Raw genomic sequence first — 57,671 nt, 5'->3', positions numbered from 1 at the left:
CTCGACGACCCAGGCCGTGATGGTCTGCGGGATCTGCTCCGTGGTCAGTACATGGGCGAACAGCATCGCGTTGGCGATGATGAACATCAGCACCACCGAGAGCTTGGCGGCGTCGAGCAGCACGCCGGGACACTGCCTGAGGGTGATGTCGCGATAGACGAACAGCGCGACGAAACCGGCATAGACCGCGGCCACGGCGGCGGCTTCGGTGGGCGTGAAGAACCCGCCGTAGATACCGCCCAGCACGATCACGATGGTCAGCAATCCCCAGCTCGCCTTGCGGGCGGTGGCGAGGAACTCGCCGACCGACGGCCGCGGCAGCGCCGGCATCTTCTTGATCCGCGCGACGATGTAGATCGCGACCATCAGGATCAGGCCCAGCAACAGGCCGGGCACGATGCCCGCGACGAAGATCTTGCCGACGGAGCTTTCGGTGACCGTGGCGTAGACCACCATCACGATCGAGGGGGGGATCAGGATGCCCAGGGTGCCGGCGTTGCAGACGATGCCGGTGGCGAAATCCTTGGTGTAGCCGGAACGCGCCATCCCCGCGATGACCACCGAACCGACGGCAGCGACCGTGGCCGGGGAGGAACCCGAAAGGGCCGCGAACATCACGCAGGCGAGCACCGAGGCGATTGCCAGGCCGCCGCGGATATGGCCGACGCAGGCATTGGCGAAATTGATCAGGCGTTTCGCCACGCCGCCGCTGGTCATGAAGGCGCCGGCGAGGATGAAGAACGGGATCGCCAGCAGGGTGTAATGTTCGGAGGTCTCGAACAGCTTGATGGCCAGCGAGCTCAGCGAATCCTGGCTGAACAGCATGATGGTCAGCGAGCTGGCGATGCCCAGCGAGAACGCGATCGGCACGTTGAGGAAGAGCAGGCCGAAGAGCACCACGAACAGAAAGGCGATGGTCATGTCGGCTTCTCCTCAGTGCCGGCTTCGTCCTGGAGCTTCAGGGCGTCGGTGGACTCGTTGCTCAGTTCCATGGTGATCTGCTGGCCGCGCAGCATCCGGATCAGCACCTCGATCAGGCGGATCAGCACCAGGGTGAAGCCGATCGGCACGATGATCGTGATGTGCCACTGCAGAACCCCGTACTGGTCGAGATCCTCGGCACCGATGCCGGCCCGCATCAGCGCCATGACCCAGCTGTAACTGGAGACGGCGAACAGCGCGGTATAGGCGATACAGATCAGGCACGTCAGAATGCCGACCCCACGTCGCGCACGCTCCGGCAGCAGTCTGACGATCAGATCGACGCCGATGTTGGCGCCGATGCGCACGATGTAGGCGATCCCCAGGAAGATCAGCCAGGCGAAGCACGCCTTGGTCAGGGCAATGCTCCAGGTCATCTCCTGGGCCAGGTCGATGATGAAATCGCCAATCGCGAAGAGCGGCGTTTCCGCGAACGGAAACAGATCCGCTGCATCATAGAAGACGGTATAGAGGTTATTGACCATCACGTAGCTGAAGGTCACCAAGGTCATGAGGGCGAGGAGGAAGGCCACCAGGCCCTCCTCCAGATGCGCCCAGGCACGCAGGAAACGTGTCATGGTCGGCTCGGTTACTGGGAGGTTTCAGATTGGGCGGTATCGGACTGATTGGCGCCCTGGGCAGCCTCGATCAGGTCTTCACCGATGTCGTCCTGGAACATCTTCCATACCGGACGAACCGCTTCGCGCCAGTCTTCGCGCTCTTCCGGCGTCAACTGGATGATCTCGCTGGTGCCGGCGTCGATGATCGACTGCTTGGCTTGCTGGTTGAGGTCGTAGGCCTGCTGGTTCACCTTCGTGGTGACGTCGGCGAGAATCTCTTCCAACTGGCTGCGGATATCGTCCGGCAGTCCGTTCCAGAAGTCGGCGTTGGTGATCACCATGTAGTCGATGATGCCGTGGTTGGACTCGGTGATGTAGGGCTGCACTTCGTGCATCTTCTGGCTATAGATGTTCGACCAGGTGTTCTCCTGACCGTTGACCACCCCGGTCTGCAGCGCCTGGTACACCTCGCCGAAGCTCATCTTGCGGGGAACGGCGCGGAGCACCTTGAACTGCTCGTCGAGCACGTCGGAAGCCTGTACGCGGAACTTGAGGCCGCGGGCATCCTTGGGTTCGCGCAGCGGCTTGTTGGCAGAGAGTTGCTTCATGCCGTTGTGCCAATAGGCCAGCCCCTGGATGTTGCGATCCTGCATCGAGTCGAGCAGGCCCTGGCCGGCGTCGGAATGCTGGAAGCGGTCGACCGCATTGATGTCGTCGAACAGGAACGGGAGGTCGTAGAGCTGCAGGCTGGGGCTGTACTGCTCGAACTTGGCGAGCGAGGGGGCCAGCATCTGCACGTCGCCGAGCAGCAATGCTTCCATCTCCTTGCCATCGCCGTAGAGCGATGAGTTGGGATAGACCTCGACCTTGACCCGGTCGCCGAGCTTCTCCTTCACTTCCTCGGCGAACATCTTCGCGCCCTGGCCCTTGGGCGTGTTCTCGGCCACGACGTGGGAGAACTTGATGACGATGGGATCCTGCGCCTGAGCAGTCGCAACGCCACCCATCAGGATGGCAACTCCGATCGCGCCAAATACTGTTTTTGGATTGATGAGGGACATGGCATTTCACTCCTGGGTTTGTTCTGTCGTCTTGGCGTCTGTCATAACGCCTTATTAGCGATGCCAGGCGGAGTATGCGGATAATTATCTCGATTCGTATATTCAACCTTCGGCGGGACTCGGGACCATTAGGGCGATAAAGATAACGCTTTTCTCTGGTTTAAAAAGTTTAAAAAGTCGGAGCTGGAGAGTTGGAGAGTGCCGGTTTTGATATAATGTCAAAAACAGAAATTCTATTGAATTCAAATAGTAATGCTATTTTCATGAATTCTTTGAAGTGCAGATCATGGCCCGTCGTCGATGGAATTTCATGCCCAATCATCGTCGCAGGATCGCGGCTATTCCAGCAGGTTGCCGCGGCAGTCAAGCTCGAGGTCACAGAAGTTAACGTGGATCATCGTCGCCAGGACAGCGAGATTGCATGAGCTGGCGGCGCGCTGGTAATGCTCGCCGCCAACTGTTTCGGTTAGGGTCTTTCAGCCCCGGTCGGCACTGGCGACGAGCCGTCGGGCGCGGGCCATGACCGGCGCGTCGATCATCTGGCCGTCTATCTGCCCGGCTCCCGCGTCCTGCTCGGCCGCTGCGATCACGCGCTTCGCCCAGGCCAACTGGTCGGCGGTAGGCAGAAACGTGTCGTTGACCACCGTGACCTGGCTCGGGTGGATACAGAGCATGCCGGCAAAGCCCATCTCGACGGCGCGCCTGGCGGCACGCTGGATGACTCCCATGTCGCGGAATTCGGGATGCACGGTCTCGATGGGGGCCGCGAGTCCGGCCAGGCGCGACTGCAGGATGATCTGATAGCGTGCCTGGTCCAGCATCCAGTTCCCCCCTTCGCTACCCGGCTCGATGCCAAGGTCCAGGCTGAGATCCAGTGCGCCGAAGCTCAACTGGACGACACCCTCGACCCGCGCCAGCTTTCCCAGATGGTCCAGGCCCTTGGCGCTCTCGATCAGTGGAATCATCGGGTAGCCGAGTGCCTCCACCTGGGCCAGACTCCTGGTGCTTTCCGCTTTGGGAACGACGAGCCCGGCGATGCCCGGCCGGTCATGGCATAACGCGAGATCCTCGAGAAAATCATCGGTGTCCGCGGCATTGATCCGCACCCAGACGGTGCCCGGCGATGCCGTCTCGAGAAAGTCACCCAGCGCCTGACGGGCCATCGGCTTCGCTGCTGGCGCGACCGCATCCTCCAGATCGACGATAACGATGTCGGCGCCGCTGGCCAGCGCCTTGGGAATGCGTTCGGGGCGATTGGCCGGCACGAACAGGGCCGAGCGAGGTGGGGTGGTCAAGGTCATGAGCCGATTCCTTGCGGTGGCGAATGCGTGGTGGATGAATGGCTGCGTGAGCGATGGATGGCGGGTGTCAGCCGGTCTTCGGGCGGTACCCGTCAGATCGTACCGGCCTGGCGCAGGGTGTTCACCTCCTCGTCGGCGTAGCCCAACTGCCTGAGGATAGTCGCGCTGTGTTCGCCCAATGCGGGGACCGCGTCCATGCGTGGCTCGTACGCTGCATTGCGCCCGGGCGGCAACGCTGCCGGCACCTGCCCGCCAGGGGTGATCACGTCGCGCCAGCGATCTCTCGCGGCCAACTGCGGATGGTTCCACACACCGGCCATGTCGTTGACGTGGGCATTGGCAATCTGGGCCTGATCGAGACGGGCGATCACCTGCTCCGCCGTGAGTTCGGCGAAGACCGTGTCGATCAGCTCGCGCAGGGCGGCGCGATTGGCCGAGCGCTTGAAGTTGGCATCGAAGCGCTCGTCCGCGGCCAGCGCAGGCTGTTCCATCACCTTCTCGCAGAACAGCTGCCACTCGCGCTCGTTCTGCAGTCCCAGCATGACCGTGCCGCCGTCGCCGGTCGGGAAGGGGCCATAGGGGTAGATGGTGGAGTGGGACGCGCCGGCGCGAGGCGGTGGTGTGGCGCCGTCGAAGGCGTAGTACATCGGATAACCCATCCACTCGACCAGGCTCTCCAGCATCGAGACATCGATGTGCGAGCCCTCGCCGGTCCGTCCGCGAAGCAGCAGCGCGGCAAGGATGTTGCTGTAGGCGTACATGCCGGCGGCGATATCGGCGACCGAACAGCCCGCCTTGGCCATGGCATCGGGCTCCGGGCCGCCGGTGACGGAGAGAAATCCTGCCTCGCTCTGGATCAGCAGGTCGTACGCCTTCTTGGTCTCGTAGGGGCCGCCTTCACCATAGCCGGAGATGTCGCACACGATCAGCCTGGGGAAGCGCGCGTGCAATGCATCAAAGCCGAGCCCCATTCGGGCAGCGGCCCCGGGCGCCAGGTTTTGCACCAGCACGTCCGCCTCGCCGAGCAGATCGTCGAGAATCGGCGCGGCAGCCTCGTGCTTGAGGTTGAGCGTCAGGCTCTCCTTCGACCGGTTGGTCCAGACGAAGTGCGACGACAGGCCGTGAACCCGCTCATCGTAACCGCGGGCGAAATCGCCGACACCGGGGCGTTCGACCTTGATCACCCGAGCCCCCTGGTCGGCGAGCTGGCGGGTACAGAAGGGCGCGGCGATGGCGTGTTCCAGGCTGACGACGGTAATGCCATCCAGCGGACGAGGCGGTTGAGCAGTCATGAGGGATCCTGTTCGCGAAATGGAGATGCGATGCCGGCGGGTCGCCGGCTCACAGCAGTGGCTCGAGGCGTGCCACCGAGGGCAGGTGCCAGGCGTGGGCGATCAGCCTGACGACTTCGTCATCGTCGGCGGCACCCGAGAAGGTCACGAGGCGGCGGAACTTCGCCTCCAGCTCTTCCCGGCTCAGGGTGTTGCCCGGATCGCCCTTGGGTTCATCGATGGCCGCGCTCAAGCGGCGGCCGTCGCGGGTCGTGACCTCGACCCGACCCAGCCAACGTCGGGGGTAGGCCTCATCCACCTCCGGGTCCAGTACCATCGACACACGCTGGCGGAAACTGGCCACCGCCTCGTCCTGCAGGGCGTGATCCCGGAAGCTGGCCAGGCTGGCGTCGCCATGAACCGCGATCAACCCCAGCACGCTCCCCATCGAAAACTTGGCCTGATGAATGGTGCGCGGGTCGACCACCGGTCCGAGCACGTCGATCGCCGCCTGATGGACTCTCGCCGTGACGCTCTCGATGGCGTCGTGGGTCAGCGCTTCTCGCTGCATCAATGCCAGCAGGGCGTCCGCCGCCGGATGCGTATGCCGGCAGGAAGCATGGAACTTGAACGACGTCTCGACCAGCGCCCAGCGCTCGCCGAGACGATCCGTCAGCCGGCTCGGATCGGCATCGGTCGACATCCCGGCAGCCATTCCCTGGGGGCCGTCGAGAATATGCCTGGCACCGGTCAGGCCGCTGTGGGTCATGTAGGCGGCAAGGAGACCATCGGAGGCTGCCTTGGCCGTGTGCAACTGCTTGGAATCGGCGGCGTCGCGCAGAAATTCCCATAGCCCCGCCGCCTGGGTGCCGGCGTTGCCGAGCAGGTTCACGAAACCGTCGGTGTCGAGTTCCATGAGCTTGCCTGCGGCCACTGCGGCGGCCAGCGTCCCGGCGGTGCCGGTGGTATGGAAGACACGGTAGTGGGAGCGACCCAGAAACTCGCCGATCCGAATGCCCGCTTCGTAACCGGCCACGGCGGCGGTGATCAGCGCCTCGCCGCTGCTGCCCAGGTCCTGGGCGGTGGCGAGGGCGGCAGGAAAGACCACGGTCGCCGGGTGAAGCACCGAGCTGTTGTGCAGATCGTCCTGCTCGACCACATGCGAGGCGGCCGCGTTGACGAGGGCGGCGAAGTGCGGCGACGTCATGCGCCGGTCGGTCAACTGTTGGCAGCCTCCATCACTCGGCCCCATGAGTTGGCTGTACTGCTCGAACAGCGGGATCGGTGCGTGGTTCTTGCCGGCCAATGCCGAGCCCAGCCAGTCCAGGTAGTAGGCCTGGCAGCGCTCGACGACCGCTTGCGGGATGTGGGGGTAACTAAGCTCGGCCAGAAAGCCTGCCAGTTCTCGCGTTCGATCATGGGTCAGGTCATTCATTGCCAGGCTCCTCCATGCGATTGGCGATCTCTATCAGGTTGCCGTCAGGGTCGCGAACGTAGACGGAACGGATCGGGCCGGTGGCGCCGGTCCGATCCACCGGACCTTCGATGAGCGTGATCTGTTCGGTCTCGAGGTGGGTGATCACCTGCTCCAGCGGTGTGTCGCTGAGGAAGCAGAGATCCGCCGAGCCCGGCGTGGGGCGGTGCGCCTTGGGTTCGAATTCCTGGCCGTGACGGTGCAGGTTGATCTTCTGCTGGCCAAAGACGAGCGCGCTACGCCCGTTGCCGAAGGCGATCCGCTTCATCCCCAGCGCACGACCGTAGAAATCGCAGGTCGCATCGATATCGGCGACCGTCAGCACCAGATGATCCAGCTGTGAGATCTTCATGGGTAACCTCAGAACGAGCGTGGCAGGTCGAGCAAGTGCTCGGCGACGTAGGAGAGGATGAGGTTGGTGGAGATCGGGGCGACCTGGTAGAGGCGAGTCTCGCGGAACTTGCGCTCGACGTCGTACTCGGTGGCGAAGCCGAAGCCGCCGTGGGTCTGCAGGCAGACATTGGCCGCCTCCCACGAGGCCTTGGCCGCCAGGTACTTCGCCATGTTGGCGCTGGCCCCGGCCGGCAGACCGGCATCGAACTCCTGGCAGGCACGCCAGCGCATCAGGTCGGCGGCTTCCACCTCGATATGGGCCTCGGCGATGGGGAACTGCACCCCCTGGTTCTGACCGATCGGGCGATCGAACACGACGCGCTCGTTGGCGTAACGGCTGGCCTTGTCGATGAACCAGCGGCCGTCGCCAATGCACTCCGCCGCGATCAGGGTGCGTTCGGCGTTGAGGCCGTCGAGAATGTAGCGGAAGCCCCTGCCCTCCTCGCCGATCAGGCTATCCGCCGGCAGCTCGAGATTGTCGAAGAACAGCTCGTTTGTCTCGTGGCCGACCATGTTGTCGATCGGCTGGACCGTCATGCCATTGGCGATTGCCTGATGCAGGTCGACCAGGAAGATCGACATCCCCTCGGACTTGCGCTTGACCTCGGCCAGCGGCGTCGTGCGCGCCAGCAGAATCATCAGATCAGAGTGTTGAATCCGCGAGATCCACACCTTCTGGCCGTTGATCACGTACTTGTCGCCGCGCTTGACGGCCGTGGTCTTGATCTTGGTGGTGTCGGTGCCGGTGGTGGGCTCGGTGACGCCCATCGACTGCAGGCGAAGCTCGCCGCTGGCCAGCCTGGGCAGGATGGCGGCTTTCTGCGCCTCGCTGCCATGCTTGAGCAGCGTCGCCATGTTGTACATCTGGCCGTGAACGAAGCCGGCATTGCCGCCGCAGCGGTTGACCTCCTCCAGAATCACGCTGGCTTCCGCCAGACCCAGACCCGAGCCGCCGAACGCCTCGGGGATCATCGCACCGAGCCAGCCGGCTTCGGTCAGCTCGGTGACGAACTGCTCGGGGAAGCCCTGGGCCTTGTCGATGTCGCGCCAATACTCGCCATCATATTGCTGGCACAGGCTGCGAACGCCGTCGCGGATCGCTTCCAGCGCCTCGTGGTCGATGGGGTTGAGGCTCATGCTCGAGACTCCTGGTCTTCAATGTCGTGGAATTCAACCGTGGCGCGATGGGCCGGCCCGTCGTCGTTGCCGGCGGTCAGCTCGGCCGTGCCATGGTCGGTGATCCGGCCGGTGGTCCGAAACGGCTTGTCGGCGATCAGCGGACGCAGACCGCGATACTGCATGCGCGTCGGGCGCAATTGAGGATTGGCGTCGCAGAACGCCTGCAGTTGCAGCGTCGCGATCAGCGGGCCATGGACTACCAGCCCCGGATAACCCTCGGTCCCGGTGACATACGGCCAGTCGTAATGAATCCGGTGGCCATTGAAGGTGACCGCCGAGTAGCGGAACAGCAGCACCGGGTCGGGGTCGAGGGTCTGCGACCAGTCGGCTTCCGGCATCGGCTCGTCGAGCGACAGTTTCGGCGGGGAAGGCTGGCGATAGACGATATCCTGGGCTTCGCGAATGGCGAGCTCGCCAGCCTGGGAGTAGTCGTGCTGTACCGTCACGAACAGCAGCGAGCCGGTGCGGCCGTGCTTCTCCTGAATATCGGTCACGGTGGAGACGCGCTGTGCTTCGATACCCACTTTCAACGGACTGAGAAACTCGACGCGGCCACCGGCCCACATCCGGTTGCGGTCATCCGCCGGCGGCAGGAAACCGCCACGAGTCGGATGACCGTCACCGCCGAGCTGCGCGCCGGGGAGCGGGTTCTGGAAAAACGCCCAGTGCCACAAGGGGGGCAGGGGCTCGCCTGGTTCTGGGCAGGGTCTGCTGAACGTCGCCGCGACCCTGGCAACCAGGGCGCTATCGAGACGATCCGTGCTCTGCTCGCGGTTGCCGAGCCACCGCTGGAGCGTCTCTTGGGGCAGATTGTCGGGCATGACGCGATTTACCAATCTGGGGAGGTATCGCCAGCATGGCCGGACTCGATATCGGGGGAAATCTGTCTTTCGTGGCAGGGGGCTTTGGTTTCGCTGAATACGACTTTGGTGGATGACCGTCGCGCGCCGAATGGCAAACGTCCCCGACGGCACGCTCGGCCGCCGGGGACGCTATCGTCTCGCTACGCTGTCGACTCAACTCAGCGCGTAAGCGAATTCCCCCTGGTCGTCGAGGCTGACCGTCAGTTTCTCGATCGCCTCGCCATTGGCCATCTTGTCCAACACCTGGGCGGCGACGGTCGGCATCAGGCTGCCGGAGAGGATGTTGTCGATATTGCGTGCGCCGCTGTCACTGTCGGTGCAGCACTCGGCGACGGCTTCGATGATCGCCGGGTCGTACTCGAACTCGGCGCGATGGTTGTATTCGAAGCGGTGCTTGATGCGGTCGAGCTTGAGCCGCACGATGTTGTGCAGAATCTCTTTCTGTACCGGGTAGTAGGGGATGATGTTCAACCGGCCCAGGAACGCCGGCTTGAACACGCCGTTGAGCTGATCGCGCAGGCTTTCGACGATCGCATCCGGCGCGGGCAGGGACTCGACGCCCAGGCACTGCTGCATGATGTCGTCGGTGCCGACGTTGGAGGTGAGCAGGATCACGGTGTTGCGGAAGTTGATCTCGCGACCTTCGCCATCGTCCAGCACGCCCTTGTCGAACACCTGGAAGAACAGCTCCAGCACGTCCGGGTGGGCTTTCTCCACTTCGTCCAGCAGCACCACGCTGTAGGGCTTGCGGCGCACCGCTTCGGTCAGCACGCCGCCCTCGCCGTAGCCGACGTAGCCGGGGGGCGAGCCCTTGAGGCTGGAGACGGTGTGGGCTTCCTGGTACTCGGACATGTTGATGGTGATGACGTTACGCTCGCCACCGTAGAGTGTGTCGGCCAGCGATAGCGCGGTTTCGGTCTTGCCGACGCCGCTGGGGCCGAGCAGCAGGAAGACCCCGATCGGCTTGTTGGGGTCCTCCATCCGCGCCCGCGAGATTGCGATGCGCTTGCCGATCTCGGAGAGTGCGTGATCCTGGCCCAGCACGCGCTCGCCGAGCAGTTCGGGCAGGCGCTGCACGGTGGCGATCTCGTCACGCATCATCTTGCCGAGTGGAATGCCGGTCCAGTTGGAGATCACCTCGGCGATCACGTTGCCGTCGACATGGCCGTGCACCAGCGAGTGCTCGCCCTGAATCGCGGCCAGCTCTCGCCGGACCTCGCCGATCTGCCGGCTCAACGCGTCGGTATCGCCGTCCTGCTGGCCGGCCTCGATGGATTCGCGCTCCGCCTCCAACCCTTTGAGGTGCGTCACGATCTCCTGCTCGCGCTCCCAGCGTGCGCTGAGATCGTCGATCTCGCTGCGGGTCGCGGTGAGCTGTTCGTCGAGCGCGGCGAGGGTTTCCGCATGATCGCTGCCTTCGCGCTGTTCGCGCTGGAGAACGGCGATCTCGCTGTTGAGGTTGTCGACGCGACGATGGGCGTCCTCCAGCGCCGCCGGCTGCGAGGACTGCGCCAGGGCGACCCGGGCGCAGGCGGTGTCGAGCACGCTGACGGCCTTGTCCGGCAGTTGGCGGCCGGTGATATAGCGGTGCGACAGGCGAACGGCCTGGACGATGGCATCGTCGAGAATGGTCACCTTGTGATGATCCTGCATCCGTTCGTTCAGGCCGCGCAGCATGTTGATGGCCACCGGCTCGGCCGGCTCCTCGACCTTGACCACCTGAAAGCGACGGGCCAGCGCCGCGTCCTTCTCGAAGTACTTCTTGTACTCCGCCCAGGTGGTGGCGGCGATGGTGCGCAGTTCGCCGCGCGCCAGCGCCGGCTTGAGCAGGTTGGCGGCATCGCCCTGGCCGGCCTGTCCGCCGCTGCCGATCAGGGTGTGGGCCTCGTCGATGAACAGGATGATCGGATGCAGGCTGCGCTTGGTCTCCTCGATCACGTTCTTGAGTCGGCTCTCGAACTCGCCCTTGACCCCGGCGCCGGCTTGCAGGAGCCCCAGGTCGAGGGTGCGCAGCTCGACGTTCTTGAGCGGCGGTGGCACATCGCCGTTGACGATGCGCAGTGCCAGACCTTCCACCACGGCGGTCTTGCCGACACCCGCTTCGCCGGTGAGGATCGGGTTGTTCTGGCGGCGTCGGGTGAGGATGTCCACCATCTGGCGCACCTCCTCCTCGCGGCCGAGCACCGGATCGATGCGCCCGGCGCGGGCATTGCCGGTCAGGTCGATGGTGTACTGGTCCAGCGCCGGGGTCTTGCTCTTGCCGGGGCGCCCGCCGCCGGCCTGGGTGTCCGAGGAGTGGCCGGCGCTCTGGCTCGGGCCACTGGCGTTCGTTCCCTCGCCGAGCGGGCGCACGTGCTGATCTTCGCTGCTGCCGCCGATCAGGTCATCGAGATGTGCCTGCAGGTCGTCGACGTTGATCCGCTCGAGCTCACGGGCGCCATCCAGCAATACCCGGCGCAGTTCGTCGTCCTTGAGCAGCGCCAGCAGCAGGTGGCCACCGCGAATCTGGGCCTCGCCGTGATCGATCGAGGCGATCACCCAGGCGCGCTCGATCAGCCGGGTGATGCGCGGCGATAGGGCGGGCGTTCGAGTATTGCCGGTCTTGAAGGTGGAGACCGTCTCCTCGAGCTGCGTCGCCAGGCGATCGAGCGACACGTCGTAGTGCCGGGCGATGCGCAGGAAGTCGTTGTCGTCGCTGTCGAGCAGCTTGAGCAGCAGGTGCTCGATATCGACATCGTACTGGCGCTCGGCCAGGCACAGTGCCGCTGCGCCTTCGGTGGCTTCGCGGCAGGGATCGTTGAGCTTGTCGAAAAGGGATTTGAGACTCACGCCGTGGCTCCGTCGTAGGGAATGTCGAAGAGTGCATGGCCGTGGGAGGCGGCCGGTCGGTCGGCGGGTTGGAGCCAACCCAGCCGCCCCAGGTTGATACTGCCCCCCGCACCCAGTTGGGGGGCGGGAATGCTGTGCCTGTCGAGAATCAACTCGATCTCGAAGTCGAGTTCGATGCCGGCGTAGAAACGCACCAGCTTGATCAGCTTCCGGTGCGCTTCGGTGTCCGGCAGTAGCGAACGGTAGGCGCTCAGGCTCAGCGGCCCGAACGAGACGCGAAAGGCGGATTGATAGTCACGCACCCGGGTGCCGGCCACGGCACTCTCCCCGAGCCTGGCATTGGCCTGGCCGAGGCGGGTGTACTGCGCCGGATCGAGGCGTATCCAGCGGCCAGCGAACGAGTCGACCCGGCAGGGCAGCTGGAAGGTGTATTCCAGGATCGACTGCAGGTTGCTCGGATTGCGCGGCCGCTGCGACCACAGCCCGGAAAACCAGCTGAACAGGTCACGGCGCAGCGAGCCGGGCGCGTCGTCGCGGGCGAGACTCTTCTCCAGCGTGGTGGGCGTGAAACCCACCAGGTGCAGCAGCCACTCCTCGAAGTCCGCGCTGCCCTTGCGCTCGTATTCGATATGGAAGCGGTACTTCTGCCACGCCTCGTAGAACAGCGCCGTCATGCGGTGCGAGAAGAAATCCATGAACGCATGGGCGGCATCGTCGCGCTTCTCGATATGACGGTTGATCAGCAGTTCGGTGTAGGGGCGCGGCAGGACGCCGGACGGCCCCACCAGCCCCATGAACGTGACCTGGATCTCGCTCAGTGGATCGCCGCTGGCGGAACGGACCTTGTCGCTCTCGAAGGAGAGGTCGCTGATCTCGCTGGGCGGGAAGTTCAGCGACAGCAGCGAGCGAAATCGCAGCGGGTCCTGATGGGGGCGGTTTTCGGGATCGATACGCCCGGTGCGGCTGTAGTGCAGCCGCAGCAGGCGCACGAGCTGGAAGAACCCGAATCGCCAGGGCTCGGCGCGGGCCTGATCGATCAGACCAGGGGCTGAGTACCGGTTCTCGGCTTCCATTGGGCGACTCGCTGTTCGCGCTGACGAGAGCGCAGGGTGAGTTGGGTGAAGCTGTTGAGGCTGCAGTACTGGCCGAAGAAGTGGTCCAGCACCATGCCGAACAGGTAGATACCGCTACCGGTGAACTGGCTTTCGTCGAGCTCCAGGGTGATGCCGGTGCCGCGCACGAAGGCGGGGCGCGGATGACCGATGCGCGTCATCACCGGTTCGCTCGCGATCGAGGCGATGCCGTTGATCTGCTTGCGGATCGCCGAAGCCTGGCGATAGTTGTAGAGCGTCAGCAGCTCCATCAGTGCTTCGCGGCCGTCGGAGACCAGCGACAGATGGTTGAGCGACAGGTGCGAGACCAGGCGCCAGATCAGGCCCTTGCCCATGGGCGGGCGTACCGGGGCCGTCGGCTTGCGCAGGCAGCGGATCTGCTGCACCACCTGCTCGCGTTCGAGGGTGAAATCCCCCTGCGGGTGGCCGAAGGTCATCAACTGCGGGAGGTCGCGATTGCTGCAGGTGAGCTTGAGGCTCAGGGTGTCGCTGCTGGCGTCGAGCATCTCCAGTTCGCGATCGACCACCCTAAGGCGCATTTCGGTGCCCGGGTCGCGGGCGTTTTCCGAGGCGACCCGCCGCGCGATCCAGTAGCTCTGGCGGGCCTGCTTTTCACTGTCCCGCGGTTCGAAGAAGGGCAGGCAGGGCGCAACCTCGTCCTGCATCGCGGTGCGAATGACCCGCGTGACCTCGTCGATCGAGACGATCTCGGTGGAACGGGAGTGGCGCACGTCCGGCACCACCGGATATTCATGGCGCGTGTGGCTGAGCTTGATCGGTTCGGCCTGCTGCGGGAACAGGTTGACCACCGGGGTGCAGCCGAGACGGAAATTGTGGCGCCCCACGGTCTGCGCCAGCCGGGCGAGACGCTCGTGCTGATCGTAGTCGCGGAACAGGAAGTGAATCTGGACCTGGGTCACCGGCTTGCCGGCAAGGGGGCGGGCCAGGCCGTTCAGGTCGAAGAACAGGAATTTCTCGGGAAAGGTGAAGTACTCGTGAAGCAGGCGGTAGCCCAGGAACGATCGCTCGGAGTAGTCGATCAGCCCTTCGTCGTGACCGAAGCCGACCGGAGCGATGGCATCCGGTGCCAACCCGATCTCGCGCTGCTGCCCGGCATCGACGAAGCTGACCGAGATTCGCGCCACGTTGTTGAACAGCAGCTCGTAGAGCGGGTGCATGAGTGTGCCTTCCCCGTCGAGGAAGAATCTCAGGCGATCCATGCCCAGCTTGCCGAAATCGGTGTTGCCGAGGCTCTCGAGCGACAAGGTCAGCTTGGCGACGTTGTCATTGCCGTGGGCATTGAACGACGAGCGCTCCAGCCGGGTCAGTTCGGCGCCGCTCACCGCCACCGGCCAGACATCCACCGGGTAGCAGGTGCGGAAGCGGCAGAAGGAGTCCTCCACCGGGCGTGAGTGCAGCGCCGTGTGCCGGGGCAGGTGATAAGCGCCGGTCAGGGAGGTCTGTGCCCCCGGGTCGAACTCGACGATCGACAGTGCCGGTGTCGGACGCAGGTAGTGCGGGTAGAGCACGTCGAGAAACGCCTCGACGATCTCAGGAAAGTCGTCGTCGAGTTTCTTGTGAACCCGGGCGCTGAGGAAGGCGAAGGACTCGATCATCCGCTCGGCGTGGGGATCCTCGCAGTAGTCTCCCTCGAGCAGCAGTCGCGAGGCGATTTTCGGATACCGTTGAGCGAACTCCTGACCCAGAAAACGCAGGTGGGAGAGTTCCTTCTCGTAGTAGGGCAGCAGGTCGTCGAGCATCAGATCAGGTTCTGCACCTTGTATTGGCGAGTGTTGACTTGCAGTACGGCATCGAAGGCCACGCGCTGGCTCGCTTCGCTCAGCGACAGCACGGCTTCGATGCGGAACTGGAGAATACGGTCGTGGCTGTCCTGGTTGAGCAGTTGCACGCGCACGCTGCTGAAGCGCTTGTCGCCCTGTTCGATGGTGCGTTCGAGCTGGCGCTGGATCAGCCGGCGATCCTCGGTGCTGCGGACGCCACGGCTGATGAAGTCCGGCAGGCCGTAGTCGAGCAGGGTGCCCTGCAGTGACGGCCAGCCATCCAGCCCGTCGGCCACCAGCTCCCGGCGGGTGTTGACCAGGAGTTCGAGATCGCGCACCACCGAGCTCTTGTAGTCGGCCAGCGAACAGCGATGGCCGGGTTGCGCTTCGGTCGAGTGCTGCGGCTCATCGTCGAGTAGACGGTCGAGCAGGGTCGGAACCATCTGCAAGGGTTCGCTCATCTCATTCTCATCTCACGATGGATCGTGGCGACGCCGTCCCGCGCGCCGTGCTTCCCGGATATCGCCTCGGATTCGCCGGCGGGCATCGGTACTTGACCGCTGCCCGCCTTTGGTCGTGCGGATCAGGAGCCGCGAGTGGACTGCGGCAGTTCCGACACCAGCCGCAGCGACGCGGTCAGCTCATCGAGCTGGTAGTGCGGCCGCAGGAAGGTGACCGCCTTGTAGGCGCCGGGCTTGCCGGGGACCTCGGCGACTTCCACGCGCGCTTCGCGCAGCGGGTACTTGGCCTTAGCTTCCTGGCCGGCGTTGTCGTCCAGCAGCACGTACTGCGACAGCCATTCGTTGAGGTAATCCTCCACGTTCTGGCGCGAAGCGAAGCTGCCGACCTTGTCGCGCATGATCGCCTTCATGAAGTGAGCGATGCGCGAGGTGGCGAAGATGTACTGCAACTGCGAGGAGAGGCGCGCATTGGCGTTGGCCACGTCGGTGTTGTACTGCTTGGGCAACTGAGCGGACTGGGTGCCGAAGAAGGCGGCGTAGTCGGTGCCCTTGCAGTGCACCAGCGGGATGAAGCCCAGGTCGGAGAGCTCCTTCTCGCGGCGGTCGGTGATCGAGATCTCGGTGGGGCACTTCAATGCCACCTCGCCGTCGTCGGTCTGGAAGGTGTGGGTCGGCAGGTCCTCGACCAGGCCGCCGCCCTCGACGCCACGGATCGCGACGCACCAGCCGTACTTGGAGAACGCATCGGTGACCCGCGCGCCCATGGTGTAGGCGGCGTTCATCCACAGGTACTTGTTGTGGTCGCGGCCGTCGACACTCTCGGTGAAGTTGAACTCCTCCACCGGCGTGGTTTCCTCGCCGTAGGGCAGGCGGCCGAGCACGTGGGGCAGCGTCAGGCCGACGTAGCGGGCATCTTCCGAATTGCGGAAGGACTTCCACTTGGCGTATTCGACGGTATCGAAGATCTTGGAGAGATCCCGCGGCCCGGTCATGTCGGTGAACGAATCCCAGCCGAACAGCTCCGGCGAGGCCGAAGAGATGAAAGGCGCATGCGCCGCCGCCGCCACATGGGAAACCTGCTCCAGCAGGTACATGTCCTGCGGATGGCGGCCGAACTCGTAGTCGCCGATCATCATGCCGAACGGGGCGCCGCCGAAGGTGCCGTACTCTTCCTCGTAGACCTTCTTGAACAGCGCGCTCTGGTCGAACTCGGAGGCCGACTTGAGATCCTTGACCAGGTCCTTCTTGGACGCGTTCAACATGTGGATCTTCATGTTGGTGCTGGTCTCGGACTGGTCGGTCAGATACTTGAGGCCACGCCAGGACGCTTCGAGCTGCTGGAATTCGCTGGCGTGCATGACCTCGTTCAACTGATCCGACAGCAGCGAGTCGATCTCGGCGATACGCGAGTCGAGCACCGCGATCAGGTCCTTGCTCGGGGTGACCTCGCCCTCCAGCACCTGATTGACCAGTTCGTCGATCAGGTCACGGGTACGGGTGCGCTCGGTCTCCGAGCGAGCCACGCGGCTCTCGGAGATGATGCTATCCAGCAGTGAAGTCTCCGGCGCGAAGACTTCCTGGGTTTCGGTCTGTGACGTGTTGTCGGTCTGATTGTCGGCCATGGAAGACTCCCGTTATTCCTTGTCGCTCTGCGGTTTCGCAGCGGCTTCACGACCCAGCTCTTCACCCAGGGCCTGGAGCTTGTCGGTGTTCTGCAGCACGTCCATCAACAGCTCTTCGAGCTTGTCGTTGCCACCCATCTTGTTGCGCAGATCGGCCAGCTTGTTGCGGACCTCCAGCAGCTTGCGCAGCGGCTCGACCTGACGCACGACTTCCTGCGGCTCGAAATCCTCCATGCGCTTGAAGTTGAGCTCGACCGGCAACTGCGAGCCGTCATTGGCGAGAGTGTTGTCGACGCGGTAGCTCAAGCGCGGCTTGACGCCCTTCATGACGCTGTCGAAGTTGTCGCGGTCGACATTGACGAACTTGCGGTCCTTCAGCCGCGGCAGTGGCTCGAGCGGGTTGCCCGAATAGTCACCCATGACGCCGACCACGAACGGCAGTTCTTTCTTCTCGATGCTGTCGCCGATCTCGACGTCGTAGGTCAGGTGAACTCGCGGTGCCCTGACGCGCGACAGCTTGTGTTGAGTACTTTCGTTCTTGGCCATGAAAGGATCCTCCCTTGAGATGGCGGCTTCGTTGGGGTTCGAACGGGTCGTGTCCGGGTTGCGCCTCGCGGTCAGGCGGACGGCGCCTCCCTGACGGCGGATATCAGTTGCTCCCGCAGGTCGTCCTGCATGGCATCGATCGCATCTTCGGAGATCAGCTCTTCGAAGCTGCGGCTTCCGGAGATTTCGGTGCTGTGGCGGATCACGTCGTCTGCCGGCAGGGTCGAGGCGACCGGCGAGCTGATCACGCAGAAAGGTAGCTCGCCGAAATCGTCCAGTTGCTGGAAGCCGACCGGGAAGCGCAGCCCCTTGAACAGGCGACCCAGGCCGGCGGCGCGGCTGAAGCAGTGAAACAGCATCAGGTAGTGCACCACGAAACGGTGCAGCTCCGAGCCGCTGCGATTGGGGTCGCGGACGACCTGACGAAAGCGGCTCAAGTCGAATGACGAGTAACCCACCACCCAGCGTGCAGGACTGGTCACGCGCACCGTGCTGCCGCCCGGCAGGTCATGGTCGTACTCGAGTGGGAAAAGCTCAGGCGTGGAGTTGATGATGTTGAGCGGTACCTCGAGCTCGTTCATCAGGTTGAACGGACGCTGCGCCGCATGCTTGTCGAACAGGGTGCGGAACTCCTTGAAGTGATGCTGAGTCTCCCGGCCGCTACCGCGAGGCGCCCCCTGCAGGTACTCGCCGAACAGCGGTTGGGGTCGCACCAGTGGCGCCAAGGTCGTGAGATAGTCCGCTGCCTGCGCCTTGAGCGAATCCGACACCACTCGCGTCTGCTTGCGCGAGCGGATGAAACTATCAACATCGAAGGACTGCGTCATGATCGATTCCCGGTGCGACGTCATATCGTCGAGATGGACTTGGCGTCGATTGGGTTATCGAGGCCAGTCGTGTCATTCCATTGAACATCGGCTCGCGACCCATTGTGCCGAGGACGCCGAAAGACTCAATAGATTGACGATCAAGATTCTACCCGGTAACAGAAATCGCAAAGTATTGTATCGGAGAATCGAGACGGTGCTCCGAGGTTATCTGCTATTAATGTTGTAGGCGATCTCTTACATCTCGTGTAATTAAAGGTTATCTCATCACTCTAGCACGAGTGGTGATTCAATTGTCCTTATCCATCTCCGCCGCGGGGGATAGATCCGGGGTCAACAGTTCGAGGGCCACGCTCTTGCCTTCATCGTCGATTGCCGGCATGCCCTGATCCGTCAGCGGCTGCAGATTGCCGTTGTCCATTCTGACGTAGGCACGCGCATCGCCCACCTCTGGCCTGAGCACATAAAGCTGCCGTTCGAAGTCGTTAATATCTTGATTTTTGGACCATTTCCCCCAGGTCGAGTTGACTCTCTCTCCTCCGGGCGCGTCGATCTTGACCTCGTGCAGGTAGAAACCCTGGGGGGCTCCGGTAATGGCATCACGCTGCAATATCAGGTCGGTCTTGATCCCGCGGCAATCATTGCAGGGCAGGGTGCCTTCGAAGCGTTCGGTAGCCTTGACATAATTGACCTTGGATTGAGGGCCGGCTGCGCAAGCACTCAACAATAGGCAAGCCGCGACCGAAGCCCATTTGACGGACTGTGCTTTCATGTGTCGATCTCAAACTTTTTGTAAATAAATGTTTCTGAGTAAGCTAATGTTAAATTCGACGCTTATTATAGCCATTAAATCTGGTAGGGTGTGTGGCGCACGAGACAAATTGATGCCAAATCTTCTTTGGCATTCAGGCTTCGTGAGCTTTCTCGGGACTAAATAATAGAGTGAATGAGACGGCAATGATGGCGTCCGTACGCGTTTTGGTAGTGGGTTTATGCGTGGCTCTGCTGGCGGGTTGCGGCGTGGCCGATCGTGTCGGCAACCGCTTCGGTGATACCTGGGCGGGAGATCTATTCGGCAACCAGGAGCGGGTGCGAGTCACCATCGATAGCGACGAATCGGTCAACCCGGATGTCAATGGCGAGCCCTTGTCCGTCGTCGTCAGAATCTACCAGCTGAGCGAGCAGGCTCCCTTCGCCACAGCCTCGCCACGTCAGCTGTGGAGCGAGGGCGAGAGCGTGCTGGGAAACACTCTGTTGTCCCAGCGTGAAGTGACTCTGCTGCCGGGTGAGCAGAAGGTGGACGTCGCCGCCCTGGCGCCCAATACCCAGTTCGTCGGTATTGCCGCCTTTTTCCGAAATGTCGTCGGTGACAACTGGCACGTGGTCTTCGACGCCGAAGAGCTCAGGAACGACGGCCTGTTGAGCGCCTCGGAAGGTGTCCGGCTGCGCCTCCTCGATGATCGCGTCGAAGTCGAGCGTGGTCACGATCTGCTCGGCCGGTAATCCTTCCGGCGTCGGGCCGGCAGCCAGTGGAGCTTGTGATTCGGAGGACGGCCGCGCAGCGGGCGTCAGTATTCAGAGGCACGGGACAGGGACGTGAGCAAACACAACCGCATCATGTGGTCGGAAGGGATGTTCCTTCTGCCCCAGCATTTTCAGTACCAGGACGAATTCCATCAGCGCCAGCAGGCCGAGTCGCGCCAGGTCCAGCACCCATTCCAGTGGGGGGTGCAGGAGATCGCCTTCGACGAGGGTGCGCTCGAGCAGGGCACACTGCGGTTGAGCCGCCTCAAGCTGGTCTTTCCCGACGGTACCTTGCTTGATGCGCCTCAGCACGATCCGCTTCCGCCAGGGCGAAGTCTCGACGAGCTGGCGCGCAATGGAGAGGTCAGGATATTCGCTGCATTGCGCACGCTCGAACCGTGGTCGCCAAGTTATCTCGACCAGGACGCCCCGCGCCACGGCGGGCGCCGTTATGTCCAGCGCTTCGAGACGCGGCCCGATCTTAACGAGGGCTCGCTGGAGAACGAGCTGGGCACGCTCGAGCTCAACGCCACCCTGTTGATGGAAGGGGACAGCCTGGATGGTTTCACCCACTGTCCGATCGCGCTGCTCAAGCGCAACGCCGCCGGTGGCTTCAATCTCGAAAGCGAACGCTTCATGCCGCCGGCACTGCATATCGATTCCGTCGCGCTGCCTTTCGATATCGCCAATCGCCTGATCGGCATGCTGCAGGCGCGAAGCGAGGCGCTCTCCGGCCGTCGCCGCGAGCGTGCCGACCAGGTGGCGGAGTTCGGCTCCAGTGATGTCACCCTGTTCTGGCTGCTTTACACCATCAATCGTGCCTACCCGCAGCTGGCCCACCTGCTGGCGCATCCGCGGTTGCATCCCGAAACGCTCTATCGCTTTCTGGCCGAATTCGCCGCCAGCCTGATGACGTTCTCCATGTCCCACAAGCTGGGGGACATCCCGGACTACGATCATCGTGATCCGGCGCCGGCCTTGCTGGGGCTGGAAAGCGTGGTGCGGGAGTTGCTCGAGATCGTGGTGCCCAACCAGTACATTCCGATCCCTCTCGAGCAGACGCGACCTTCCTACTATGTCGGGCGGCTCAATGACGCTCGGCTCAAGAACGCCGACTTCTATATCAGCGTCCACGCCGACATGCCCGGCGCGCAGATCCTCGAACTGGTGCCTCGCGCCTTCAAGGTCGGATCGCCGGAGGATATCGAGGTGGTGGTCAACACCGCGATGCCGGGCGGTACCTTGACGCACGCCTCCCGCATGCCCAGCGCGATCCCGGTGCGGCTGGACAACCACTATTTCGCGCTCGAACCCCATGGCGCCGTTTACGAACGGATGATGGACGCCCAGGCGATCGCCTTTTACGTCCCCAGCGGATTCAAGAATCTCAGCATTGAACTGATGGCGGTAATGAAATGACCGAAGCCCTTGCTCATCCCTCCGAGATCGCCGAGCCCCAAACGCTCAAGACACTGTCGCGCGACTTCATCTCCATGGTCCTGATGGTGCGCCGCGGTCAGCAGGCCGAAAGCGTCGAGCGCTTTCTCGAACGTGTCGATCAGTGGTTGCGCGAATTCGAGGAGAAGGCCCGGGCCGAGAATTACAGCGCCGATGCGGTGAAGGACGCCCAGTACGCACTCTGCGCCTTCCTCGACGAGAGCGTGCTCAAGGGCGGGGTGGGCAACATTCGCGAGCATGTCGAGCTGCACCCGTTCCAGTACCGCTACTTCGGTGTGCATCTCGCTGGCGAAGGCTTCTATGACCGTCTCGACAGTCTGCGCAGCGACGTGCGCGCCAACCTGGACGTGCTCGAGGTCTACCACCTCTGTCTCGCGCTCGGTTTCGAAGGCAAGTACAGCCTGGAGAACCGGGACCAGCTGCGTTACATCGCCAACACGCTGGGGCAGGACATCGCCCGTTATCGACAGCAGAGCGACGAGCGCAACGAAAGCTGGAAGCTGCCGGATCAGGTTGGCCAGCTGTTGCGCTACGAGATCCCGTTGTGGGTCTATCTGCTGGGGATCGTGCTGGTCTGCCTGATCGTCTACGGCGGACTGCGCTGGTGGCTGGGCAGCGAGACCGATTCGCTGATCGAGCAGATTCGGCAGCTTTTCAATTCCACCCGCTGACGAGCGAGTCTGACGATGCGTTTTCTTCGATTCCTGCGCTCGCTGAAAGGCTTCTGGCCGCTCTCCATCGTGCTGCTGCTGATGGGGCTGGCACTTTGCGTACTGATCCTGCCGCTGCTGACGCAAGAGCGCGAGCTCATCTTCATTGCCATGGCGCTGGTGACCGCAGTGTGGCTGCTGGTCGTGGTCATGCGTCAATATCATCGCATCCGCGCCGAGCGCAGTATCGAGAACCTGGTCGAGCTCGAGGTGCATCGCGAAGCGGCCGAAAGCGAATCCGGCGACTACCAGATCCTCAGCGACCGCCTCAAGCACGCCATGGCGATGCAGCGCGCCGCGCGTTCGGTGGATGGCGGCAAGGCGTCGCTCTACGAACTGCCGTGGTATCTGGTGATCGGCATGGCAGCCTCGGGCAAGACCTCTCTGCTGACCCGTTCGTCGCTGGCGGCGACCATGGCCGGTGGCAGCAATCTCTCCGCGGTCAGCGGGACACAGCACTGCGACTGGTACTTCAGTCGCGAGGCGGTGATGGTCGATACCGCCGGGCGCTACCTGGTCGAGGATCGGCCGGCCAGCGAGTTCGCCGACTTCCTCAAGACCCTGCGCAAGCAGCGTCGCAAGCCGGCGATCAACGGGCTGGTGCTGGTCGTCAGCCTGCCCGAGCTGCTCGAGCAGTCGCGGCAGGAGGCTCATGCCCTTGCCGAGCAGCTGGTGAGTCGGGTGGTGGAGTATCGTCGTTGCCTGGGGATCAATCCCCCCGTCTACCTCTTCTTCAGCAAGACGGACCTGTTGCCCGGCTTCACCCGCACCTTCGAGGCGCTGGACGCCACCGAACGCCAGCGTCCTTGGGGCCTGACCTTCTCTCTGGAGGAGCTGCGTCGCGAGGGTGTGATCAGCGCTTTCCAGCGGCGCTTCCCGAAGTTGGTGGCGACACTACGTCAACGCGTCGACCGGCGAGTGATCGAAGAGGGCACCGAGGCAGACAGCGAACTGCTGCGCTTCCCCGACTACTTCGCCGAGCTGCTGGGCGTCCTGAGCGACTTCCTCGAGCAGTTCGACATTCCGCAGCAGGGCGAGCAGGCGCCGGTATTGCGAGGCCTCTATTTCACCAGCGCCTTGCAGACCGGGCCCGCGCTGCCCGCGTTGCTGGACGACCAGACCCGCGCCGAGTTCGCGCTGGCGCCGGGCGAGACCGACACAACTGCATCGCGTGGCGGAGAGAAGAGCTACTTCATCACCGATACCTTTCGCGAGGTGGTCTTCCCCGACCGCAACCTGAGTCTCTACTACTCGCAACGGGGCGAGCGGCGCACCCTGCCGACATTCATGATCGGCGCCCTGGGCGCGCTGGGCGTTGCCGCCATCGCCGCTCAGGGCTGGTCGGCCTACAACAACAAGCTGTGGGTCGATCATATCCAGCACCGTCTGGACGAGATCATGGCCGGCAACAGCACCGGCCGCCTGAAGCCCCATGAACGCCGCGAGCTGCTTGGCGACCTGGAGCAGCAGTTGGCCGCCATCGAGCGGCATCGAGAGAACGGTGTGCCCCTCAAGCTGGACCTGGGGCTCTATCAGGGTGAAGCCCTGCGAGAACCGTTGAAACAGGCCTGGTCGGATCTGCTGCGCGAGGATGTCCTCCAGCCGCTGGCGTGGAGACTGACCCGGCAGCTGCGCTCTCTGGACAGTTTCGATACGCCGGGTGGTGACATCGATACCACTGGCGCCGAGGTCGAGCCGCAGGCCGATACCGGGCAGGATGCCGGCGCGATGGAAGAGCGTGGCCAGGCGATCGGTCGCGACGCCATGGATCGGATGCGGGAACGCTCCACCTCGCGGCCCACGCTGGGCAGCGTGCCGACCAGCGCCTCGGAACTGGGTAGTCGGGCCCGCGGCGAACTGCGCTCGCGAACCACGGACAGCGCCAGGGATGCCTGGTACTCCGCGCGCAGCAATGCGGAGACCGAACTCGAAGAAGGGTTGCGTGAACGCACCAGCACGCTGGGGAGCGCCGTGGGTGACGGCGATGGCGACGAGTCGACGCTGGCGCTGTCCGGCGAACGAGGGCCCTCGCTGTCCGAGGAGATGCTGACCCGGTTGAGCCAGGAGGACGTCGAGCAGCTGATCGAGAGCTACTCCTCGCTCAAGCTCTACCTGATTCTGACCGATCCGGCGGCACACCAGGACCAGGGCGACTTCGTGGCGTCGGCCCTGCCGCGGCTGTGGCAGGAGACGGCGCGTCGCCGCGGGCTGTCACGCTCCCGCGAGAGCATCATGGACAATGCCGCGCTCTACGTGCACTACCTGCAGCAAGGGACGGCACCGGCGCTCGAGCGCGATGAGAGCCTGGTCGCCGACAGTCGTGAGCGTCTCAATGCCTTCCTGATCGACAGCAGCCTGGTGGACCGCGAGTACCTGCGCTATCAGCTCGACGTCGAGGAGCGCTACGATCCGCTGACGCTGTCCAGGATGGCGCCGGAGATGTCCGGTCGGCTGTTCTACTCCAGTCGCGCGGTACCCGCTTTCTATACCCGTCAGGTCTGGGACGAGTACCTTCGCCCGGCGATCATTCAGACCGTCTCCGGCGACCTGCAGCGCGAGTCCGACTGGGTTCTCGATGACGAGGACGTCGACGATGCCGTCCAGTCCAAGGCGCGTTTCGTCAGCCAGTTGATGGCGCGCTACAAGCGCGATTACGCCATCGCCTGGGAACGCTTTCTCGGCAACACCCATGTCTCTCGCTTCGATACGCTCGATCAGGCCAGTGACCGGCTGGCCGCATTGAGCGACCTGCAGGGGTCGCCGCTGCGACAGGTGCTGGAGGCGGTCAAGGCCAACACCGGCTGGGATGACCCCAAGGCGACCGACGAAGAAGGGCAGGCCGCCGGCAAGGCCCAAGACCAGAGTTTCTGGGGACGCGTGATGAGCGTCTTCGATGGCAGTGGCGGCAATGGACCGGCGGTGGATCTGGCGACGTTGCCACGAATCAACGATGGCGCGCTGGCGCGCCACTTCCAGCCGGTGACGCGAATGCTCTCGGCGGACGAGGCGACGGGAAGCGACAACTCCGTTCTCAACCAGTACCTGCTCGACCTGCGTCAGCTCAAGGTCCGGGTCGACAACGTCCGCAGCGCCCAAGACGTGGGCCGTAGCAGCAAGTCACTGATCATGGCCACGCTCTCGGGGCAGCCTACCGAGATCAACGGGCTGCGCAACTTCGTGGCCTCCCGGGTCGATACCTCGCGGTCGCCGCTGGTGCAGGCGCTGGAGCCACTGTTCCGGGTGCCGGTCGAAGACACCTGGGCCGCGCTCAACGAACCTGCCAGGAATCAGCTCAACGCCGCCTGGGACGACAAGATCGTCACGCCCTGGGATCAAATGGTGGCCGGCCGGTATCCGGTCAGCGACTCGGTCAATGAAGCTTCTGTGCGGGACCTGGAGTATTTCATCGACCCGGACCAGGGCGCACTTTCCCAGTTCCGCCAGAACGAGATCGGCGATCTCGCCGGCTCGGGCAGTGGGCAGCGCTCGCCGATGGTCGATCCGCGCATGCTCTCCAGTATCGACGACGCGACGGCGCTGGGCCGGGTCATCGACAGCCTCTCGGATCTGCGCAACGGCTTCGAGCTACAGATGAACCCGACGGCGGGGCTGACCGATATCATCCTGACGCTCGATGGTCAGCGGCTGCACTACCGCAACAATACCCAGTCCTGGGAGCGGCTGACCTGGCCGGGCGATGGCGAATCCTTCGGTGCGCGCATGGATATCATCAATCGAAACGGTCAGCGTCACACCGTCTTCGATTACCCCAACCGGTGGGGATTCCTGCGCATGATCGAGAGCGCCCATATCACCCCGATCGACAGCGCCCGTCAGCGCTTCAGCTGGCGAACCTACATGGGAACCGTGAGCTTCGACGTCCGTAACTTCGGTGGCGTGCAGATATCGGATCTAAAGCGGATCAAGTCTCTGAACATTCCATCAATGGGCCGTTGACGACAGGGTGGTGAAGGAGTGGCACAGGCGATGAGAAAGGGGTCTGCATGATCGGCTGCTTTGGCAAGATTCCCTCGAAAGCCGATTTCGTGGGGGTGAACGCCGCCGGCACGGTGATCCAGGAGCTCGATCAGTGGCTGCAGAGCGCGCTGGTTCGATTTCTGGATCACGAGGACTGGATGCATCGCTTCGATGCGCTGCCGGTCTGCTTCTTTCACTATCACGCGCGCAACAGCAGCGATGTGATGGGCGCGATGATCAGCTCCGCCGATGCTTCCGGGCGCCGTTATCCGTTTTTCATCTTTCAGCTGTTGAAAGGGGAAGGGCGGCCATCGGTGCTGCCGTTCCTGCATACGCTGGGCGAGATCTTCGCCGGCCAGGCGCGACAGATCCTGACCGACTCGGTGCACGGTCAGACGCCGATCGACCCGGCCGTCGCGATCAAGGAGATGCGGCTCTGGAACGACCAGGACCTGGCGCTCTATCAGCGTATCCACGAGCGATTCCTGCAGGATTACAGCTTCGACGACATCGCTCAGGCGCTGGAGTGGGGGTGGCCGGAATTCATCGCCGGTGCTTGCCTGCATCGTCTGCACTACGCGCTGGAGAGCTGGGAAGCGGGCAGCACGCTGGCGGTGCTGTTGCCGCTGCCTGCCGAGCGCGGACTGAAACGCCCGGTGGCGGATCTGTGGCAGCAGTGGCTGGGCAGCGCCTGCCGGGGAGGGGCACCGGTCATGAGTCTGCTGATCGATGACTTCATGCGCCCGCGCCTGCTGCTGATGCCTGCCTGGCATAGCGCGGAGGCGTTTTTCGAAGTGCTCTCGAACCCCGATGATCGGCGCCTGTGCATTGACGTGCTGGCGCCGTTCGCCTACGACGAACCACACCCGGGGACCTTGCCGCTGCCGGACACCCGGCTGAACCTGGCCGATTTCATGACTCGTTTTCCACGCGGCCACCAGGCGCCGTGAGCGAGCTAGATTGAGCAGATGTGCTAATGAAACGTATGAAACTCGCCTATCTGAAATACGCCTTCTTCAAGTATCAGCCCTATATCCTCGGGCTGCTGTTCTTCGCTGCCATCTTCCTGGTCTGGCGGCTGGGCGTGGCATTCGGTTTCTCGTCCCTGGCCAGCCTGCTGGCGGGGATCGTCCTGTTCCTGCTGGTATCGGCGATCTACGTGCTGCTGCTCTACCGCGGCGTGGGCCAGAAGCGCAATCTGGAACACCTGCTGATGGAGGATGCCGATGCCGCCGTGCTGGATGCCAGTCCGCAGGATCGGGAAGAGATCAGCCTGCTGCGGGAGCGGCTGCTCAAGACCATCGAGCGTCTGAAGAAAAGCGGTCGTGGGAAGGGCAGGAACGGCAAGGACGCGCTCTATGCGCTGCCGTGGTACATGATCGTCGGCCAGCCCGCGGCCGGCAAGAGCACCATGGTCTATCAGTCCGGTCTCAACTTTCCCTTCGCCGAACGGGAAAACGCGCGTGTCGCCGGTATGGGCGGGACCCGTCACTGCGACTGGTTCTTCAGTTCCGACGCCATCCTGCTGGATACCGCGGGCCGGTACATGAACAGCGAAGAGGAGGCCGGCAAATGGAAAGGGTTCCTGTCGCTGCTGAAGCAGCATCGGCGGCGCTGCCCGCTCAACGGCCTGATCGTCGCGGTCAATATCAGCGACGTCGTCCAGGTCAGCGACGCCCAGCGCAACAATCTGGCTCGGCGCCTGCGAGAGCGGATTCAGGAGGCGCGGGAGCATCTGGAAGCGCGCTTGCCGATCTATCTGGTGTTCACCAAGTGCGATCTGATCGAAGGGTTCACGACGTTCTTCGAACGTCTCGACCCGCAGCGCCAGAGTGACGTGCTGGGGCATACGTTCCCGCACCAGCAGCCCAGCGACGTGAACTGGAGCCAGCAGTTCGACGCCGCCCTGGAGGGTCTCTGCCGCCACTGGCAGCGGATGGGAGACGATGAGATCGTCCAGCGGGACATCGTCGATACGCGGCGGGACGTCGCCGCGTTTCGGTTCCCCCTCGAACTGGCCGCCCTGCGCGAACCGCTGGCCCGATTCGTCGAAGCGCTGACCAACGCCAATCCTTACCAGAGTGCGCCCTTGCTGCGCGGCTTCTATTTCGTCAGCGCGCTGCAAGGGGGAGATGTCATCGAGGGCGAGCACGCCGGGCGTGTCGGCCGCCATTTTTCCCTGGCCCGGCCCGAAGCGCTGACCGGCGAGCAGACCCAGCATCCGTTCTTCATCGCCAACCTGTTTCGCAAGGTCATCATCGCCGACCAGCATCTTGCCGGACTCTATGCGAGCGACGTCCGAGGCCGTCGCCGCAAACTGCGCTGGACGCTGGTCGCAGGGCTGATCGGCGCCCTCTGCTGCGGGCTATGGATCACCTCCGCCATGCGCAACCACGGCGAGATCGAGGCGATGTCGGGAACCTTCGCCGACGCCGTCGAGCAGGATGACAGCCATCCGTCACAGTATGCGCGATGGTCGAGCCTGGATGCGCTCAGAGAGTGGGGTAGCCACTACTATCAGCGTCGCCAAGGCGAGGGCGTGCCCTGGTCCATGGGCTGGGGGCTCTATCAGGGAGATCGAATCGAGCCGGCCATTCGCGAGCGCTACTTCGATCAACTGCAGCCGGTGATGCTGGAGCCGGTGGAGCAGAACCTGACGCGCTCCCTGTTCACCCTGACCACCATCGATGTCTATCGTCGCAACAGCGACGAACTGCACGCCGTCGAGGGGCCGGAGACCGTCGCGCCCTACGCACGACCCCGTGACAACAGTGCGGAGTCGCTGGCCAAGTTCGGCCGCTCCACCCTGGACACCTATCTGATGATGTCCGACATCGATCGTGGCGACATCGATTCGGACACGCTGCGGGCCCGATTGCCGGCGTTCTGGTATCCCGCGATCCAGCAGCGGACCGGTACCGAGATCGACGAGGACCAGGCGGACTATCGCTACGCCGGGCGCCAGCTCGACTTCTACAGTCGACAGGTCCATGAGAGCGATGTGCCGCGAATCTCCGCCAACGCCTTCCTGGTCTCCAGCAGTCGCAATTACATCGACAGCCTGCTGGAGCAGACGTTGACCAGTTCCGAGACCATCGTGCTGGAGTCCGACACGCTCTTCGCTTTCGGGCGCGGCGACTACGCCGGGTTGCAGGCCGCGGGCCAGAAGGAGCTGGACGAGCTGGCCGAGCGGCTGCTCAACACGCAGGACCTGGGGCAGATTCTGATCACCGGCCACGCTGACCCGATCGGCAACGAGCGGGCCAACCAGCAGCTCTCGCTGCAGCGCGCCATGACGATCCGTCAGTACCTGATCGGCAAAGGGGTCCCTGCGGGGCTGATCGAAGCCAAAGGGGCGGGGAGCGAGCGTCCGCTGGTGACCTGTGACCGCAGTCAGCCGCGTGCGCAGCTCATCGACTGCCTGGCGCCCAATCGGCGGGTCGAGATCGAGGTCAGGAAGCAGGAGTGAGCGATATTGCCGTCAATCGCGGATGCTTTATTGTAACGAATTGAATCAAATGTATTTAAATGTGTTCATTGCCTTTAAAGTTTAAGAAGGCCCTATATAATCTGGGTTAATCGACATTTTGTGAGGAATTGCATCGGCCAGCGTCATTTGGAAACATCTCGATCATGTAGGAAATTGGATGTTAATGATGTCGTCGATTTCCTACAGATTAGGGCTTTTAGATGACGGAAAATCCTGTCGTAAAACGGCAGGGTCGGTCCGATTTGGAATAATTCATCATTAAAAACAGTCGGTTGATTCGATCATGGATATCTTTCGTCTTCATGGCGCAGGGCGATAGATTGGCAAAGAGATGCCGCTCGTGAGAATGGGCCTAGGCCGATCTTATGCATGAGGGTGTCTTCCTGTAGGTGAAAAACTAGGAGAACTTAGCAAAATGGCTTTTGACGCATATCTCAAAATCGATGGCATCCCCGGTGAAAGTCTGGACGACAAGCACCCGGATTGGATCGAACTGAAGAGCTTCGACTTTGGTGCTAGTCAGGCGACTTCTGCAACGGCTAGCTCTTCCGGTGGCGCTTCTGCAGAACGCGTCAATCTGAGCGAATTCCGTATTCAGAAGTTCGTCGACAAGGCCTCTGCCAAGCTGTTCGAATCCTGCTGCAAGGGGCAGCACATCAAGGAAGTAGTGCTGCACGTCAACCGCGCGGGTGGCGACAAGGTCCGCTACATGGAGATCAAGCTCGAGGAAGTGATCGTCTCTTCCACCGAGATGGAAGGTACTTCCACCTCGACTGGCTTCGAGCAGAGCGATAACGAAGATCGTCACGATCTGCCGTACGAGACCGTCAAGTTCAACTACGCGCGGATCAAGATCACCTACACCCAGCAGAAACGTTCCGACGGCCAGGGTGGCGGTAATGTCGCGGGTGGCTGGGATCGCACGCGCAACAAGGTCTACGCCTGATCTTGTCCTGCCGCCCTACGGGGCGGTTCAACGACATACCCATCGGCCGTGGCGGCGGAAGGTGGGTATGTTGCCGGTCGGCCTGATCCTGACAATGTCCCGCGCGTTGGGAGGGCTGGCCGGCTACAGCCGGAGTGCCGTTGGTTGACCCAGGCAGGGCGAGCCCTTTCTGCGTGAGCCAATGCCGTCGCTGGCTGGACGATGCCGGCGTCCGTCGCGACGCGAAATGATCATGAGGTCGAAGATATGGATCAACTCGGCGAACTCTCCATCGATGCGCTTCTCGCGCCCATCGAGGGCGGTAGCCATGGGGGTGGTGGGGAAGACCTGACCTTTTCGATACTGTTCGACGAGATCAAGGAAGCGCGTCGAGCGGACCCCACCTATCTTCCCCAGGGCGAGTGGCAGACCGAACTCAAGCAGTCCGACTGGGGGCAGGTGATCAATCTGGCCAGTACCGCGCTGGAGACCCAGAGCAAGGACCTGCAACTGGCGGCCTGGCTGTGTGAAGGGCTGGTGCATCGCGAAGGCTTCGACGGCATGCGCTTCGGACTGACTCTCACCGCGCGCCTGCTGAACGACTACTGGGAGACGCTCTATCCCGAGCTCGACGAAGAGGATCTCGACGAGCGCGCGGCCCGCCTGGCCTGGCTCGGCGATACCCTGGTCAATGTCGTGCGGTCGTTGCCACTGGTCGCCGGCGAGGGGTACAGCCTCGCGGACTACGACGAATCCCGCCAGGTCGAGAACCAGGCTCGCAATGATCCGGATGCCATGGATCGGGCGCTGGGCGAGGGCAAGATCAACGATGAGATATTCCAGCGCTCGGTGGTGCTCAGCAGCACCGAGTTTCTGCAGGAGCGCCACACCTCGATCGCCGCCTCGCTGGTGTCGCTGTCGCAACTGGATCAGATAAGTGACGAGCGCTTCGGCCGTGATGCCCCGAGTTTCTCCTCGCTCGAGAAAGTGCTGGTCCAGTGCCGCGACCTGACCGAGAAGCTGCTTCGGGACCGGGGTGCCGGTGTCGCGGTCGAGGAGGAGGCCGCAGCCATCGCCGAAGCGGAAGCCGAGGCCCCGGGGCGCGTCGAGCCCAGTTTTACCCCGCCTGCCACCGAGCCTGCCGGCCAGCTGCGCACCAAGCCCAACAGTCGTGACGAGGCTTTCGAGATGCTCAACGGCGTCGCCCGCTACTTCAAGGAGCGCGAGCCGCACAGTCCGGTGCCTTACCTGATCGAACGGGCGGTGAAGTGGGGCCGCATGCCGCTCGAAGAGTGGCTCAAGGACGTGATCAAGGACAACGGCGTCATCGACAACATCCGCGACACCCTGGGTACGCAGCCCAAGGATGATGACTATTGACCATGTCTCGAGCCTCGATTTTCGATCTGCTCCACCAGCGCCAGCAGTCTCCGGAACCGGTTGAAGAGGTCAGCTCTGCCCGGAGCGACTATCGCGTCGACAGACTGCGGCTCCTCGACGGCGTGGCGTTGACCGCATCCGGCTTCGTGGGTGCCGGCGCGGTGCCCGCCGCACAATCGCCAGCGCTGTCTCCCTCGCTCCATGGTCCGGACGGCTTTCGCCTGCTGGTGCACCGGGTCGCCGATGTCACGCCTATCCAGGAGCCTCGGCTGGGCCGGCTGGAAACCAAGGCATTGCGGCTTCATGAGCTGATACAGACGATCGTGATCGAGGCGCTGATGATGCTCGAGGCGCTACCGGAAGAAGCCGCCTTCGATGTGGTGCTGACGGCGCCACTGCGCTCCCCCGAAGCGACCGCCATCGTCGTCGAGCGTCTGCGGGCCGCCATCGTCGAGACACAATACGCCTCGGCACTGGGCGAGATACATCACGCCACGCGAGGCGGCGACCCGCATACCCTGGTGGGCGTTGGCGATGACGGCGGCATGCCCTATGTCCTGTGGATCAGTGCGGACTCTCTGCTCAACGAGACGGACGTCGCCGCGTTGCAGCATCGTCGGGTCCTGGGTCGCTCCTCGAACAGCCCGGGACTTTACGTGGGAGAAGGCGTCGCGGCGCTGCTGATCCAGCGGCTGCTGCCTGAAGATGCCGGCTTCGATACCGGTTGGCGAGTCGACACCGGTAGCGTCCGCGATCATCCCGCCCGGTCGGCTCAACGTGATCATGCCAAGCGCCAGGCGCTGCTCGCGCTGTTGAAGGACGCCTGGCCTGCGTCTGACGCGGCCTCGGACGCTGACGAGACCGAGGGGGCGGATACGCCTGTCGACGGCGTGAGCACTGCCCCGGCACGGGTCGTCATCGATGCCATGGGGCTGCCCGGCAGGGCAGTGGAGATCGGCAGTGCATTGATCGAGCGCTGGCCGGAGATCGACATGATCGACGACGGCGCGGGGGTCGATCAGTTCTGTGGCTGGCCCGGCGAGGCGGTGACGGCGATGGCGCTGGTACTGGCGATGGCACCGCTCTCGCCGCTGGACAGCGCGGTCGTGATCCGCGTGGAAGACGAGACCCGCTCAACGGTATGGAGCTTGCGATCCTGCGCGGCCGAAACCGCGCAGGACGAAGATCATTCGTGACCGCTGTCACCGTTGTGTGACGAGATCAGCGAGGCGCCGCAGGCGGTCTTGTGGCCATGCAGGGCAACCGGCTTGCCGTTGATCTTCATGGTTGGATGACCCTCGACGATGGCATTGGTGCTGCCGTGACCATCTTTCGGGCAGGTGACCTTGTCGCCGAGACAGGCAACCGGTTTGCCGTCGATCAGATAGTTGCTCTGTGCGGTAATGACTTTGCCACCGTGGCTGGTGGCGTCACCGAGTACAACGATGCCTTTCATCGATCCGGGCTTCCTGGCAAGTGTGAGAGGTCGAGTCCGGCCAAGCGGGCTCATCAACGAGCGTTAATTTAGCCATCGACACCGTGGCGGTACAAGCAGCGGGTGGTGTGATGGCGGAGAGGTCAAGATGGCAGAGACGACACTGGATAGCTTACTCGACACCTTCGATATCGACCTGTCGCAGTCCCAGCGGCTGCTGACGCTCGAACTGGCCGGAACGTCGTTCATTCCCCATCGGCTGGTGGGCGAGGAGCGGGTCAGCGCGCCCTTCACCTACACCCTCGACTGCATCTCCCAGCAGGGCGATATCGAGCTCAAGACGCTGATGGCGCAGCCGGCGCGGCTCTCGATCCTGCAGGCCGACGGCAGCTATCGCCCGCTGCACGGGCTGGTCTCCGAGGCCGCGCTGTTGGGCGAAGATGGCGGCGTCACCTACTACCAGCTCACCCTGGTGCCGTGGCTCGCCATGCTCGAGCTGGGTCGCGACAGCCGGATCTTCCAGGATCGCAGTGTCGTCGATGTCCTCACCGACGTGTTCGACGGTCATGAACTGGCCAAGGGCCGCTACCGCTTCGATCTGCGTCGTGACTATCCCGCCCGCAGCTACTGCGTGCAGTATCGCGAGAGCGATCTGAACTTCGTCAGCCGGCTCATGGAAGAGGAGGGGCTCTTCTATTACGCCGAGTTCGCGGGCGAAGACGATGAATTCGACGGCCATCGGCTGGTCATCACCGACGACGTCGACACCACCCAGGCGGTAAGCCCCCAGGCGATCCGCTTCCACCGTCAGGCAGCCACCGAGCGCGAGGATGCCCTCACCCAGTGGGGCGGCGTGCGCGCTCAGCAGCCCACCCGGGTCAGCGTGGGTACCTTCGACTACAAGCAGCCGTCGCTGACCAAGCGCACCGGGCTGGATACCTTGAGCGATCAGGGCAACCTGCCGCAAACCGAGCTCTACGACTACGCCGGCGAGTACTACTACCACGGCTACGAGCGCGGCGAGCGCCTGACCGAGAACCGCCTCGAATCGCACGAATCCCGCGCCAAGCGCTTCCGCGGCAGCGGCGGCGCGCGCCAGCTCCAGGCCGGGCGCTGGTTCGAACTCACCCAGCACCCGCTGCACGACACCGGTGGCGAAGAAGAGCGGCAGTTCCTGCTGCTCGGGGTGACCGTGCACGCCGAAAACGCGCTGCCGGTCTCGGCCCAGCTTCAGGCGCTGCCGGGCAGCCTGCAGCCGCAGCTCGACGCTGCCAAGAAAGCGCACGGTCTCGAAGCGGATACCGCAGATCCCACCGGCGAGCGCCTGTCGGATTATGCCACCGGCGGCACCGGCCACTTTCTGGTCGATCTCGAGGCCCAACGCCGCAGCCAGCCCTACCGCCATCCGCTGACCCACCATCGCCCGGTGATCGGCGGGCCCCAGACCGCCACCGTGGTCGGCCCGGCCAACGAGGAGATCCACACCGACCACCTCAACCGCGTGCGCGTCCAGTTCCACTGGGACCGCCAAGGGCAAAACGATGAAAACTCCAGCGTCTGGCTGCGGGTCTCCCAGCCCAACGCCGGCGCCGGCTGGGGCGGGGTGTTCGTGCCGCGTATCGGCCAGGAAGTGCTGGTCGACTTCCTCGAAGGCGATGCCGACCGCCCGCTGATCACCGGCCGGGTCTACAACGGCGAGCAGACCCCCGACTGGCACAGCCACGGCCTGCTTTCCGGCTTCAAGAGCAAGACCTACCGCGGCAGCAAGTACAACGAACTTGTCTTCGATGACGCCACCGACCAGGAGCGCGTTCGCCTCAACTCCGAAGCGGAGAAGAGCCAGCTCAACCTCGGCTACCTGATCCACCAGGCCGGCAACACCCGTGGCGCCTTCCGCGGCACCGGGTTCGAGCTGCGCACCGACGCCTATGGCGCCATCCGTGCCAATCAGGGGCTCTACCTCACCAGTTGGGGCCAGCTCGGCGCTAGCGGCGACCAGCTCGACCTCACCCCGGCCAAACAGCAGCTCGACAGCGCCTACCAGCTCAGCGACAGCCTCAGCCAGAGTGCGGCGGACCACAACGCCGACGCCCTCGAGGCCCGCGAGCACCTCAAGCAGGCGGGCGAAGACGCCGACGACACTTACGGCAACAGCGAACAGCTTGCGGATGCTGATCAGAGCAACGCCCGTGGCGCCACCGACAGTGGCGGCCGCGGCGAAGCGGCACGCATGAAAGCGCCCTGGCTGCATATGGCCTCGCCCGCCGGCATCACGATGAGCACGCCGGAATCGACCCACCTGGCCCAGGGCCGCTCGCTGAGCGTCTCCAGCGGCGAAGACGTCAATGTCGCCACCGGTAAGAGCCTGGTCGCCTCGATCTCCGAGAAGCTCTCGCTGTTCGTGCAGAAGGCCGGGATCAAGCTGTTTGCCGCGCGGGGCAAGGTGGATATCCAGGCGCAGTCGGACAACCTGGAAGCCACCGCCCGCCGCGACCTCAGCGTTACCTCCAGCGATCAGAAAGTCGACCTGGCCGCCGCCAAGGAGATTCTGCTGGTCAGCGGCGGCGCCTATGTGCGCATCAAGGGCGGCGATATCGAGCTGCACGCCCCCGGCAAGGTCACCGTCAAGGGCGCGACGAAGAGTTTTGGGGGGCCGGCGAGCCTGGAGGGCGATTTTCCGGAGTTGCCGGAAGGCGAAGATGTGCTCTGTGCCAGCAAGAGCCAGGCTGCGGCAAGCAGCGGTGACGGTAGCGTGGAAGGCTAGCGGTGCGCAGCGTGAGCGACCCGGCGTGGATTGCCGAGGCCAATGATGCCGCCAGGGAGGGGCGGCTTTACCGCCTGGTGGACCCTTCGGAGTCGCCAGACTGGACGCTGAGCGGCGAGGCTCGCCGGCGGGCGACGCTGATTCGCCACCCGCTCCTGGCCCAGACCCCGGCCCAGCGTCTCTATCTCGAACGGATAGATCAACATCGCGTCGCGGCGCTGGAGTCGCAACTCGATCACCAGCGCGCCGAGCGTGGTGCTGGCCTGCTCGGCCCAGTGCCGCTCTGCGGCTGGCTGATTTCTCACCATGCCAGCACCAGTGTTGCCACCTATCTCGGCCGCCAGCTCAAGCAGATGACGCCGGAAGGGAAGCCAGCCCTGCTGCGCTTCTACGATCCCCGGGTGCTGGAGCACCTGCCGCGCATTCTCGAGCGCTGGCAGCTCTCGGTGCTGCTGGGGCCCATCGATCGCTGGGTCTATCTCGATACCGAGCTGCAGCTGCGCGCTCTCGATCCACATGGAGAGAGGCGCCGGCTCGGTGGCCTGAAGCCTAGCGCCGAGCAGTGGCGGGCCATACAGCGCATCGGCCCGATCAATCGTTGCCGGGAGCTCTATCGCACGCTCCCTGGCTCGGCGGGACTCTCGGTAGCGCCCGCGAACAGCGTCGACGGCTTGCTGGTCGCCGCGTACGACCTCGGGCTGCGAGACCGAGCAGACGTGGCCACCTTCGTCCTTCACGGGCTGACCACGCGAACCGATTTTCATCGCCACCCGATCATGCAGGCGCTGCTGGGCCGTCTGGGCGGACGGTTGAATTACATTGGATTGTCGAATCAGCTTTCCAACGCTGACTGGGAAGCGATATCGGACATGGGGGAGATGACATAGTATGACCGCACCATCTCAAGCGAGCGCTCACGCAGCGGAAAATGAGGCGGCGGGCCAGGAGAGCGGGAGCTGCCAGTTCTGTGAACGCAAGGGACTACCGATCCTTCCCGTGCGCTACGCTGTCTGCCAGCGTAACGACCGCAATGGCGATATACCGGAACTCGAGACCTCGAGAATCCAGGAGTTCACCGACATTCTGCTGGACAAGAGTCTGGTAGGCGGCGAAGAGCAGGCGAGAAGCGTGCCCGACGAGGTCAGGGCGGAGCTTACGCAGAGCACCGGTAGCCAGGTCAACAAGTACATTCTGCGTCAGCTACGCCAGGGGTATCTCTACTTCTACGACCAGGACAATACAGACGGGAACTATTGGTACGCCTACGCGATCACCAGCGATGGCAAGTACTATCAGTTCCCGGTGCTGCAGCCGCCCGCGCTGGACGACATCAAGTTCCCCGACAGCTGCAAGAACAAGCCCGGCGATGTCCTGGATGCGTCTATCGTCACCCTGCCGTTTCCCGAGAAATCGGGCACGCTTTACTACGCCTTCAGCGAACACCCCTGGCCCAACGCCCACATCCGGATGATCGGCAGTGATGAGGCGTGGCGTCAGGACCACATGCAGCAGGTGAACATCCCGGCGTGGGTGGGAGGGCAGCGGCAATCTTGCGTCTTTGGCATCGATGAGCTGGAGAAAGTCGCCGAATACAGCGCGGCGGCAGAAAGTCTGGATGAACAGTTCTGGTCCAGCGGCCCGACGCGACCGCTGTATGAGCCCGGCGAACTCAGGGACGCCATGCAGCGCCGGCTCGACCATGCCGGCAGTGAATACCAGGGCAAGGGGCTCATTCTCGCGGTCAAGGACGAAATCGGCATCATCGATGAGTTGAACGCCTATCGGCATCAGGCGTTGGCCAGCGTCGAAGAGTTCTTCTACAACAAGGAAGAAGAGGATGACGAGGCGCAGATACACAATGTGCGTCGTCGCAAGCTGCTCTGCATGCAGGCCATCGATGCCTTCAAGAAGAACTTCGCGCGTAACTACGTGGCGAGTCAGGAGCAGTCACTGAGTGACAAAATCGATAAGGCGCGTGCCGAGCGGGATGCCTTTCAGGAGGAGGAGTATTCGCGAGAAAACGCCTCTCCTCGAGAGCGTGCCCAGCACCAGCGGCGTCTAAGTCAGTTGAATCGGGCCGTGCGCGAAGCTGAGACGGAAAAGGACGACTTTCTGCGTGATCAGCAGCGCGAAGCTGAGGAGCTGCGTGGAGAGAGACGGCGGCTGACAGAGCGGATAGCGCAACTGGAGCAAGAGCAGGCCGAACTCGACCGCCGGGCGGCTAGCAGTGATCCGGCGATCGCCAGACAAGCCGAAATGCAACGGCAGACTCCTTTTCTAGAAAACGAGCTTCAGCACAAGCGGTTTCTGCTCCAAAATCTCAAATCCGAAGCCCAGCGAGCGGCGGATAGGCACGCCGATCAGCTAGACGAGCTTTACGACTCTGATGCTCTCGACCGCTTCAGAGCCGATTACGAACAGAATACGGCACATTGCCAGAGTCTGGCCGCCGTATTCGACGATGACTATGCCATTTGGGCTAGATATGGCTTGCCTGCCGTGATTGGCCGTTATAGCCAGTCCGACTACTGGACCGGGCTGGGACTCAGTGGCCTGATAGGCAATGCACTGCGTGGCGGCATCATGTCGCCCTCCAGTGGTGGCTTATGGAAGCTGTTGGCCGACGATCTCGAGTCGAGTGAGTCGCCGCTACTCGCGGCGCTCTTTGCCAATGACGCCGAACTAATCGCGCAGGCCCGGGAGCGTTTAGGTAGCTTGCCCACTGGGTCACAGCTATCGGCGCAGACGCTAAAGTCATGGGGTGAGCGCTTTCGGCAAGTCCGTGAACGCACTAAGAAGCCTGACGGGCGCGCTCCGACGAGTGACCAGATCATCAACCGCTGGCGCCCGATACAGGACCTACTGGCAACGACGATCGGCAATTCCATCGCCTCGCTGGTACTGTACCGAGCCGCTGGTGTGCCCGCGCCGGACTATAAGCCGGCGCTGTCGCAGTTCGTGCGTTATCACCAACTGGCCTTCATGGCCGATCCGCAAGCACTGAACGGCGAGCAGCCGGCGCCCACTCTGGTCGAGCGGGAGATCAAACTCTCCGAACTCTATCAGTGGCTACGCGCTGTCTCGCAAGCGAGCGCCCAAAAGCCGAATCAAGGTGCCGATACCAGCGAGGCAATGAAGTCTCTGGATGGGATGGTCGGCAACTTTTCCGCGCCGATGGCCGATAGCGACAGAACGGTACGCATTGCCTTGCCGGTTTACGTGGATATCAACGCGGTGACGGGGGGGAGTGGCGAACCTCCCGCCCTGCCAGGCAGCTATACGCCGGAGGATGAACAGCAGCGCCTGAGTGATCTGGCGCAGAACGCCCGCGATATCGGCAACACCCTGCTCAGCGCCCACAAGGGCAGTGGCCAGGTCGCCGGTGCGTGCCTGGTGCTATGGAGCCTGATCGTCTCCTGGCAAGAAGGCGCCTTCGTGGACGATGAGGAGGGCGCCGACTGGAGCAAGATCATTGGCTCGGGTGTCAGCGTGGCGAGTGGCGCGATGGCGGGGATCGAAGGCTACCACAAGATCCGCATGGCTAGCCTAGGCCTGTCGACGGAAGGCGCGGTGATCGGTGGGATTAAATGGGCCTTTGTCAGCGACGTGCTCGGCGTGGCGGGGGGCATGATCTCGATCTGGGATGGCCTGAAGAAGTTGACGGAGGCCAGCGAAGCTCGCAAGACAGGCCAGAGTCTTACTGGCCACTATGGCATGATCGCCGGTGGGGTTGGGGTTATCGCCGGTATTGCTTCGATCGTCGTGATCAGCGCAAGTACAGTCGTCGGTGTTTTCGTAGGTCTATTCGTCGGCCTTGTGACACTCCTGGTGGGTTTTATATTCGTTACTATGGTGTCTCCGGCGGTGCAGATGTGGGTGAACCGCAGCATTCTCGGTAAGCCATCGGCACAGGAGGAGATGCAGGTTCTGCCGTTTGACGACATGGCGTCCGAGCAAAGCTCGCTGGAGATGGTGTTCCAAGGCGTATTGGTAAAGTTATCTTGGGAACCAGTCGAGCCCAATCCGCTAAATTACATGGGTACTAGCTCTAATAGCGGTGGCTACTTAGGGGTTGGGTCGGATGCAGATGCGCGGCAAGGAGAAGAAGAGCGAGTTTTACTGCTTGTAAGAATTAGCCTTTCGGTTAAAATGCCAAATACCAATTATATTAGTTTGGATCTAAGTCTAGTTGCTGCTGAAAAAAGAAATAGGCTGTTTGATTGGTCGTATTTAAAGTCTGGAGGAAATGCTGATTTGGCACCGGAACATGGGCGCTCAAGATCTAGAAGCTCTGGTGAACAGCCTAGCTTTGAGCTTAAGGATAATTTTTATAGTTTGGCATGGAGTGAGGTTTTTTCGAGAGAAAATATTGGGCATGATGTCCAGCTTGAGCTCAGGTTCGGATCTGCTAGACTAACCCCAATTAGTAGGGACTTTCTTGAGATGGAGATTTCCTGATGGTGCGAATCTGTTTAATTTTGTTTTTGATGGTTTTTTCCACAATTGTAGAAGCCGAGATCCTATACCAAGACCCTACCGGTAAAACTCTAAATCAAGCGTTTGAGAAATATTCGGAAGAGGATATAAAGGATATCTCTGGGGATAGGGAGAAAGAATACCTCTTGGGTCTTCTTTATTTAAGCGGTGATAGTGAATTTGATGTGCGGCAGAGTTGCACGAAAGCTAAAGCGTTATTGAGTGGTGCTTGGCATAAGAATGTTGTTGATGCTGGTTATAGCTTGGGTGTGATGTTTTATAACGGCGATTGCGTCAAACGGGACATCGATCGTTCAAGGAAGTTGATAGAAAAAACAGCTGAGGAAGGTTTTATTCTCTCTCAGCGCATGCTCGGCAGGGCATTCTGGGGTGAAGAATGGCAAGATCTTGTTCCAAAAAACATGAAGAAAGCCGTTTATTGGTTGGGTAAAGCGGGGGGGAAAGGCGATACGCAGTCCGCTGGAAATCTTGCCTATATTTATAAAGTGGGTGACGGTGTTTCTGTGGATGACGCCAAGTCTTTCTGTTGGGCGAGGAAGTCAGCTTTTTCGAAGTATGAGCCTGATGGTGGTGTTGGTTTTACGTCTTTGGCGGAGTATTACGAGAATGGGGTTGGAACTCAAGTCGATTTGGTTAAGGCTTATATGTATTACGATCTTTATGGCTCGATGGGAGTGAAGGATAAGCAGAGGCTTGCAAAGGAAATGACCCAAGAGCAGATCGACGAAGCTCTCCGTCAGTCCAAGGAGTGGCAGGAAGAGCACAACGTTCAGGTTGGCGGTGGTTTTATCCGTCGCGCCAACTGAAGCTTTCGCGTAGGTGCTGGTCTGTGGCGGTAAGTCATCAACTGGCGCCAGCCTGTTCGACGCTAAAGGGATGATTTCATATGCCAGACCAAGAAAGTCCGGATCAAGCTTTTTACGCCAAGATCCCCTCGCTTATTGCGCTTTGCGGTGGTGGTGGATTATTGCTCGCGTCGCTGGTGGCGATCTCCAGCTCGCCGGTTTTTCCGGGGGCGCCCATCCTTGTTGCTTGTGCCCTGATCGTGGCCGGGCTCTGGTTCCAGTTCAATCCGATCGTCCGGCTCACGGAGGATGATGTCTCGGTCAAGCTGGCGATCATCCGCCCGCGTACGACCCTTGCGCTCGACCAGATAGCGCGTGTTGAAGCGACCCCGCGCGAGTGTGTGCTTTATTACCGCAAAGAGAGTTCCGGTGAAGGCAAGCTCAAGATCCCGCTCAAGAGCCTGGCCAAGGAGGATCGCGAGAGGTGCGCGCTTGCCTTGCGGCAGCGGGTGCAGACCGAGGCGGCCTAGGCCGATCGTATCACCAACATGCAAAAGCCCATGGACAAGGCCATGGGCTTTTTCGTTGGTGCTGGCTGGTTGATCGAGCGTTGGCTCAGGCTTCGTCCAGCTTCTGCTTGAGCAGGCCGTTGACCTGCTGCGGGTTGGCGGTGCCGCGGGAGGCCTTCATCACCTGGCCGACGAAGTAGCCGATCATCTTGCCGCGCTTCTCCGGGTCGGCGTCGCGGTACTGGGCGACCTGCACCGGACTGTCCGCGATGACCTGGTCGATCATCGCTTCGATGGCGCCGGTGTCGGTGACCTGCTTGAGCCCGCGGGTGTCGATGATCTCGTCGGCGCTCTGGCCTTCGTTGTTCCACAGCGCGGCGAAGACCTGCTTGGCCGCCTTGCCGTTGATGGTGTCATCGAGCACGCGGCTGACCAGGCCACCCAACTGCTCCGGGGTGACCGGGCTGTTGCTGATATCGATGTTCTCGCGGTTGAGATGTCCGGAGAGCTCGCCCTGGACCCAGTTGGCCGCCTGCTTGGCATCGCCGCAGACGGCCAGCACGGCCTCGAAATACTCGGCCATCGGGCGGGTCGAGGAGAGCACGCCGGCGTCATAGGCCGAGAGTCCGAGGCTGGTCTCGAAGCGGTGACGCTTCTCGGTGGGCAGCTCCGGCAGGGTCGCGCGCTGGTGTTCGATATAGGCGCTATCGAGCATCACCGGCAGCAGATCGGGGCAGGGGAAGTAACGATAGTCGTTGGCTTCCTCCTTGGTACGCATGCTGCGGGTCTCGTCCTGGTCCGGATCGTAGAGCCGCGTCTCCTGGACGACCTTGCCGCCATCCTCGATCAGCTCGATCTGGCGCTCGACCTCGAATTCGATCGCGCGCTCGACGAAGCGGAACGAGTTGACGTTCTTGATCTCGGCACGGGTGCCCAGCGTTTCCTGGCCCTTGGGGCGCACCGAGACGTTGACGTCGCAGCGCATCGAGCCTTCGGCCATGTTGCCGTCGGAAATGCCCAGATAGGTGACGATGGCGTGAATCGCACGAATGTAGGCGACCGCTTCCTTGGCCGAGCGCATGTCGGGTTCGGAGACGATCTCCAGCAGCGGCGTGCCGGCACGGTTGAGATCGATGCCGCTCATGCCGTGGAAGTCTTCGTGCAGCGACTTGCCGGCATCCTCTTCCAGGTGGGCGTGGTGGATGCGGATCCGCTTGCGCACCTCGTCGTCCAGCACGATCTCGACTTCCCCCTTGCCGACGATGGGCTGGGCCATCTGGCTGGTCTGATAGCCCTTGGGCAGGTCGGGGTAGAAGTAATTCTTGCGCTCGAACAGCGAGGTCTCGGGGATCTCGGCATTGATCGCCAGGCCGAACTGAACGGCCATTGCCACGGCGCCTTCATTGAGCACCGGCAGCACGCCGGGCAGGCCCAGATCGATGGCGCAGGCCTGGGTATTGGGCTCGGCGCCGAACGCGGTGGAGGCGCCGGAGAAGATCTTGGATTGGGTGGCGAGCTGGACATGGACCTCCAACCCGATGACGGTTTCCCACTGCATTAGGTTGTCTCCTGATCGGTCGGATGCCGACGGTGCCAGTCCGTCGCCTGCTGGAACTGATGCGCCACGTTGAGCAGTTGGCCCTCGGCGAAGTGCTGGCCGAGAATCTGGAGGCCGATCGGCCGGTGGCCCTGGCCAGAGAAACCGGCGGGTACGCTGATGCCCGGGATACCGGCCAGGTTGATGGCGATGGTGTAGATGTCCTGCAGATACATCGAGACCGGGTCTTTCTTGGCGCCGAGATCGAACGCCGGGGTCGGCGCGGCCGGGCCCATCAGCACGTCGACTTCCTCGAAGGCGTCCATGAAGTCCTGGCGGATCAGGCGGCGGACCTGCTGCGCCTTGCGGTAGTAGGCGTCGAAGAAGCCTTCCGACAAGGTGTGGGTGCCGATCAGGATACGGCGCTTGACCTCGTCGCCGAAGCCCTCGGCGCGCGAGCGCTTGTAGAGATCCTCGAGATCGACCGGGTTGTCGCAGCGGTGGCCGAAGCGCACGCCGTCGTAGCGTGAGAGATTCGAGGAGGCTTCCGCCGGGGCGATCACGTAGTAGGCCGGCACCGCCAGGTGGGTATGCGGCAGGCTGACCTCGCACACCTTGGCGCCCAGGGATTCGTAGACCCGGATCGCTTCGCGGATGGCGCTTTCGACCTCCGCGTCCAGGCCGTCACCGAAGTACTCCTTGGGCAGCCCGATCTTGAGTCCGTCCAGCGGCGCGTCCAGCTCGGCCAGATAGTCCGGCACCACCCGGGCGACGCTGGTGGAGTCACGCAGGTCGTGGCCGGCGATGGCGCCGAGCAGGTGGGCGCAATCCTCCGCGCTGCGGGCCATCGGCCCGCCCTGGTCGAGGCTCGAGGCGAACGCGACCATGCCGTAGCGGGAGACCCGGCCATAGGTCGGCTTGAGGCCGGTGATGCCGCAGAAGGCGGCCGGCTGGCGAATCGAGCCGCCGGTATCGGTGCCCAGCGCGGCAGGCGCGAAGCCGGCCGCGACGGCGGCGGCGCTGCCACCGGAGGAGCCACCGGGGACGGCGGTGTGGTCCCAGGGATTCTTGACCGGGCCATAGAAGCTGTTTTCGTTGGACGAGCCCATGGCGAACTCGTCCATGTTGGTCTTGCCGAGGCTGATCATGCCGGCGGCCTGGAGCTTCTCGACCACCGTGGCGTTGTAGGGCGCCTGGAAGTTGTCGAGCATCTTCGAGCCGCAACTGGTACGGATGCCCTGGGTGCAGAAGATATCCTTGATCGCCAGCGGCAGGCCGGCAAGCGGGCGCGACTCGCCCTTGGCGCGGGCTTGGTCGGCGGCATCGGCAGCAGCGAGGGCCTGATCGCGAGTGACGGTGACGAAGCTGTTGATTTCGCCATCCAGGCGCTCGATACGGTCGAGCAGGCTGGTGGTCAGCTCTCGGCTGGAAAAGTCGCCGGCTTTTAGGCCCTTGGCGAGTTCCGTGAGCGTCATATGATGCATGGGGTCGATATTCCCTGAGTCAGATCGCTATGCGGGATGAAATGACGGCAATTGTCGCTCTCATCGATAAACGACGTCGGACGTGCTCGACGATGTCGAACTTGGTCGACTCTCTGAAGCGCCCTGAAGTCTAAAGTGTCCTGAAATGTCGAACTTATTCGACGACACGCGGTACCAGATAGAGGCCCTCGGCGGTCTCCGGCGCGCAGGCCTGGAAGGCGTCGCGCTGATTGGTCTCGGTGACCTCGTCCGGGCGCAGGCGCTGGGTGGTGTCGAGCGGGTGGGAGAGGGGCGCGATGCCATTGGTGTCCACCGCCTGCAAGCGATCGACCATTTCCAGGATCCGGGTCAGGTCGTCGACATAGCCGGCCGCTTCGGCATCGCTGTTGAGTCCCAGGCGAGCCAGATGCGCGGCGCGCAGCACGTCCGCATGTTCGATTGCCATGTAGAAAAGGTCCTCTGGTTGAGACATCGCGTCGTGAATGGCGGTGAGACCGGATCGCCGAAACCTCTACCCAAAGGGCCAGTCCCGAACCTCGGGATGTCGGAAATCGGAGACGGTCATCGCGCTAAAACTTCGCGATACTGTTCATGCCAAGATTCATGCCAAGAAATGGAGGAGACATTATCATATTAACGCCCCATCTGGCAGGCTTGCGCTTGCTGCTTTACCCCCACGGTGATACCGTTTGCGTCCGCACAGGGTTCCGGTCTGGACTAGGTAAAAGTTTCCATGTTTAAACGTTTACGGGGGCTGTTCTCGAGCGATCTGTCGATCGATCTGGGGACCGCCAACACGCTGATTTACGTCCGCGGTCGCGGGATCGTCCTGGACGAACCCTCCGTCGTGGCGATTCGCCAATCCGGCAACATGCGTAGTGTTGCGGCTGTCGGTCTCGACGCCAAACGGATGCTGGGGCGCACGCCCGGTAACATTACCGCCATCCGTCCGATGAAGGATGGTGTGATCGCCGATTTCACCGTTACCGAGCAGATGCTGCAGCACTTCATCCGCAAAGTTCATCAAAGCACATTTTTGACGCCTAGCCCGCGCGTGCTGGTGTGCGTTCCCTGCATGTCCACGCAGGTCGAGCGCCGCGCGATCAAGGAGTCCGCCGAGGGTGCCGGCGCACGGGATGTCTACCTGATCGAGGAGCCGATGGCTGCCGCGATCGGTGCCGGCCTGCCGGTCGAGGAGGCGCAGGGTTCCATGGTTGTCGACATCGGTGGCGGCACCACCGAGATCGCGATCATCTCGCTCAATGGCGTGGTCTACTCCGAATCCGTGCGGGTGGGTGGCGACCGCTTCGACGAGGCGATCACCTCCTATGTACGTCGCCACTACGGCAGTCTGATCGGCGAGGCGACGGCGGAGCGGATCAAGGAGGAGGTGGGCTGCGCCTATCCGGGCGGCGAGCTGCGCGAGATCGATGTTCGCGGGCGCAACCTGGCCGAGGGCATTCCGCGCAGCTTCACGCTCAATTCCCACGAGATCCTCGATGCGCTGCAGGAGCCGTTGGCCTCCATCGTCGCGGCGGTCAAGAGCGCCCTGGAGCAGTCCCCGCCGGAACTGGCCTCCGACATCGCCGAGCGTGGCCTGGTGCTGACCGGCGGTGGCGCGTTGCTGCGTGACATCGACAAGCTGATCGCCGAGGAGACCGGCCTGCCGGTCATCATCGCCGAGGATCCGCTCACCTGCGTTGCTCGGGGTGGCGGCAAGGCGCTCGAGATGATCGATCAGCATACCTTCGAACTGCTCTCCAGCGATTGAGGCCAGCCGCGACGGATGAGGCCGCCGAGCGGCACCTTCCGTCTTCGGTAGGTGGGGGTGAGGCCTATCAAACCGCTGTTTTCCTACGGCCCGATACCCACGTACCGCATGCTGCTGTGTGCGGTACTGGCGTTCGGGCTTATGTTTGCCGAACACCGCTTCAGCGCGGTGGAAACGGCACGTTCCCATATGACCTCGATCGTGGCGCCGATCCAGTGGCTGGTCGCGCTGCCTAGCGAGGGTGTGCGCTGGGGCGCCATGGCGATCTCCGACCAGCAGGCGCTGATCGACGAGAACGGGCGCCTGCGCGAGCAGCTGCTGACGCTCTCCAACCGGGTGCAGCGCATGGCGAGCCTGACCGCCGAGAACATCCACCTGCGCGAACTGCTCAACGCTCCGAATCCCGCCGACGTGCCCTATATCACCGCCGAGCTGCTATCGCTGGACTCCGACCCGTTCACCCAGCAGATGGTGATCAACCGAGGGCGGCGCGATAGCGTCTACATCGGCCAACCGGTGATGGACGCCTCGGGCCTGATCGGGCAGGTGGTCTCCGTCTCCGCCTATACCAGTCGCGTGCTGATGGTGGCCGATGCCAACCATGCGGTGCCGGTGGAGATCAATCGCAACGGTTTGCGCTTCATCGCCCAGGGCACCGGCCAGCTCGATTCGCTCAACATCCCCAGCGTGCCGGCGACGGCGGATATTCGCGAGGGCGATCTGCTGGTGACATCCGGACTGGGCGGGCGTTTCCCTCAGGGCTATCCGGTCGCGCGTGTCGTCGACGTCAAGCGCGAGTCGAGTCAGGCGTTCATGGAAGTCTCGGCGGAGCCGATCTCCCAGCCGGAGCGCTCGCGCTATTTCCTGCTGCTGTTTCCGCCCGAGCGACCCGAGGAGAGCTTGAGCGCGCCGGAGCGCATGGCTCGCCAGGTGGTGTGGCCGGGTGATCCCGGTCATCCCGATACCAACCGGATCAATGAAGACGCGTTGACCGCAGCGCTGACACTGCAGTCCACGGAGCAGGAGTAGCCATGGGTCCGTTCGGTTATCTCTTCGTCTGGTTCACGCTGCTGTTGGCACTCTGCCTGCAGGTGATGCCGCTGCCGGATGCCTGGCTGGTGTGGCGACCGGACTGGCTGGGTGTGCTGCTGGCCTACTGGTGTGTCGCCACCCCGCAACGCGTGGGCGTGCTGCATGGCTTCGTGCTGGGCCTGATGCTCGACCTGATCGAGGGCGCACCGTTGGGGCAGAATGCCCTGGTGCTGTCGCTGCTTGCCTATCTCTTCCTGCTGCTCTATCAGCGCTTCCGCGTCTATTCGATCTGGCAGCAGGCCGTGCTGGTCTTCATTCTGCTGGGTATCGCGCAACTGGTCGAACAGTGGCTGCGCACGATCTTCGGCCCGATCTCCGTCAGCCTCGAGTTCCTGCTGCCAGCACTGATCGGTGCGCTGCTTTGGCCGTGGCTATTCACCATGATGCAGGTGGTGCGTCGCCGGTTGGGCATCGGGTAGCCGTCGCAGCGGCCATTCGCGACCACGCTGCGGCGTGACCGGCGCTCTTCCCGACCGGTGGCGGCATGCCGACGGCCGGTGACTTCCCAGCTCCCTCGGAGGATTTGCCCATGAATGCCGCTTCCCGCGCCGACCCCGTCCTGCGCCTGGCATCGGCGTCGCCGCGTCGGCGCGAGCTGCTGGCATCGATCGGCGTCACGGTCGAGGTCGTGCCGACCGACATCGACGAGTCCCGGCTGGACGACGAGTCGCCGGAGCGCTTCGTCTCCCGCCTGGCTCGCCAGAAGGCCGAAGCGGGCCATGTGGGCAGTGCGTTGCCCACCTTGGGCGCCGACACCGTCGTGGTCTGCGACGATGCCATCTTCGGCAAGCCGGCAGATCAAGCCCACGCCCGCGAGATGTTGATGATGCTGTCCGGGCGGGAGCACCGGGTACTGTCCGCGGTGGCCGTGCTGGGCCCTCGGGGGCTGGTCGAGAGCCGGGTCTCCACCCGCGTGGTGATGCGTTGCATCGACGAGGCGGAAGCGTCGGCCTACTGGGCAACCGGGGAGCCGCTGGACAAAGCGGGCGGCTACGCGATTCAGGGCCTGGCATCGATCTTCGTCGACCAATTGGTGGGGAGCTACTCCGCCGTGGTGGGTCTGCCGCTTGCCGAGACCGCGGCCCTGCTACGCGGGCAAGGTGTCCCGCTGTGGGGTGGCGCGTTGCCGGATGACGGGCCGGGCGATCTTCCCTCGTGACGGGGCGCCTTATGAGAGAACGGGCGGCTGTGCCATAATTCCCATGAGGCTGGCGCCGCTGGCCCCGGCAAGGGATGTCGCCGGCGTGCTCGAACCACCTGCAACAAGGATGCCCGCATGAGCGGTGAGGTACTGATCAATCTGACGCCGATGGAAACGCGGGTGGCCGTGGTGGAAAACGGTGTGCTGCAGGAAGCCTTCATCGAGCGCAGCCGTCGCCGGGGCATCGTCGGCAATATCTACAAGGGCAAGGTCGTGCGGGTCCTTCCGGGCATGCAGGCCGCCTTCATCGATATCGGCCTCGAGCGGGCCGCCTTCATTCACGTCAACGAAGTACTCCCTCCCGATGCCCCGCACGAGGAGCCGGCGTCGATCAGCCATCTGCTGCACGCCGGGCAGTCGCTGATCGTGCAGGTCACCAAGGACCCGATCGGTTCGAAGGGGGCGCGGTTGACCACGCATCTCTCCATTCCCTCCCGCTATCTCGTCTATATGCCGGATTCCCCCCATGTCGGCGTCTCCCAGCGGATCGAGGACGAGGCCGAGCGCGAACGATTGAAGGCGCTGGTCGAGAGCGGCAAGGCGGAGCTGCCGTCAGGCGACAGCGGGGGCTTCATCATTCGCACGGCGGCCGAGGGCGTGGGGCGAGAGGAGCTGTTCGCCGACATGGTCTTCCTGCAGCGGCTGTGGCAGAAGGTGGCCGAGCGGCGTACGACGGCCGAGGTCTCCACCCCGATCTACGACGATCTTCCACTGTTCATCCGTACGCTACGCGACGTGATGCGTGACCAGATCGAGAAGGTGCGCATCGACTCCCGCGAGAACTACTTCAAGCTCAAGGAGTTCGCCCGGGAGTTCATGCCGACCATGGAGTCGCGGATCGAATACTACCCCGGCGAGCGGCCGATCTTCGATCTCTACAGCGTCGAGGACGAGATCCAGAAGGCATTGGGGCGCAAGGTACAGCTCAAGTCCGGCGGTTATCTGGTCATCGACCAGACCGAGGCGATGACCACCATCGACGTCAATACCGGCGGCTATGTCGGCCATCGCAATCTCGAGGAGACCATCTTCAAGACCAACCTCGAAGCCGCGACCGCCATCGCCCGCCAGCTGCGGCTGCGCAATCTCGGCGGCATCATCATCATCGACTTCATCGACATGGAGGAGCTGGAGCACCAGCGCCAGGTATTGCGGGTGCTCGAGAAGTCGCTGGAACGGGACCACGCCAAGAACAAGCTGACCGGCGTTACCGAACTGGGCCTGGTGCAGCTGACTCGCAAGCGTACCCGCGAGAGTCTCGAACAGACACTGTGCGAACCCTGCCCGACCTGCCTGGGGCGGGGGTCGCTGAAGACCCCGGAAACGATCTGCTACGAGATCTTCCGCGAGATCCTGCGCGAGGAGCGGGCCTATTCGCCGGAGACCTACATGGTGCTGGCCGCCCAGTCGGTGGTCGATCGGTTGCTCGACGAGGAGTCCGCCGCGGTGGCCGATCTCGAATCCTTCATCGGCAAGACGATCCGGTTCCAGGTGGAGGCGCACTACTCCCAGGAACAGTACGACATCGTGCTGATGTGAACCGATGAGTCGTCCCCGAATGACTCGGTTGCGTGCTTCCTGGCGCTGGCTGCTGACACTGGTCGCCCTCGTTGCCATCGTCGTCGCCGTACTTTCGAGCGGCGTCCGACTGGCAGCCTGGCAGATCGACCGGTTGAGCCCCTGGCTGACCTCCGTCCTGGAAGACCAACTGGATGCCAGTGCCGGGCTCGGTCAACTCGCCCTGACGGTCCATCGATTGAATCCCCGCCTAACGTTGAATGACCTGCGACTCGAGACCCATGACGGTCAGCCGCTGCTGAGTGTCGATCACGCCGCCGGGCGGCTCGAGACGCTGGCGAGCTGGCGGCTGGGCGCGCCGGTCCTGCGGGGAGCGGAGATCGAGGGGCTGACGCTGCACCTCTATCAGGCCGCCGACGGCCGGTGGGCCTGGCCGGATGGCGCAGGCAGTCGCTGGTTCGGTGGCTCCGACGACTCGTCGTCGTCTTCGCTCGATGTCGACGGCTGGCTGCGGATGCTGGCGCGCCAGCAGGCCCGGCTCGAGAACGTCACGCTGGTCCTGCATGGCGAGCGCGAGCAGGCCAGCGTGTCGGTTTCGCAACTGACGCTGGCCAGCCGGAGCGGCCAGGCCTCGATCCAGGCCACGCTCAGCGCCGGGGGCAAGGAGGCGGGCCACCTTCATCTGGCGATCGAGAGCGGCGGTGCGGCGCAGCCAGAGGGTGGCGGCACCGACGATCACCCCGAGGCTCGCTTCGCCGGAGCCCTCGATCTGAGCGCACTGTCGCCGTCACTGGTCGCACTGAGCTCCGGTTACCCCAGAGGGATCGGGAAGGTCGAGGGACAGGCGTCGCTGGCCGGCGAGTGGCGTGAAGGCGGGCTGCGCCAGGGTCGGATCTCCTTGGACGTACCCCGGTTGCAGGTCAATGACACCCGCAACGAGGTTTCCGAGACGCTGCGAGGGCTCGGCTTCGAGGCGGGATTGGACCGTGACGCCGAGGGCGGCTGGAGCGCCTGGCTCGATGACCTGCGGGTCTCTCATGCCGGCCTGGCGGCGGTGGACTGGCCGCAGCAGTTGCAGGCCCGGTCCACCGATGATGGCTGGTGGCTGCGCAGCGCACCGTTCGATCTGGCCGGCATGACCGACTACTTGCGCTATTTGCCACTGCCGTTCGAGCTCGCCCAGACCCTGATCCAGTTGAACCCTCGAGGCCACGTCGCCGGTCTGGAAGTCGGGCGGGAAGACGGTGAATGGTATGCCCAGAGCGCAGTCGAGAACGCTGCGGTCACCGCCTGGAACGAGATTCCCGGGGGTGGCCCCGCGGATGCCTGGATCAGCTATCGTGGGCGTGGAGGCACCGTCTCCTTCGCCGCCGACGAAGCGGCGCAATTCTCGATTCCGATGGTCTACGCCGATCCGCTGGATCTCTCCCGCGCCAGCGGCCAGATCGACTTCGAACTGACCCGCCAGGGTGCCGTGGTCAGCGGCGAGAACCTCAAGGCGGGATGGCGGGGCGCAACCGCCACCGGTCGATTCGGGCTGACGCTCTACGATGACCAGGACAAGCCCGGCACCTTCCTGCTCGATCTCGATTTTGCCAATGCCGACGCCCGGAACTCGCGGGTACTGTCGTGGCTGCCTACCCGCGTGATCGACGACGAGCAGTTGCGGGAATGGTTCGGCGGCGACATCGGCGGCATCGTCGAGCGGGGCAAGCTGGGGCTCTCCGTCACGCTGAGCGACAAGGAGGCGCCGGAAGGTCAGATGTTCGTCAACCCGGACGACTATCTCAAGCTGTCGCTGGACGTGGCCGACGGGCGTCTCCAGTACGCCCCCGAGTGGCCCGCGCTGGAGAAGGTCTACGGTCATCTGCAGATGGACAACATGGACCTGGACGCGAACATCACACACGCCACCAGCCACGGCCTGACGACCCGCAATGCCAGCGTCGTGCTGGCCGACAAGACGCTGCACGTAGAAGGTGATGTCAACGGCAGCACCGCCGGCGTGCTGGATTTTCTCGCCCACGCCCCGCTGGACACCATGAGTGAGACCTTCGGCCTCTGGCAGAGCGAGGGCTCGGTCAGCGCCAATCTCCGTATCGACATGCCGATGGACGAGGGCAGCGACGTCGAGACCGACATGGCGGTCGACGTCCAGGGTCGGGTCGATGCTAAGTCATTGACGTTTCCCGAGCTGCAGCTGACGCTCGGTGGCGTCAACGGCGACCTGCGCTATCGGCGCGACAACGGCGAGGACTATGTCACCGGAGAGCTGGGGGCGCGGGCTTTCGAGGGACCGGTGCTGGCGCACTTCAATATCGGCGGTCGCCAGCGCGGCCCCAGCGGCATTGCCCTCGAGGGCAGAGCGCTGGGGCGGGGACTGCTGGATTGGGCCGGCCTGTCTCGCGTCGGCGGCCTGTTGAGCGGCTTCTTCCCCTATCGCGCCAACTTGACGTTCGACGAACAGGACAACGCCAGCCTCACGGTGCGCAGCGACCTCGAGAGCCTGGGGATCGCACTGCCGCCGCCGTTCGGGAAGTCGCCTTCTTCGAGCGAGTCGTTGGCGATCGATGCCGATATTGCCGCCGGCACCGGCCGGGTGACGCTGGGTAGCTGGGGGCACGCCCGTTGGCGCACCGTCGGCGATCAGGTCCAGGGGCAAGTGTGGCTGGAAGGGTGGCCGGGCGAACAGGCCGCCTGGCCCAGCGAGCCCGGCTGGTACGTATTGTGGCGCCCGAACCGGATCGATACCCAGCGTTGGGTAAAGGCCCTGAGCGGACTCGAAGCCGCCGATTCGGCATCAGACACGGAAGGCGGTGTTCCAACGACCCTCGAGGACGATGTTGGCGATCCCGAGGCGAAGCCCGTCAAGGATGGCGGCGGTCTCAAGCGCATTGCGCTGTCGACGCCTTGCATCCTGGTGGAAGGGCGCTGTCTCGGTGGCTTGCAGGCCGATGCCTCGCCGCTGTCGAACGGCTGGCAACTGTCGCTCGCCGGCGAGATCGCCGCGGGGAAGGCCAGTTGGCAGCCGGATGCCGCGATGCCGATCGATATCGATCTGCAACGTCTCAATCTGGATGCATTGACCCCCAAGGAGGGGGCGGACCAGGGCCAGGCGTCGAGCCTGATGGAGGAGATCGAGACCGCCCCCCATCCAGCGGCGATCCCCTCGGGTCTCGGCAAAGTGCCGGCGGGTCACGTGCGGGTTGCACAGTTCGAGCGTCAGGGGCAGCAGTTCGGGCCGCTGGAGGCGACCTGGCATGCCGATGACCGGCAACTCGCCGTCGAGCCGCTGAGTCTGACGCTGGGAGCGCTGAAGCTGTCCGGGTCTCTCGAGTGGCAAGCCTCCGGGGAGGCAAGCTTGAGCCGGGCTCAGGTGAAAGCCACGGGTGGTAACGTGGGAAGTGCCTTCCAGGCGCTGGGCCAGCAGGTGCCGGTCACCAGCGAGAGCGCGGACGCCGATATGCAACTCTCCTGGCCGGGGGCGCCATGGCAGTTCGCCTTGCCGCTGTCGACCGGACGGGTTCAGGCGACCCTCGAGAATGGCCGACTACGCCAGATCCACTCCTCGGGGGCCAAGCTGGTCGGCCTGTTCAACCTGGACAACGTGCTGCGCCGTCTGCAACTGGACTTTTCCGACGTCACGAGCGGCGGTACGGCTTTCAATAGCATCGAGGGCAGCGCTACGCTGTACAATGGCCGATTGCAGACCGAGGGGCCGATCGTCGTCGACGGTACCGCCACTCGGTTCACGCTCTCCGGCAGCGTCGATCTCAATCGGCAGACGCTGGACCAGCGCCTCGGGATCACCGTGCCCGTCAGCCAGAACCTGCCGCTGGTCGCGGTCATGGCCGGCGCTCCGCAGGTCGGTATCGGCCTCTTCGTCGTCGATCAGCTGTTCGGCCGCTGGCTGGATCGCGCGACGCAGATTTACTATCGCATCGAGGGCCCCTGGTCCTCGCCGAACATCAACCTGGAAAGTGCCCAATGACACTGAGTCCGATGAAACAGACGAGTGGCGACGCTCTCGAGCAGGCGTCGACGCTGTTGCTGGCGCCCGGCGGGCTGGACGTCGAATCGCTGAGCGTTGGCCTTGGCCACGCCATGGGCGCCGGTATCGACTACGCCGATCTCTTCTTCCAGCGCACCTGGCACGAGATGTGGGTGCTGGAGGATGGCGAGGTCAAGGATGCCAGCTACAACATCGATGGGGGCGTCGGCGTGCGCTCGCTCTCCGGCGAGAAGACCGGCTTCGCCTACTCGAGCCAGATCAGCCCGGACGCGCTGCTGGACACCGGGCGCACCGCGTCCGGCATCGCGCGCAGCGGCGACCGGCGTGAACCGGCACCGATTCAGGTCGCCGCCGCGACGTCTCGCTACCAGGGTATCGATCCGCTGAGCGGGCTGGGTGCCGAAGAGAAGATCGCGATGCTCAAGCAGGCGGATCGTGTGGCGCGCGCCGCCGATCCTGCGGTGACCCAGGTCAGCGCGTCGTTGACCGGCGTGCACGAGGTGGTGCTCGTCTGTGCCAGCGACGGCACGCTGGCCGCCGACATCCGCCCGCTGGTGCGGTTCAACGTCAACGTGATCGTCGCCAGGAATGGACGTCGCGAGCGCGGCAGCGCCGGCGGTGGCGGCCGCTATTCCATGCAGCGTCTGCGAGACGAGAACGTTGCCGACGCCTATGCCAGGGAAGCGGTGCGGCAGGCGCTGGTGAATCTGGAGGCGGTCGCCGCGCCGGCCGGACAGATGCCGGTGGTGCTGGCCAATGGCTGGCCGGGCATCCTGCTGCATGAAGCGGTGGGCCACGGTCTGGAAGGGGATTTCAACCGCAAGGGCAGCTCCTCCTTCGCCGGCCGCCTGGGTCAGCGGGTGGCGGCCAAGGGCGTCACTGTCGTCGACGATGCCACGCTCGACGACTGTCGCGGCTCACTGAGCATCGACGACGAGGGAACGCCGGGCCAGTACACGCCGTTGATCGAGGATGGCATTCTCACCGGCTACATGCAGGACAAGCTCAATGCGCGGCTGATGGGCATGCAGCCCACCGGCAACGCGCGGCGTGAATCCTACGCTCATGTCACCATGCCCCGCATGACCAACACCTACATGCTGGCGGGGCGGGACGACCCGGAAGAGATCGTCAAGAGCGTCAAGCGGGGTATCTACGCGGTCAGCTTCGGCGGTGGTCAGGTCGATATCACTTCCGGCAAGTTCGTGTTCTCGGCCTCCGAGGCGTACCTGATCGAGGACGGCAAGATCACCGCGCCGGTCAAGGGCGCCACGCTGATCGGCAATGGCCCCGAAGCGATGTCGCATGTCTCGATGATCGGTAACGACATGGCGCTGGACAGCGGTATCGGGGTCTGCGGCAAGGAGGGCCAGGGGGTGCCGGTCGGCGTCGGTCAGCCGACCCTGAAGCTGGACGAGATCACCGTCGGTGGCACGGCGTCATAGCCACGCGCCAGGCGTTGCGTGATCTGGCGACAGGCGAGCCCAGGTTGGCTGCCCGCGGTTCAGAGCCCGGCAGTGTCACGAATCAGCTGGAACAGCTTGCGGGAGCTGGCGGGCGGCTTGTTCCGCGCTCTCTCGCTTCGGGCGTTGCGGATCAACTGACGCAGCGCTTGGCGGTCGACATGGGGATGCGTTTCGATGAAGGGTTCCAGGGCGGCATCGTCCTCGATGAGCTGGTCGCGAAGCCGTTCGAGACGGTGGAACGCGGCGTTGCGCTGGACGTGCTCCTGGTCGATCTCCTCGAAGGCGGCCCGGATCGCCTCGCGGTCCTCCTTGCGCATGACCTTGCCGACGTACTGCATGTGGCGACGGCGTCCTTCGTGGGAGCGGATGCGACCGGTCTCCTCGACGGCAGCGAGCATTTCGTCGGAGAGCGGCAGCCGCGCGCGCACGGCGGGGTCCAGTGCGATGATGCGCTCGCCGAGTGCCTGCAGCTCCTGCATCTCCCGCTTGATCTGGCTCTTGCTGGGAGGTGCGTCGTGATCGAAAGCCGTATCGTTGTCCGAATCGTTAGCCATGGTTTACCCAATGCGTCGAGTGAGGGCCGTAGTATATCAGCGCGACCCGCCTCGCCAACGCTTCTTGTCAGCCAGGCGTGGATACATAGCGCCCCGCCCAGGGCCCGAATTGATCCAGGCTCCGTTCGATCGGCGTGTCCGATGAGCGGAGTTTCAAGCATCAGGAGTCTCAGATGAGTCAAGCTTTCAACGCCGAGGCACAGCAATCGCGCCTCGAGGAGCGCGCCGGCATGGCGCTGGAACTCGCCAGGCAACTTGGCGCAGACGCCTGCGAAGTCGGTGCCAGCGTCGACCAGGGGTTGGGCGTGAGCGTGCGCCTGGGCGAGATCGAAACGGTGGAGCTCTCTCGCGATCAAGGTATCGCGGTCACCGTCTACGTGGGCAACCGCAAGGGCAATGCTTCCTCCTCGGACGCCGGGGACGCCTCGATTCGGGCGGTGGTCGAGAAGGCGATCTCGATCGCGCGCTACACCGGCGAGGACCCGGCTTCGGGGCTCGCCGACGCAGCGCTCATGGCGACCGAGCTGCCGGATCTCGACCTCCATCACCCGTGGGCGCTGAGCACCGATCAGGCGGTCGAGCTGGCGCTGCGCTGCGAAAGCGCGGGCCGTGATCAAGCTGGCATCACCAACTCCGAAGGTGCCAGCCTCTCTTCCTCGGAAGTGGTCACGGTCTATGCCAACAGCCATGGCTTTCTGGGCAGCAAGCGCGGCACTCGCCACTCCCTTTCCTGCCTGCTGATCGGCGGTAGCGGCGACGGCATGCAGCGCGATCACGATTTCACCACGGCGCGCAAGGCCAGTGATCTGGCGACTCCGGAGTCGGTGGGTGTCAGCGCTGCCGAGCGGACCCTGAGCCGGCTGGGCGGGCAGCGGCCCAAAACCGGCCGGTTCCCGGTGCTGCTGGCGCCGGACATGGCGCGCGGGTTGGTCGGCAACCTGCTCAACAGCATCGCCGGCGGGGCGCTCTATCGCGAATCGTCGTTTCTCTGCGACCAGCTCGGCGAGACGCTGTTCCCAGAGTGGTTCACCCTAGGTGAGCATCCGCGCGAGGTCGGTGGCATGGCGAGCGCCGCCTTCGATGGTGACGGCGTCGCCACGCGCGACAATGTCTTCATCGATCGCGGCAGGCTGGCGAGTTACATGCTGGCGGCCTACAGCGCTCGTCGGCTGGGCCTCCAGACCACCGGCAACGCCGGCGGGGCGCGCAACGTTCGGATTCAGGCGCCGACCTCTTCTCTTGAGCAGTTGATGCAGCAGATGGGCACGGGAGTGATGGTGACCGAGATGATGGGCCAGGGGCTCAATCCGGTAACCGGTG

At 63.5% G+C, this 57,671-nt stretch carries 44 protein-coding genes (1 of these 44 running past the window's edge); 22 read left to right on the top strand and 22 right to left on the bottom strand.

Translation table 11 applies throughout. The annotated features are described in order from the left end of the window. The 17 genes from DOM45_RS04070 to DOM45_RS03990 all read right to left on the bottom strand — a co-directional run. Positions 1–921, bottom strand: the 5' portion of a protein-coding gene (locus DOM45_RS04070; protein ID WP_110598257.1) for a TRAP transporter large permease. The gene continues 363 nt to the left of window position 1, outside the view; the window shows 921 of its 1,284 coding nt (coding positions 1–921); it begins with the start codon at positions 919–921; the stop codon falls past the left edge of the window. Continuing rightward, complete coding sequence (locus tag DOM45_RS04065) at positions 918–1,559, bottom strand: TRAP transporter small permease (RefSeq protein ID WP_110598256.1); 642 nt, start codon at positions 1,557–1,559, stop codon at positions 918–920. Before DOM45_RS04065 ends, DOM45_RS04070 begins: the two co-directional genes overlap by 4 nt. An 11-nt stretch (positions 1,560–1,570) precedes the next feature. Next, positions 1,571–2,548: a DctP family TRAP transporter solute-binding subunit gene (locus DOM45_RS04060; protein ID WP_110598945.1), complete on the bottom strand. Its 978-nt coding sequence runs from the start codon at positions 2,546–2,548 to the stop codon at positions 1,571–1,573. A gap of 530 nt (positions 2,549–3,078) precedes the next feature. Continuing rightward, positions 3,079–3,903 (bottom strand): HpcH/HpaI aldolase/citrate lyase family protein, encoded by an 825-nt coding sequence (locus tag DOM45_RS04055; RefSeq protein WP_110598255.1) that lies wholly within the window; start codon positions 3,901–3,903, stop codon positions 3,079–3,081. 92 nt (positions 3,904–3,995) lie between these two features. Beyond that, complete coding sequence (locus tag DOM45_RS04050; protein ID WP_110598254.1) at positions 3,996–5,195, bottom strand: CaiB/BaiF CoA transferase family protein; 1,200 nt, start codon at positions 5,193–5,195, stop codon at positions 3,996–3,998. 49 nt (positions 5,196–5,244) lie between these two features. Then, entirely contained in the window at positions 5,245–6,609 is a 1,365-nt protein-coding gene (locus DOM45_RS04045; RefSeq protein WP_110598253.1) for an MmgE/PrpD family protein, read from the bottom strand. Then, positions 6,602–7,000, bottom strand: a complete 399-nt coding sequence (locus tag DOM45_RS04040) for a VOC family protein (protein WP_110598252.1) — start codon at positions 6,998–7,000, stop codon at positions 6,602–6,604. Before DOM45_RS04040 ends, DOM45_RS04045 begins: the two co-directional genes overlap by 8 nt. Before the next feature lie 8 nt (positions 7,001–7,008). Continuing rightward, on the bottom strand, positions 7,009–8,178 hold the full coding sequence (locus DOM45_RS04035) for an acyl-CoA dehydrogenase family protein (RefSeq protein ID WP_110598251.1): 1,170 nt from the start codon (positions 8,176–8,178) through the stop codon (positions 7,009–7,011). Continuing rightward, entirely contained in the window at positions 8,175–9,041 is an 867-nt protein-coding gene (locus DOM45_RS04030; RefSeq protein WP_110598250.1) for an HTD2 family dehydratase, read from the bottom strand. The genes DOM45_RS04035 and DOM45_RS04030 overlap by 4 nt, the downstream gene beginning before the upstream one ends. A 195-nt stretch (positions 9,042–9,236) precedes the next feature. Further along, complete coding sequence (tssH, locus tag DOM45_RS04025; protein ID WP_110598249.1) at positions 9,237–11,912, bottom strand: type VI secretion system ATPase TssH; 2,676 nt, start codon at positions 11,910–11,912, stop codon at positions 9,237–9,239. Then, positions 11,909–12,985, bottom strand: a complete 1,077-nt coding sequence (tssG, locus tag DOM45_RS04020; protein WP_110598248.1) for a type VI secretion system baseplate subunit TssG — start codon at positions 12,983–12,985, stop codon at positions 11,909–11,911. The genes tssH and tssG overlap by 4 nt, the downstream gene beginning before the upstream one ends. Then, entirely contained in the window at positions 12,949–14,784 is a 1,836-nt protein-coding gene (gene tssF, locus DOM45_RS04015; RefSeq protein ID WP_110598247.1) for a type VI secretion system baseplate subunit TssF, read from the bottom strand. The genes tssG and tssF overlap by 37 nt, the downstream gene beginning before the upstream one ends. Next, positions 14,784–15,266, bottom strand: coding sequence for a type VI secretion system baseplate subunit TssE (gene tssE / locus DOM45_RS04010; protein ID WP_110598246.1), 483 nt, complete (start codon positions 15,264–15,266; stop codon positions 14,784–14,786). Before tssE ends, tssF begins: the two co-directional genes overlap by 1 nt. A gap of 122 nt (positions 15,267–15,388) precedes the next feature. Beyond that, positions 15,389–16,888, bottom strand: coding sequence for a type VI secretion system contractile sheath large subunit (gene tssC / locus DOM45_RS04005; protein WP_110598245.1), 1,500 nt, complete (start codon positions 16,886–16,888; stop codon positions 15,389–15,391). A gap of 12 nt (positions 16,889–16,900) precedes the next feature. Further along, a complete protein-coding gene (gene tssB / locus DOM45_RS04000) occupies positions 16,901–17,434 on the bottom strand; it encodes a type VI secretion system contractile sheath small subunit (RefSeq protein WP_110598244.1) in 534 nt (177 codons plus the stop codon). 71 nt (positions 17,435–17,505) lie between these two features. Continuing rightward, positions 17,506–18,261 (bottom strand): hypothetical protein, encoded by a 756-nt coding sequence (locus tag DOM45_RS03995; protein ID WP_110598243.1) that lies wholly within the window; start codon positions 18,259–18,261, stop codon positions 17,506–17,508. 289 nt (positions 18,262–18,550) lie between these two features. Continuing rightward, positions 18,551–19,033, bottom strand: coding sequence for a copper resistance protein NlpE N-terminal domain-containing protein (locus DOM45_RS03990; RefSeq protein WP_110598242.1), 483 nt, complete (start codon positions 19,031–19,033; stop codon positions 18,551–18,553). Between the two features lie 185 nt (positions 19,034–19,218). Between DOM45_RS03990 and tssJ the strand changes: the two genes are divergently transcribed. The 9 genes from tssJ (at position 19,219) to DOM45_RS03945 (ending at position 32,922) form a co-directional block, all read left to right on the top strand. Continuing rightward, complete coding sequence (gene tssJ / locus DOM45_RS03985; protein WP_110598241.1) at positions 19,219–19,764, top strand: type VI secretion system lipoprotein TssJ; 546 nt, start codon at positions 19,219–19,221, stop codon at positions 19,762–19,764. Positions 19,765–19,857: 93 nt separating this feature from the next. After that, positions 19,858–21,204 (top strand): type VI secretion system baseplate subunit TssK, encoded by a 1,347-nt coding sequence (gene tssK, locus DOM45_RS03980; protein ID WP_110598240.1) that lies wholly within the window; start codon positions 19,858–19,860, stop codon positions 21,202–21,204. Next, positions 21,201–21,914: a type IVB secretion system protein IcmH/DotU gene (gene icmH, locus DOM45_RS03975; RefSeq protein ID WP_110598239.1), complete on the top strand. Its 714-nt coding sequence runs from the start codon at positions 21,201–21,203 to the stop codon at positions 21,912–21,914. Before tssK ends, icmH begins: the two co-directional genes overlap by 4 nt. A gap of 15 nt (positions 21,915–21,929) precedes the next feature. After that, complete coding sequence (locus DOM45_RS03970) at positions 21,930–25,910, top strand: type VI secretion protein IcmF/TssM N-terminal domain-containing protein (RefSeq protein WP_110598238.1); 3,981 nt, start codon at positions 21,930–21,932, stop codon at positions 25,908–25,910. A 47-nt stretch (positions 25,911–25,957) separates the two neighbouring features. Further along, positions 25,958–26,881 (top strand): type VI secretion system-associated protein TagF, encoded by a 924-nt coding sequence (tagF, locus tag DOM45_RS03965; RefSeq protein WP_110598237.1) that lies wholly within the window; start codon positions 25,958–25,960, stop codon positions 26,879–26,881. Between the two features lie 26 nt (positions 26,882–26,907). After that, the gene (tssM, locus tag DOM45_RS03960; protein ID WP_110598236.1) at positions 26,908–29,400 is read left to right on the top strand and encodes a type VI secretion system membrane subunit TssM; all 2,493 of its coding nucleotides are present in this window, start codon (positions 26,908–26,910) and stop codon (positions 29,398–29,400) included. A gap of 436 nt (positions 29,401–29,836) precedes the next feature. After that, the gene (locus DOM45_RS03955) at positions 29,837–30,367 is read left to right on the top strand and encodes an Hcp family type VI secretion system effector (protein WP_110598235.1); all 531 of its coding nucleotides are present in this window, start codon (positions 29,837–29,839) and stop codon (positions 30,365–30,367) included. 246 nt (positions 30,368–30,613) lie between these two features. Continuing rightward, positions 30,614–31,726 carry a type VI secretion system protein TssA gene (gene tssA / locus DOM45_RS03950; protein ID WP_110598234.1) on the top strand — a complete coding sequence of 371 codons (1,113 nt, stop codon included), beginning with the start codon at positions 30,614–30,616 and terminating at the stop codon, positions 31,724–31,726. Between the two features lie 2 nt (positions 31,727–31,728). After that, positions 31,729–32,922, top strand: coding sequence for a hypothetical protein (locus DOM45_RS03945; protein WP_110598233.1), 1,194 nt, complete (start codon positions 31,729–31,731; stop codon positions 32,920–32,922). Here the strand turns inward: DOM45_RS03945 and DOM45_RS03940 are convergent. Further along, positions 32,913–33,182, bottom strand: coding sequence for a PAAR domain-containing protein (locus tag DOM45_RS03940; RefSeq protein ID WP_110598232.1), 270 nt, complete (start codon positions 33,180–33,182; stop codon positions 32,913–32,915). The two genes, DOM45_RS03945 and DOM45_RS03940, sit on opposite strands and share 10 nt — an antisense overlap. 127 nt (positions 33,183–33,309) lie before the next feature. Between DOM45_RS03940 and DOM45_RS03935 the strand changes: the two genes are divergently transcribed. From DOM45_RS03935 to DOM45_RS03915, 5 genes are all read left to right on the top strand, one after another. Then, on the top strand, positions 33,310–35,925 hold the full coding sequence (locus DOM45_RS03935; RefSeq protein WP_110598231.1) for a type VI secretion system Vgr family protein: 2,616 nt from the start codon (positions 33,310–33,312) through the stop codon (positions 35,923–35,925). 11 nt (positions 35,926–35,936) lie between these two features. Continuing rightward, positions 35,937–36,812 carry a DUF4123 domain-containing protein gene (locus DOM45_RS03930; protein WP_157958203.1) on the top strand — a complete coding sequence of 292 codons (876 nt, stop codon included), beginning with the start codon at positions 35,937–35,939 and terminating at the stop codon, positions 36,810–36,812. 1 nt (position 36,813) lies between these two features. After that, positions 36,814–40,383 carry a T6SS effector BTH_I2691 family protein gene (locus tag DOM45_RS03925; RefSeq protein WP_110598229.1) on the top strand — a complete coding sequence of 1,190 codons (3,570 nt, stop codon included), beginning with the start codon at positions 36,814–36,816 and terminating at the stop codon, positions 40,381–40,383. Next, on the top strand, positions 40,383–41,228 hold the full coding sequence (locus DOM45_RS03920; RefSeq protein WP_110598228.1) for a tetratricopeptide repeat protein: 846 nt from the start codon (positions 40,383–40,385) through the stop codon (positions 41,226–41,228). The genes DOM45_RS03925 and DOM45_RS03920 overlap by 1 nt, the downstream gene beginning before the upstream one ends. 80 nt (positions 41,229–41,308) lie before the next feature. Beyond that, the gene (locus DOM45_RS03915) at positions 41,309–41,737 is read left to right on the top strand and encodes a hypothetical protein (RefSeq protein WP_110598227.1); all 429 of its coding nucleotides are present in this window, start codon (positions 41,309–41,311) and stop codon (positions 41,735–41,737) included. Positions 41,738–41,822: 85 nt separating this feature from the next. Here DOM45_RS03915 and gatB read toward each other — a convergent pair whose 3' ends face one another. From gatB to gatC, 3 genes are all read right to left on the bottom strand, one after another. After that, positions 41,823–43,274 carry an Asp-tRNA(Asn)/Glu-tRNA(Gln) amidotransferase subunit GatB gene (gatB, locus tag DOM45_RS03910; protein WP_110598226.1) on the bottom strand — a complete coding sequence of 484 codons (1,452 nt, stop codon included), beginning with the start codon at positions 43,272–43,274 and terminating at the stop codon, positions 41,823–41,825. Beyond that, positions 43,274–44,737: an Asp-tRNA(Asn)/Glu-tRNA(Gln) amidotransferase subunit GatA gene (gene gatA, locus DOM45_RS03905; RefSeq protein ID WP_110598225.1), complete on the bottom strand. Its 1,464-nt coding sequence runs from the start codon at positions 44,735–44,737 to the stop codon at positions 43,274–43,276. Before gatA ends, gatB begins: the two co-directional genes overlap by 1 nt. A 154-nt stretch (positions 44,738–44,891) precedes the next feature. Next, positions 44,892–45,182 carry an Asp-tRNA(Asn)/Glu-tRNA(Gln) amidotransferase subunit GatC gene (gene gatC / locus DOM45_RS03900; protein WP_110598224.1) on the bottom strand — a complete coding sequence of 97 codons (291 nt, stop codon included), beginning with the start codon at positions 45,180–45,182 and terminating at the stop codon, positions 44,892–44,894. Between the two features lie 288 nt (positions 45,183–45,470). On the opposite strand from gatC, the gene DOM45_RS03895 reads away from it, so the two are divergent. The 7 genes from DOM45_RS03895 to tldD all read left to right on the top strand — a co-directional run bounded on the left by DOM45_RS03895 (position 45,471) and on the right by tldD (position 55,776). After that, positions 45,471–46,508 carry a rod shape-determining protein gene (locus DOM45_RS03895; protein WP_110598223.1) on the top strand — a complete coding sequence of 346 codons (1,038 nt, stop codon included), beginning with the start codon at positions 45,471–45,473 and terminating at the stop codon, positions 46,506–46,508. A gap of 57 nt (positions 46,509–46,565) precedes the next feature. Further along, entirely contained in the window at positions 46,566–47,537 is a 972-nt protein-coding gene (mreC, locus tag DOM45_RS03890) for a rod shape-determining protein MreC (protein ID WP_280951287.1), read from the top strand. Between the two features lie 2 nt (positions 47,538–47,539). After that, positions 47,540–48,019 (top strand): rod shape-determining protein MreD, encoded by a 480-nt coding sequence (gene mreD, locus DOM45_RS03885; RefSeq protein ID WP_110598221.1) that lies wholly within the window; start codon positions 47,540–47,542, stop codon positions 48,017–48,019. A gap of 110 nt (positions 48,020–48,129) precedes the next feature. Next, entirely contained in the window at positions 48,130–48,759 is a 630-nt protein-coding gene (locus DOM45_RS03880; RefSeq protein ID WP_110598220.1) for a Maf family protein, read from the top strand. Between the two features lie 117 nt (positions 48,760–48,876). After that, positions 48,877–50,340 carry a ribonuclease G gene (gene rng / locus DOM45_RS03875; protein WP_110598219.1) on the top strand — a complete coding sequence of 488 codons (1,464 nt, stop codon included), beginning with the start codon at positions 48,877–48,879 and terminating at the stop codon, positions 50,338–50,340. Between the two features lie 4 nt (positions 50,341–50,344). Next, a complete protein-coding gene (locus tag DOM45_RS03870; protein ID WP_110598218.1) occupies positions 50,345–54,310 on the top strand; it encodes a YhdP family phospholipid transporter in 3,966 nt (1,321 codons plus the stop codon). After that, on the top strand, positions 54,307–55,776 hold the full coding sequence (gene tldD, locus DOM45_RS03865; protein WP_167404613.1) for a metalloprotease TldD: 1,470 nt from the start codon (positions 54,307–54,309) through the stop codon (positions 55,774–55,776). Before DOM45_RS03870 ends, tldD begins: the two co-directional genes overlap by 4 nt. A 59-nt stretch (positions 55,777–55,835) precedes the next feature. On the opposite strand, the gene yjgA is transcribed toward tldD, so the two are convergent. Continuing rightward, positions 55,836–56,351: a ribosome biogenesis factor YjgA gene (yjgA, locus tag DOM45_RS03860; RefSeq protein WP_110598217.1), complete on the bottom strand. Its 516-nt coding sequence runs from the start codon at positions 56,349–56,351 to the stop codon at positions 55,836–55,838. 173 nt (positions 56,352–56,524) lie between these two features. On the opposite strand from yjgA, the gene DOM45_RS03855 reads away from it, so the two are divergent. After that, the coding region (locus DOM45_RS03855) for a metallopeptidase TldD-related protein (RefSeq protein WP_110598216.1) at positions 56,525–57,671 on the top strand (1,147 nt) is incomplete at its 3' end.

It is taken from the genome of Salinicola lusitanus, from assembly GCF_003206045.1.
Lineage (GTDB): Bacteria > Pseudomonadota > Gammaproteobacteria > Pseudomonadales > Halomonadaceae > Salinicola > Salinicola lusitanus.
This window is presented reverse-complemented; position numbering and strand designations above follow the sequence as displayed.

Coding starts and splice junctions, on each gene's coding strand:
- DOM45_RS04065 (WP_110598256.1), bottom strand. CDS start 1,559: ATGACACGTTTCCTGCGTGCCTGGGCGCATCTGGAGGAGGGCCTGGTG.
- DOM45_RS04060 (WP_110598945.1), bottom strand. CDS start 2,548: ATGGGTGGCGTTGCGACTGCTCAGGCGCAGGATCCCATCGTCATCAAG.
- DOM45_RS04055 (WP_110598255.1), bottom strand. CDS start 3,903: ATGACCTTGACCACCCCACCTCGCTCGGCCCTGTTCGTGCCGGCCAAT.
- DOM45_RS04050 (WP_110598254.1), bottom strand. CDS start 5,195: ATGACTGCTCAACCGCCTCGTCCGCTGGATGGCATTACCGTCGTCAGC.
- DOM45_RS04045 (WP_110598253.1), bottom strand. CDS start 6,609: ATGAATGACCTGACCCATGATCGAACGCGAGAACTGGCAGGCTTTCTG.
- DOM45_RS04040 (WP_110598252.1), bottom strand. CDS start 7,000: ATGAAGATCTCACAGCTGGATCATCTGGTGCTGACGGTCGCCGATATC.
- DOM45_RS04035 (WP_110598251.1), bottom strand. CDS start 8,178: ATGAGCCTCAACCCCATCGACCACGAGGCGCTGGAAGCGATCCGCGAC.
- DOM45_RS04030 (WP_110598250.1), bottom strand. CDS start 9,041: ATGCCCGACAATCTGCCCCAAGAGACGCTCCAGCGGTGGCTCGGCAAC.
- tssG (WP_110598248.1), bottom strand. CDS start 12,985: ATGGAAGCCGAGAACCGGTACTCAGCCCCTGGTCTGATCGATCAGGCC.
- tssF (WP_110598247.1), bottom strand. CDS start 14,784: ATGCTCGACGACCTGCTGCCCTACTACGAGAAGGAACTCTCCCACCTG.
- tssE (WP_110598246.1), bottom strand. CDS start 15,266: ATGAGCGAACCCTTGCAGATGGTTCCGACCCTGCTCGACCGTCTACTC.
- tssC (WP_110598245.1), bottom strand. CDS start 16,888: ATGGCCGACAATCAGACCGACAACACGTCACAGACCGAAACCCAGGAA.
- tssB (WP_110598244.1), bottom strand. CDS start 17,434: ATGGCCAAGAACGAAAGTACTCAACACAAGCTGTCGCGCGTCAGGGCA.
- DOM45_RS03995 (WP_110598243.1), bottom strand. CDS start 18,261: ATGACGCAGTCCTTCGATGTTGATAGTTTCATCCGCTCGCGCAAGCAG.
- DOM45_RS03990 (WP_110598242.1), bottom strand. CDS start 19,033: ATGAAAGCACAGTCCGTCAAATGGGCTTCGGTCGCGGCTTGCCTATTG.
- tssJ (WP_110598241.1), top strand. CDS start 19,219: ATGATGGCGTCCGTACGCGTTTTGGTAGTGGGTTTATGCGTGGCTCTG.
- icmH (WP_110598239.1), top strand. CDS start 21,201: ATGACCGAAGCCCTTGCTCATCCCTCCGAGATCGCCGAGCCCCAAACG.
- DOM45_RS03970 (WP_110598238.1), top strand. CDS start 21,930: ATGCGTTTTCTTCGATTCCTGCGCTCGCTGAAAGGCTTCTGGCCGCTC.
- tagF (WP_110598237.1), top strand. CDS start 25,958: ATGATCGGCTGCTTTGGCAAGATTCCCTCGAAAGCCGATTTCGTGGGG.
- tssM (WP_110598236.1), top strand. CDS start 26,908: ATGAAACGTATGAAACTCGCCTATCTGAAATACGCCTTCTTCAAGTAT.
- DOM45_RS03955 (WP_110598235.1), top strand. CDS start 29,837: ATGGCTTTTGACGCATATCTCAAAATCGATGGCATCCCCGGTGAAAGT.
- tssA (WP_110598234.1), top strand. CDS start 30,614: ATGGATCAACTCGGCGAACTCTCCATCGATGCGCTTCTCGCGCCCATC.
- DOM45_RS03945 (WP_110598233.1), top strand. CDS start 31,729: ATGTCTCGAGCCTCGATTTTCGATCTGCTCCACCAGCGCCAGCAGTCT.
- DOM45_RS03940 (WP_110598232.1), bottom strand. CDS start 33,182: ATGAAAGGCATCGTTGTACTCGGTGACGCCACCAGCCACGGTGGCAAA.
- DOM45_RS03935 (WP_110598231.1), top strand. CDS start 33,310: ATGGCAGAGACGACACTGGATAGCTTACTCGACACCTTCGATATCGAC.
- DOM45_RS03925 (WP_110598229.1), top strand. CDS start 36,814: ATGACCGCACCATCTCAAGCGAGCGCTCACGCAGCGGAAAATGAGGCG.
- DOM45_RS03920 (WP_110598228.1), top strand. CDS start 40,383: ATGGTGCGAATCTGTTTAATTTTGTTTTTGATGGTTTTTTCCACAATT.
- DOM45_RS03915 (WP_110598227.1), top strand. CDS start 41,309: ATGCCAGACCAAGAAAGTCCGGATCAAGCTTTTTACGCCAAGATCCCC.
- gatB (WP_110598226.1), bottom strand. CDS start 43,274: ATGCAGTGGGAAACCGTCATCGGGTTGGAGGTCCATGTCCAGCTCGCC.
- gatA (WP_110598225.1), bottom strand. CDS start 44,737: ATGCATCATATGACGCTCACGGAACTCGCCAAGGGCCTAAAAGCCGGC.
- gatC (WP_110598224.1), bottom strand. CDS start 45,182: ATGGCAATCGAACATGCGGACGTGCTGCGCGCCGCGCATCTGGCTCGC.
- DOM45_RS03895 (WP_110598223.1), top strand. CDS start 45,471: ATGTTTAAACGTTTACGGGGGCTGTTCTCGAGCGATCTGTCGATCGAT.
- mreD (WP_110598221.1), top strand. CDS start 47,540: ATGGGTCCGTTCGGTTATCTCTTCGTCTGGTTCACGCTGCTGTTGGCA.
- DOM45_RS03880 (WP_110598220.1), top strand. CDS start 48,130: ATGAATGCCGCTTCCCGCGCCGACCCCGTCCTGCGCCTGGCATCGGCG.
- rng (WP_110598219.1), top strand. CDS start 48,877: ATGAGCGGTGAGGTACTGATCAATCTGACGCCGATGGAAACGCGGGTG.
- DOM45_RS03870 (WP_110598218.1), top strand. CDS start 50,345: ATGAGTCGTCCCCGAATGACTCGGTTGCGTGCTTCCTGGCGCTGGCTG.
- tldD (WP_167404613.1), top strand. CDS start 54,307: ATGACACTGAGTCCGATGAAACAGACGAGTGGCGACGCTCTCGAGCAG.
- yjgA (WP_110598217.1), bottom strand. CDS start 56,351: ATGGCTAACGATTCGGACAACGATACGGCTTTCGATCACGACGCACCT.